The sequence below is a fragment of the Serratia marcescens genome (assembly GCF_006715005.1).
Taxonomy (GTDB): Bacteria; Pseudomonadota; Gammaproteobacteria; order Enterobacterales; family Enterobacteriaceae; genus Serratia; species Serratia montpellierensis.
The window spans coordinates 5,292,010-5,349,680 of sequence record NZ_VFMJ01000001.1 but is presented as its reverse complement, the minus strand read 5'-3'; the positions used below and the strand labels follow the sequence as shown (position 1 = coordinate 5,349,680).

At 60.4% G+C, this 57,671-nt stretch carries 49 protein-coding genes (2 of these 49 only partly in view); 30 read left to right on the top strand and 19 right to left on the bottom strand.

Translation table 11 applies throughout. From position 1 onward, the window contains the following. From FHU12_RS25830 to FHU12_RS25750, 17 genes are all read left to right on the top strand, one after another. Positions 1 to 178: the 3' portion of a lysine N(6)-hydroxylase/L-ornithine N(5)-oxygenase family protein gene (locus tag FHU12_RS25830; protein ID WP_141972594.1), read on the top strand. Its footprint begins 1,118 nt before the window's first position; 178 of the gene's 1,296 nt are visible here — the last part of the coding sequence; its start codon lies beyond the left edge, outside the window; it ends in the stop codon at positions 176 to 178. Between the two features lie 50 nt (positions 179 to 228). Further along, positions 229 to 1,113, top strand: a complete 885-nt coding sequence (locus FHU12_RS25825; RefSeq protein ID WP_141972592.1) for an ATP-grasp fold amidoligase family protein — start codon at positions 229 to 231, stop codon at positions 1,111 to 1,113. Positions 1,114 to 1,739: 626 nt separating this feature from the next. Then, positions 1,740 to 2,654 (top strand): alpha/beta hydrolase, encoded by a 915-nt coding sequence (locus FHU12_RS25820; RefSeq protein ID WP_141972590.1) that lies wholly within the window; start codon positions 1,740 to 1,742, stop codon positions 2,652 to 2,654. A gap of 427 nt (positions 2,655 to 3,081) precedes the next feature. Then, entirely contained in the window at positions 3,082 to 3,492 is a 411-nt protein-coding gene (locus FHU12_RS25815; protein WP_019453029.1) for a GNAT family N-acetyltransferase, read from the top strand. Positions 3,493 to 3,519: 27 nt separating this feature from the next. Next, on the top strand, positions 3,520 to 4,209 hold the full coding sequence (locus FHU12_RS25810) for a helix-turn-helix transcriptional regulator (RefSeq protein WP_141972588.1): 690 nt from the start codon (positions 3,520 to 3,522) through the stop codon (positions 4,207 to 4,209). Between the two features lie 20 nt (positions 4,210 to 4,229). Continuing rightward, positions 4,230 to 5,531 (top strand): cytosine permease, encoded by a 1,302-nt coding sequence (locus FHU12_RS25805; RefSeq protein ID WP_141972586.1) that lies wholly within the window; start codon positions 4,230 to 4,232, stop codon positions 5,529 to 5,531. Positions 5,532 to 6,064: 533 nt separating this feature from the next. After that, positions 6,065 to 6,679: a helix-turn-helix domain-containing protein gene (locus tag FHU12_RS25800; RefSeq protein ID WP_004937341.1), complete on the top strand. Its 615-nt coding sequence runs from the start codon at positions 6,065 to 6,067 to the stop codon at positions 6,677 to 6,679. Further along, entirely contained in the window at positions 6,680 to 7,576 is an 897-nt protein-coding gene (locus FHU12_RS25795) for a queuosine precursor transporter (RefSeq protein WP_019453032.1), read from the top strand. Continuing rightward, complete coding sequence (queF, locus tag FHU12_RS25790; protein WP_141973090.1) at positions 7,554 to 8,393, top strand: NADPH-dependent 7-cyano-7-deazaguanine reductase QueF; 840 nt, start codon at positions 7,554 to 7,556, stop codon at positions 8,391 to 8,393. The genes FHU12_RS25795 and queF overlap by 23 nt, the downstream gene beginning before the upstream one ends. Before the next feature lie 123 nt (positions 8,394 to 8,516). Further along, on the top strand, positions 8,517 to 10,664 hold the full coding sequence (locus FHU12_RS25785) for a phosphocholine-specific phospholipase C (protein WP_141972584.1): 2,148 nt from the start codon (positions 8,517 to 8,519) through the stop codon (positions 10,662 to 10,664). An 86-nt stretch (positions 10,665 to 10,750) separates the two neighbouring features. Then, entirely contained in the window at positions 10,751 to 11,887 is a 1,137-nt protein-coding gene (locus FHU12_RS25780; protein ID WP_141972582.1) for an ABC transporter substrate-binding protein, read from the top strand. 160 nt (positions 11,888 to 12,047) lie between these two features. Then, positions 12,048 to 14,171: a TonB-dependent receptor family protein gene (locus FHU12_RS25775; RefSeq protein WP_141972580.1), complete on the top strand. Its 2,124-nt coding sequence runs from the start codon at positions 12,048 to 12,050 to the stop codon at positions 14,169 to 14,171. 196 nt (positions 14,172 to 14,367) lie between these two features. After that, the gene (gene cscK / locus FHU12_RS25770; RefSeq protein WP_141972578.1) at positions 14,368 to 15,294 is read left to right on the top strand and encodes a fructokinase; all 927 of its coding nucleotides are present in this window, start codon (positions 14,368 to 14,370) and stop codon (positions 15,292 to 15,294) included. Positions 15,295 to 15,489: 195 nt separating this feature from the next. Beyond that, a complete protein-coding gene (locus FHU12_RS25765) occupies positions 15,490 to 16,890 on the top strand; it encodes a carbohydrate porin (RefSeq protein WP_141973088.1) in 1,401 nt (466 codons plus the stop codon). Between the two features lie 63 nt (positions 16,891 to 16,953). Next, the gene (locus FHU12_RS25760) at positions 16,954 to 18,324 is read left to right on the top strand and encodes a sucrose-specific PTS transporter subunit IIBC (RefSeq protein ID WP_141972576.1); all 1,371 of its coding nucleotides are present in this window, start codon (positions 16,954 to 16,956) and stop codon (positions 18,322 to 18,324) included. Continuing rightward, complete coding sequence (locus FHU12_RS25755; protein WP_141973086.1) at positions 18,324 to 19,733, top strand: sucrose-6-phosphate hydrolase; 1,410 nt, start codon at positions 18,324 to 18,326, stop codon at positions 19,731 to 19,733. The genes FHU12_RS25760 and FHU12_RS25755 overlap by 1 nt, the downstream gene beginning before the upstream one ends. 21 nt (positions 19,734 to 19,754) lie before the next feature. Continuing rightward, positions 19,755 to 20,798, top strand: a complete 1,044-nt coding sequence (locus FHU12_RS25750) for a LacI family DNA-binding transcriptional regulator (protein WP_141972574.1) — start codon at positions 19,755 to 19,757, stop codon at positions 20,796 to 20,798. Between the two features lie 46 nt (positions 20,799 to 20,844). Here the strand turns inward: FHU12_RS25750 and exbD are convergent, their stop codons facing one another. Together exbD and exbB are read right to left on the bottom strand one after the other, a co-directional pair. Beyond that, the gene (exbD, locus tag FHU12_RS25745) at positions 20,845 to 21,267 is read right to left on the bottom strand and encodes a TonB system transport protein ExbD (protein ID WP_004937307.1); all 423 of its coding nucleotides are present in this window, start codon (positions 21,265 to 21,267) and stop codon (positions 20,845 to 20,847) included. 3 nt (positions 21,268 to 21,270) lie between these two features. Further along, positions 21,271 to 22,248 (bottom strand): tol-pal system-associated acyl-CoA thioesterase, encoded by a 978-nt coding sequence (gene exbB, locus FHU12_RS25740; RefSeq protein WP_141972572.1) that lies wholly within the window; start codon positions 22,246 to 22,248, stop codon positions 21,271 to 21,273. Between the two features lie 431 nt (positions 22,249 to 22,679). On the opposite strand from exbB, the gene metC reads away from it, so the two are divergent. Further along, complete coding sequence (metC, locus tag FHU12_RS25735) at positions 22,680 to 23,876, top strand: cystathionine beta-lyase (protein WP_141972569.1); 1,197 nt, start codon at positions 22,680 to 22,682, stop codon at positions 23,874 to 23,876. Between the two features lie 145 nt (positions 23,877 to 24,021). Beyond that, a complete protein-coding gene (locus FHU12_RS25730; protein ID WP_141972567.1) occupies positions 24,022 to 24,681 on the top strand; it encodes a DedA family protein in 660 nt (219 codons plus the stop codon). Between the two features lie 11 nt (positions 24,682 to 24,692). On the opposite strand, the gene FHU12_RS25725 is transcribed toward FHU12_RS25730, so the two are convergent. Further along, on the bottom strand, positions 24,693 to 25,613 hold the full coding sequence (locus FHU12_RS25725; protein ID WP_141972565.1) for a LysR family transcriptional regulator: 921 nt from the start codon (positions 25,611 to 25,613) through the stop codon (positions 24,693 to 24,695). A 107-nt stretch (positions 25,614 to 25,720) separates the two neighbouring features. Between FHU12_RS25725 and FHU12_RS25720 the strand changes: the two genes are divergently transcribed. Next, entirely contained in the window at positions 25,721 to 26,749 is a 1,029-nt protein-coding gene (locus tag FHU12_RS25720) for a zinc-dependent alcohol dehydrogenase family protein (RefSeq protein WP_141972563.1), read from the top strand. A gap of 7 nt (positions 26,750 to 26,756) precedes the next feature. Here the strand turns inward: FHU12_RS25720 and FHU12_RS25715 are convergent, their stop codons facing one another. Then, positions 26,757 to 27,644 carry an AraC family transcriptional regulator gene (locus tag FHU12_RS25715; RefSeq protein WP_237731088.1) on the bottom strand — a complete coding sequence of 296 codons (888 nt, stop codon included), beginning with the start codon at positions 27,642 to 27,644 and terminating at the stop codon, positions 26,757 to 26,759. A gap of 226 nt (positions 27,645 to 27,870) precedes the next feature. Between FHU12_RS25715 and yqhD the strand changes: the two genes are divergently transcribed. The 3 genes from yqhD (at position 27,871) to FHU12_RS25700 (ending at position 30,874) form a co-directional block, all read left to right on the top strand. Next, on the top strand, positions 27,871 to 29,034 hold the full coding sequence (gene yqhD / locus FHU12_RS25710; protein WP_141972559.1) for an alcohol dehydrogenase: 1,164 nt from the start codon (positions 27,871 to 27,873) through the stop codon (positions 29,032 to 29,034). A gap of 267 nt (positions 29,035 to 29,301) precedes the next feature. Next, complete coding sequence (gene dkgA, locus FHU12_RS25705) at positions 29,302 to 30,126, top strand: 2,5-didehydrogluconate reductase DkgA (RefSeq protein WP_141972556.1); 825 nt, start codon at positions 29,302 to 29,304, stop codon at positions 30,124 to 30,126. Between the two features lie 142 nt (positions 30,127 to 30,268). Beyond that, a complete protein-coding gene (locus FHU12_RS25700; protein WP_141972554.1) occupies positions 30,269 to 30,874 on the top strand; it encodes a transglycosylase SLT domain-containing protein in 606 nt (201 codons plus the stop codon). A 63-nt stretch (positions 30,875 to 30,937) separates the two neighbouring features. Here the strand turns inward: FHU12_RS25700 and FHU12_RS25695 are convergent, their stop codons facing one another. After that, the gene (locus FHU12_RS25695) at positions 30,938 to 33,106 is read right to left on the bottom strand and encodes a YgiQ family radical SAM protein (protein ID WP_141972552.1); all 2,169 of its coding nucleotides are present in this window, start codon (positions 33,104 to 33,106) and stop codon (positions 30,938 to 30,940) included. A gap of 80 nt (positions 33,107 to 33,186) precedes the next feature. Continuing rightward, positions 33,187 to 33,921, bottom strand: a complete 735-nt coding sequence (locus FHU12_RS25690) for a GntR family transcriptional regulator (RefSeq protein WP_141972550.1) — start codon at positions 33,919 to 33,921, stop codon at positions 33,187 to 33,189. A gap of 658 nt (positions 33,922 to 34,579) precedes the next feature. On the opposite strand from FHU12_RS25690, the gene FHU12_RS25685 reads away from it, so the two are divergent. Together FHU12_RS25685 and FHU12_RS25680 are read left to right on the top strand one after the other, a co-directional pair. Continuing rightward, entirely contained in the window at positions 34,580 to 35,977 is a 1,398-nt protein-coding gene (locus FHU12_RS25685; RefSeq protein WP_141972548.1) for a purine-cytosine permease family protein, read from the top strand. Next, complete coding sequence (locus tag FHU12_RS25680; RefSeq protein WP_141972546.1) at positions 35,974 to 36,906, top strand: PfkB family carbohydrate kinase; 933 nt, start codon at positions 35,974 to 35,976, stop codon at positions 36,904 to 36,906. The genes FHU12_RS25685 and FHU12_RS25680 overlap by 4 nt, the downstream gene beginning before the upstream one ends. A gap of 33 nt (positions 36,907 to 36,939) precedes the next feature. Here the strand turns inward: FHU12_RS25680 and FHU12_RS25675 are convergent, their stop codons facing one another. Beyond that, positions 36,940 to 38,190, bottom strand: a complete 1,251-nt coding sequence (locus tag FHU12_RS25675; RefSeq protein WP_141972544.1) for a nucleoside permease — start codon at positions 38,188 to 38,190, stop codon at positions 36,940 to 36,942. An 80-nt stretch (positions 38,191 to 38,270) separates the two neighbouring features. Further along, positions 38,271 to 39,092, bottom strand: a complete 822-nt coding sequence (gene xapA / locus FHU12_RS25670; RefSeq protein ID WP_047729825.1) for a xanthosine phosphorylase — start codon at positions 39,090 to 39,092, stop codon at positions 38,271 to 38,273. 137 nt (positions 39,093 to 39,229) lie between these two features. Between xapA and FHU12_RS25665 the strand changes: the two genes are divergently transcribed. Further along, on the top strand, positions 39,230 to 40,141 hold the full coding sequence (locus FHU12_RS25665; protein WP_141972542.1) for a LysR family transcriptional regulator: 912 nt from the start codon (positions 39,230 to 39,232) through the stop codon (positions 40,139 to 40,141). 17 nt (positions 40,142 to 40,158) lie between these two features. Here the strand turns inward: FHU12_RS25665 and ftsP are convergent, their stop codons facing one another. The 3 genes from ftsP to parC form a co-directional block, all read right to left on the bottom strand. Continuing rightward, positions 40,159 to 41,574 (bottom strand): cell division protein FtsP, encoded by a 1,416-nt coding sequence (gene ftsP, locus FHU12_RS25660; protein WP_141972540.1) that lies wholly within the window; start codon positions 41,572 to 41,574, stop codon positions 40,159 to 40,161. Between the two features lie 132 nt (positions 41,575 to 41,706). Then, on the bottom strand, positions 41,707 to 42,441 hold the full coding sequence (locus tag FHU12_RS25655) for a 1-acylglycerol-3-phosphate O-acyltransferase (RefSeq protein ID WP_141972538.1): 735 nt from the start codon (positions 42,439 to 42,441) through the stop codon (positions 41,707 to 41,709). Between the two features lie 246 nt (positions 42,442 to 42,687). Next, positions 42,688 to 44,961 (bottom strand): DNA topoisomerase IV subunit A, encoded by a 2,274-nt coding sequence (gene parC / locus FHU12_RS25650; protein ID WP_126180076.1) that lies wholly within the window; start codon positions 44,959 to 44,961, stop codon positions 42,688 to 42,690. Between the two features lie 325 nt (positions 44,962 to 45,286). Here parC and FHU12_RS25645 point away from each other — a divergent pair, with 325 nt between their 5' ends. Beyond that, positions 45,287 to 45,868 carry an NAD(P)H-dependent oxidoreductase gene (locus tag FHU12_RS25645; RefSeq protein ID WP_141972536.1) on the top strand — a complete coding sequence of 194 codons (582 nt, stop codon included), beginning with the start codon at positions 45,287 to 45,289 and terminating at the stop codon, positions 45,866 to 45,868. Positions 45,869 to 45,901: 33 nt separating this feature from the next. Next, complete coding sequence (locus tag FHU12_RS25640) at positions 45,902 to 46,210, top strand: putative quinol monooxygenase (RefSeq protein ID WP_025304303.1); 309 nt, start codon at positions 45,902 to 45,904, stop codon at positions 46,208 to 46,210. Between the two features lie 8 nt (positions 46,211 to 46,218). On the opposite strand, the gene FHU12_RS25635 is transcribed toward FHU12_RS25640, so the two are convergent. The 6 genes from FHU12_RS25635 to nudF form a co-directional block, all read right to left on the bottom strand. After that, positions 46,219 to 47,115, bottom strand: a complete 897-nt coding sequence (locus FHU12_RS25635) for a LysR substrate-binding domain-containing protein (protein ID WP_141972534.1) — start codon at positions 47,113 to 47,115, stop codon at positions 46,219 to 46,221. A gap of 81 nt (positions 47,116 to 47,196) precedes the next feature. Then, complete coding sequence (parE, locus tag FHU12_RS25630) at positions 47,197 to 49,092, bottom strand: DNA topoisomerase IV subunit B (RefSeq protein ID WP_073534115.1); 1,896 nt, start codon at positions 49,090 to 49,092, stop codon at positions 47,197 to 47,199. A gap of 46 nt (positions 49,093 to 49,138) precedes the next feature. Further along, a complete protein-coding gene (yqiA, locus tag FHU12_RS25625) occupies positions 49,139 to 49,723 on the bottom strand; it encodes an esterase YqiA (protein ID WP_141972532.1) in 585 nt (194 codons plus the stop codon). Beyond that, positions 49,723 to 50,550, bottom strand: a complete 828-nt coding sequence (cpdA, locus tag FHU12_RS25620) for a 3',5'-cyclic-AMP phosphodiesterase (RefSeq protein ID WP_033636061.1) — start codon at positions 50,548 to 50,550, stop codon at positions 49,723 to 49,725. The genes yqiA and cpdA overlap by 1 nt, the downstream gene beginning before the upstream one ends. Positions 50,551 to 50,577: 27 nt before the next feature. Then, positions 50,578 to 51,003, bottom strand: coding sequence for a DUF1249 family protein (locus tag FHU12_RS25615; RefSeq protein ID WP_141972529.1), 426 nt, complete (start codon positions 51,001 to 51,003; stop codon positions 50,578 to 50,580). Continuing rightward, on the bottom strand, positions 51,003 to 51,635 hold the full coding sequence (nudF, locus tag FHU12_RS25610) for an ADP-ribose diphosphatase (protein WP_004937242.1): 633 nt from the start codon (positions 51,633 to 51,635) through the stop codon (positions 51,003 to 51,005). The genes FHU12_RS25615 and nudF overlap by 1 nt, the downstream gene beginning before the upstream one ends. A 347-nt stretch (positions 51,636 to 51,982) precedes the next feature. Here nudF and tolC point away from each other — a divergent pair, with 347 nt between their 5' ends. Both tolC and dhaR read left to right on the top strand, forming a co-directional pair. Next, the gene (gene tolC, locus FHU12_RS25605) at positions 51,983 to 53,497 is read left to right on the top strand and encodes an outer membrane channel protein TolC (protein ID WP_141972527.1); all 1,515 of its coding nucleotides are present in this window, start codon (positions 51,983 to 51,985) and stop codon (positions 53,495 to 53,497) included. A 150-nt stretch (positions 53,498 to 53,647) separates the two neighbouring features. Next, a complete protein-coding gene (dhaR, locus tag FHU12_RS25600) occupies positions 53,648 to 55,597 on the top strand; it encodes a dihydroxyacetone kinase operon transcriptional regulator DhaR (RefSeq protein ID WP_141972525.1) in 1,950 nt (649 codons plus the stop codon). Here the strand turns inward: dhaR and dhaM are convergent. After that, entirely contained in the window at positions 55,594 to 57,024 is a 1,431-nt protein-coding gene (gene dhaM, locus FHU12_RS25595; RefSeq protein ID WP_141972523.1) for a dihydroxyacetone kinase phosphoryl donor subunit DhaM, read from the bottom strand. The genes dhaR and dhaM overlap by 4 nt on opposite strands. Before the next feature lie 17 nt (positions 57,025 to 57,041). Beyond that, on the bottom strand, positions 57,042 to 57,671 hold the 3' portion of the coding sequence (gene dhaL / locus FHU12_RS25590) for a dihydroxyacetone kinase subunit DhaL (protein ID WP_141972521.1). It continues 3 nt past the right edge of the window; 630 of the gene's 633 nt are visible here — the last part of the coding sequence; the start codon falls outside the window, past its right edge — the gene reads right to left on this strand; the stop codon is at positions 57,042 to 57,044.

Here is a 57,671-nt window from a genome sequence, read left to right as displayed (position 1 = left end):
CTTATTCGCCATGAACGCCAGTATGCACAATCACGGCATTGCCGATCCGCAGTTGAGCCTGATGGCATGGCGGTCGGCCCGTATTCTTAATCGGGCGTTAGACCACAAGCCATTTGATCTTGGAACAACGCCGACGGCCATTCAATGGCGCAGTGAAAGCGCGCCACCCGCGTTTTAAATACAAGAACGACTTAATCATTGTCACTACGCTTTGATGGAATTACGTATATGAAAAGACAAATCATTAAATTTATTACGAAGCAGCTGGCCGTATTGGCTCCCGAGTTCAAGGCCAGATTGCTCTACAAAAAAGCATTTGGCAAACCGTTAAACTTGCAGGCGCCGTCCACCTGGAATGAAAAGATCAATCACCTGAAACTGAATGGCTATAGTCACAATGCGTTGGTGAAGCAGTGCGCAGACAAATATGCGGTAAGGCAGTATATCAAAGATCAAGGGTGCGAAGAGATCCTTAATGAATTGTACTTTGCCTGTGATTCAGTAAACGATATTCCGTGGGACGCATTGCCGGATAAGTTTGTGATCAAAGGGAATCACGGTTCCGGGTATAACCTGATTTGCCAGAATAAAAAATTGCTGAATATCAAGAGCGCCAAAAAATTGATCGACGGTTGGATGAAAGACGATTATTGGAAAACTTATGTAGAGCTCAACTACAAAGGGATACAAAAAAAGATCATTGGGGAGAAGTATATCGAATCGGCCAATGGTCACGGGCCTGAAGACTATAAAATCTATTGTTTCCGCGGTGTGCCTTACTGCACGTTGCTGTGTGTCGGCAGAGATACCGGGTCGCCGAAGTATTACTTCTTTGACAAAGATTTCAAGTTTCTGTGCTACAGCGATGACTGTCTGGCATTGAACCAAGAGGAGATCGACGCCTTCGTGAAACCGCAGGGATACGATGAGCTGTTTGAGTACGCCTCACGCTTGTCCGCACCCTTCGAGTTTGTTCGCGTTGATTTCTACATCTCCAAAGGCCAGATCATATTCGGCGAATTGACCTTTACCCCCTCCGCCGGGCTGGATACGGATATCCTGCCGCCAACCGATGTTTTGCTTGGCGAGATGTTGACGTTGCAACAGCACTGATTTTCACCTGGCCCCACAGTGAAGATCGGCCGCGTCTGAGGAGAAATACCGGCCGGCACGTTTGCCGCCCGCCAGTCGGTATTGCCTTGAGGATTATCGGGCCGACGCTCTCGTCTGTTCTGCTGCCGTGACGGCAATATCCCCCGCCTCCCGCCCTTGGCAACCCGTACCAGCCCAAGGGCAATGCCTCAACAAAGGCTGCATAACCATTTGAAAAACAATGGCATTGAACGATTAATAAGAATCACTTACATATTTATAATAAAATGTTCTATATGTATAGGAAGCTATAATATAAGATACTGGAAAGTTTCCCTGGTGTTGTTGTGTGTCTTTGCCCTATTTTATAGGGCTTTTTTTGCTAAATATCGTTGATAACCGTATGTTTTCACCCTTCTTCGCAGTTTTCTCACCCACAAAAATCATAACCATTTCTAATTAATTGTAATCCTTGTTATTCCTGACTTATCAATAATAACAAGGGGTTGCTATTAACCCAACAAAGCAACCCGCAGCCTCTCCGGGATTCGGTCGTACTTCGCCGTCAGAATGCCCGCCCTAAAGGTAGGTTTTTGCCGGACCCGAACGAATGCTACTATCGGCCTTTTACAAAGATGTTGACCCGCATGTTATTGTCCAACCGGCATTTTATCTCTGCGATTCTGGCGCTCGCCATCGGCCTTTGGCTGCCGGGCTCCGTACTGGCCAGGCCCGATCTGGAACGCAAGATCGGCACTACCATAGCCGATAGCGATTCTGCAGATTACCACTTCAGCGATCTGCGCTTCACCTCCGCCGACGGCCAACGGCATTACCGCGTTCGCATCGCCCAGCCGCGCCAGGCCCCTGCACCTGAAGGCTATCCAACGGTTTATTTCCTCGACGGCAATGCAGTGCTGATGGGATTGAATCCCACCTTGCTGGCCAAATTGGCGGCGGCGAAACGACCGCCGGTGCTGGTGATGATCGGTTATGACAACGATCTGCGCATAGATGCCGCCGGCCGCGCCTACGACTATACGCTCCCTCTGCCGGTGGGCCTGAAGCAACCGCCGCGGGGCGGCGGGGGCGCGGATGCGTTCCTGCAATTGATTGAAACGCGGATCAAACCGGCGATCGCCGCCAAACTGGCGGTCGATCCGCAGCGGCAAACGCTATGGGGTCACTCCTACGGCGGGCTCTTCGTGCTGCACACGTTGTTCACCCATGCTACCGCCTTCCAACGCTACATCGCCGTGGAACCCTCGCTGTGGTGGGGCAACGGCATGATCCTGCAAGAAGCACAGCAGATGATGGGGCGGCGTCCGGTGCCGGTGGCGAAGCTGCAACTGTGGGTTGGCCTGGCGGAACGCGATCGTGCGGCCCCGCCCGGCGTGAAGCTCCCCACTCTGCCGGCGAACGCAACGCGTTTATTGGCCGAACACCTGGCACAGCTCGACGGTCTCGCCGTCGGCTATCGGGAGTGGCCCGCCTTAGGGCACGGCGCCATGCTGGATGCCACCATCGAGCCGGCGCTCAGCAGCGTCATAGCAGAGGACTAAATCAGCGGATCGGAAGGTATCGGCCACATTTTCAGCTGCGGCGCATATCTTCTGATGAGAAGAGTGTTTAATATCTGAGACAGCGAATGGCGGGCGCGGGTGGGCACGTCAAAAAACAAAGTGGCTCCCCCGTCGGCAAGTGAGCTTGCTCTATCCGGTGGAGCCATACAGTACTGCAGTTTTCCCGGTGGGGCCCTGGTGAGGCGCAAGTAGGAAAAGATGGTGTAAGCAGGGCATTTCAGCGTTTTAATACCGCCTGTTTCACTATTTTCTTCTCCCTGTGGCACCTACTATAAGCGGCCTCTCACCTGGCGGAAAAGGGTGAAAACCACCCTTGAAATACATTAATGAAAGTGATATTAGAAGCGGTTGGGGCGACAGCGCCTAGTTCAGTTTTGAATAATTAAATCAGGGAATTATATTAAAAATGAATATTAATATCACCGACAAACCCAACCCACAGGATGAAGAGTTCGTTATCGACAGCCTCTGGGCTCACAACCATAAAACCCAGCCCGTAGACATTCACCCACTGTTCCTGACCGTCACCGACGACAACCAGCAGATCGTCGGCGGCCTGGTCGCACGCACCTGGTGGGGCGGCCTGGAAGTGCAGTATCTGTGGGTCGGCGATCAATGTCGCAAAAGCGGTTACGGCCGCCAGCTGATGCAACTGGCCGAAGAAGAAGCCCGCAAGCGCGGTTGCCATATGGCCTATGTCGATACTTTCGATTTCCAGGCCCGAGGCTTCTACGAAAAACTGGGCTACCGGGTCTACGGCGAGCTGGGCGACTACGCGCATCGCCACACCCGCCATTACCTGGCTAAAAGCCTGTAACGCGGCCTGAGCGGCGCAGAGGTAGGTATGGGTTCATCGCATAAAAATAATGAATCTTATTTTAAGGGCCTCATCACCATGATGGAGCACCTGAGCGAGCCCTGGGGCATCAAAGACCAGCTGTCCCGCCACCTTTATATGAATCGTGCCGCTTATCTCTATACCAATACGCCGCTGAATTTCGACGTCTCCGGCAAATATGACCACGAATTCCCCGCCGACTGGGCCGACTCCGCCGCCGACTTTATCGAGCATGACAAGATGACCGAAGCGGCGCGCGATCGGGTCACGGTCATAGAAACGCACTACTGGTACGGCAAAGACAGCCTGACGCCGTTTATCAGCGAAAAGCTACCGGTGTACAACGATGACAAACAGGTGATTGGCGTGATCTGGAACGCCAAGCCGATGAACAGCCTGTCACCGCTGAAATACATCAATCAGCAAAAACCCAGCGTATTGACCACCGAAGTCAATAACGAGCTGTTCACCCGTGCCGAACTCGATGTCATTTTTCTTATGCTTCAGCGATTTACGGTAAAAGAGATCGCAAAAATCTATAACGTCAGCAATAAGACCATCGAAAACCGCATTTATAACATTTACCAGAAGGCCAACGTGCATACTCAGCAGCAATTTGAGGAGTACTGCAAATACGCCAACCTGGATAACTACATTCCCGATCGCCTGATAACCAAAGGCATTCAGTTTATTTGAACCGCAAGGAAGATCTCACCGTGATAAAGATCGAAGATTATCCGCTCACCCGGGTGCCGCAGGATAAAAGAGTTTCGTTTTTAAGCGTGGCCATCGTGCATATGGGCATGTTGACCGCGCTGGACCAGTTCATGCTCGGCGCCGTGCTCGGCAACTCCATGACGCTGATTGACGCCTTCACCGCCATTTTTGTCGGCAGCCTGATCTTCGGCGTGGTGACCTACGGCCTGGGGCTGGCGGGCATGCGCGAAGGGATTTCCGGCAGCCTGCTGGCGCGCTGGTGCGGCTTCGGTCGCCTGGGCTCGGTGCTGATCGGCGTGGTGGTGGCCATCAGCCTGCTGGGTTGGTTCGGCATTCAAAACGCCATTTTCGCCAAGTCGCTCGATTTCGCGCTCGGCAATAAGCTGGGCTTCGGCCTGGCCGCCGGGCTCTCGGGCACGCTGTTGACCATCCTGGTGGCATTCGGCTTTAAGGCGCTGCGCATCGCCGCCCGTATCGCGGTGCCGATGTTCATCATGCTGGTGGCCTTTATTTCAGTGACCGCGCTTTCCGGGCATAACCTGCAGGAGATCATCCAGCTGGCGCCGCCGGGTGAACCGCTGACCATCAGCGCCGGCATCACCATCGTCGTCGGCGGCGCCATCGTGGCCAGCCTGATGACGCCCGACCTGACCCGTTACTCCAAAAACGGCAAGCACGTGCTCGGCGTCACGCTCTTCACCATCATCGCCGGCGAGTTCGTGGTGAACGGCCTGGCGATCCTGATCGCCAAAACCCTGGGCACCGCAGATGTGGTCACCATCATGTCGCAAGCGGCCGGCGGCGCCGGTTTGCTGGTCGTGGTGTTCTCCACCCTGCGCGTCAACGATCTCAACCTGTATTCCTCTTCGCTGGGCATCGTCAACGCGGTGGAAGGCATCACCGGCAAAAAGCTGAAGTACACCTACACCACCCTGGTGATCGGGATTCTGGGCACTACGCTGTCGGTGCTGGGCATTCTCGACCGCTTCGTCGACTTCCTGACGGTGCTTGGCGTGGTCTTCCCGCCAATTATCGGCATCATGCTGGTAGACTATTACCTGCTGCGCAGCCACCGCAAAATCCTGGACGAGAGCCGCCGCACGGGCCAATTGCCGAGCGAAACCCCGACTATCGGCTGGGCGGCGATCGTCGCCAGCATCGCCGGCGGCGCCGTTGGCCTGGCGACCGAATGGGGCGTACCGACCATCAACTCTCTGGTGGCCGCCAGCCTGCTGTATTGGGTGCTCAAACTGGCCTTCAGCCGGGCACAAAAACCCTTGGCTTCGCAGAAGTCGCTCTGATTGTCGCGCATGCGTTAATGCACTCCTCCAGTAACGGGGGAGTGTTTTATGCTCGATAGCGGTGGAGTTCAACGCAAAAGAATAGGCCGATCGCGCAGATAAACGGCCATGGTAGTTAGGGTCCCTGGTGTCGGTAGCAAGCTATCTATTCATGCTCAGAGTGTGGCAATGCCCCCTCTGAGCTTTTTATTATAAAAATCGTTAGCTTCAGTGTTTTTATCGTAAAGAAAAACTTCAGCTTGCATGAACAGTAGCCCATGAAATCGGCTTTGGTCAACATAAAAGTACACATAAAATTGGCTTTTATGTTCACTTTTCCATAAGCAAAAGCTAATCAATTGATTTACACAGTTTTATCATCCTCGCAGGTCAATCCGATCTTCTGCGCTAACATCACTACGCTAAACGGCTGACAAGAAACAATAATTACCACCAATAATCAGCCGGTTACCTACCCCTCTGCGCCTTTTTATCTGGACAACGCCAACGCGTAAGATATAGTGAAGCCAGCGTAATGTTTGTAAGGACAGCCGATGAAAACCACCAACGCACAGCGCAAAATCAACATCATTAAAAATATTGAATATCTGATGCGTACCCGCGGTGAAACCAAGGCTTCCTTTTCCAACCGTAGCGGCCTGACGCGCACCACCCTCTACAAAATTCTTGATGGAAGAGTGAACAACGTTCAGCAATCCACCGTGAATCGGATTTCCGATTTCTTCGGGGTCTCCTGTGAAGAGATTGAAGACTACGATCTGGAAAAACTGGAGCTGCTCAACGAAACGCTGTCCACCGAAGGCAACAAGAACCCTTCCGCCATCCCGGTGATCCCGCAGTCGCGCTATCTGGCCGTCTCGCAGCGTAAGATAGGGCAACTGGTCACCGAGTTTCCTCTGACTTATTTCTTCGGCGATGAGTCGAACATGTTGGCAATGAAAATAGAGACCGAAATTAAAGGGTCATTTATTCCCGGCGAAGTCATCATCATCAAACGCCCGCCGGTACTGATTTGTGATTCACCTTTGCTGTATCACTCGGGAAAAAGCGGCTTCTTTGTGGTTGACGACAAAGACAGCGAAAGCATGGACAAACGCCCTCAGGACACCGTGCAATTCCTGGGTTACATCGTTGGAGAAAGGTTATAAATGGAACCGAATCAGAAGTTCAAGCTGTTGGGCTTCACCCGGCATGGCACCATCGCGGCCAATGTCATGGTATTGGCCACCGGCAAAACTATTACCATGGGGCTGAATGAGCTGGCCGACAGCGAAATTTCAGAAGATCTGAGCCGGCACGAACTGCAGGCGCTATACCGCAAACTCTATGGCGACAACAAACAAAAAACCGCCTACGAGCTCAGCGATCGCCACGAACGCTCTTGGTACGCCTACCTGATTATTACCGTGGCGCTCAGCGTGATTTATATTTTCTCAACGCTGTGCGGCGTCAAGCCGATCCAAATCCCGGTACTGAATCTCATCACGCCGCCGGCGATCTTCATTTACCCGCTCACGTTCATTCTGGTGGACATCCTCAATGAATTCTATGGATTACGGCTGGCCCGGCGCACGATTATCATCTCGTTTATCGCCAACCTGACCTTCGTCCTGGGGGTCTGGGTAACGACGCTGGTGCCGAGCATTCCGCAGTGGGAGTACAGCGAGACCTACAACGGTATCGTGCACAGCATCATGGCGGTGCTGGTGGCCTCGTCGGCAGCCTATCTGATCTCCGAGAACGTCAACTCCTACCTGCTTTGCAAAATCAAAGAGTTGACCAATTCCCGTTACCTGTTTGTGCGCGTGATTACCAGTACCGTAGTGGCTTCGGCCATCGACAGCGTGGTGTTCTGTACGCTGGCGTTCTACAACGTGCTGAGCTGGGACATCATCAAAACCATGATCCTGTCGCAGTTCCTGATCAAGGTGGTTTACGCCCTGCTGGGCGTCGGGCCGATCTACGCCACCCGCAGTCTGTTTAACCGCTACATCAATACCGAACAAGCAAAGGGCAATGAATATGCATATCCAAAAGCAAGATAAGATCACCCATCTTGGCGCCAACTCCGATTATCCGGATCAATATGCTCCCGCATTGCTCGAAGCCTTGCCGCGCGCACGCGGCCGCGATCTGATCGGCGTGGACGAGCGGCAGCTGCCGTTCAGCGGCTTTGATCTGTGGACCGCCTTCGAGCTGTCCTGGCTCAACGCCAAGGGCAAGCCGGTGGTGGGCATCGGCGAATTTACCTTCCCACACTCCTCGTCGAACCTGATCGAATCCAAGTCGTTCAAGCTGTATCTCAACAGCTTCAACCAAACGCGCTTTGACAGCGTGGAACAGGTGAGCGCCGCCATGCAGAAAGATCTGTCGCAGGCGGCCAACGGCCAGGTCACCGTCAAGCTCTATCCGGGGCTGGAAGGTTACCCGGCGCAGATCGACCGCCTGCCGGGCATCAATATCGACGATCTGGATATCGCGGTCGACGATTTCGCCTTCAAACCGGAATACCTGAGTGGCGCGGCCGAGAGAGGGGAACCGGTGTCGGAGACGCTGTCTTCCAATCTGCTGAAATCCAACTGCCTGGTCACCAACCAGCCGGACTGGGGCAGCGTCGTGATCCGCTATGAAGGCCGTAAAATCGATCGTGAAAGCCTGCTGCGCTACCTGATTTCCTTCCGCCAGCACAACGAATTCCACGAACAGTGCGTTGAGCGCATTTTCAACGACATCAAGCAGAGCTGCCGCCCGGAAAAACTCAGCGTGTTTGCGCGCTACACCCGCCGCGGCGGCCTGGACATCAACCCCTTCCGCAGCGATTTCGAAACGGCGCCGACGCTCGGTCGCCTGATCAGGCAGTAAGCGTTATCCCCCAATGCTCCCGCCAGGGAGCATTGTTTTCCTCGCATTCATCTCCCTGTTATTTTTCGCCATTATCGTCGTCAGCGGCTATCTTCAAAGCACACTGACGGAGATTAACGACGCATGCCTGACCTTTCACGCAGAGACATCCTGCGGGCTGCCGCCATCGGATCGGCGTTCTCGCTGTTGCCCGCCTCGATTCGCAAAGCGCTGGCCATTCCCGCCAACAACCGCACCGGAACCCTGCGCGACGTCGAACACGTGGTGATCCTGATGCAGGAGAACCGCTCTTTCGACCACTACTTCGGCACCCTGCCGGGCGTGCGCGGCTTCAGCGATCGCTTTACCATTCCACTGCCCGGCGATCGCCACGTCTGGCAACAACAGGGCGCCGAGCGGCTGGTGCTGCCCTACCACCTGGACAGCAAACGCGGCAACGCCCAGCGCGTCACCGGCACGCCGCACTCGTGGGTGGATGAGCAAGCCGCCTGGGATCACGGCCGCATGAGCGCCTGGCCGACCTACAAAACGCCGGCCTCGATGGGCTACTACCGCCAGCATGAGCTGCCGTTCCAATTCGCGCTGGCCAACGCCTTTACCCTCTGCGACGCCTATCACTGCGCTATTCACGCGGGCACCAACACCAACCGGCTGTTCCACTGGACCGGCACCAACGGCCCGTCCGCCGCCAACGTGGCGGTGGTGGTCAACGAATGGGACAGCCCCGGCCCGGCGGACATCGGCTACCAGTGGACAACCTATCCGGAACGGCTGGAGGCGAGCGGCGTCAGCTGGAAGGTGTATCAATTCCTGCCGGACAACTTTACCGACAACCCGCTGGCGGGTTTTCGCCAATACCGCGCCGCCAGCATTCAGGTGGGCAACCCGGCGCGGCCGCCGAAAGACTTCAACGCTTTCGTGCCCTATCGTGATGCGCTCAACGAGGCCGCGCCGCTGTACAAGGGCAACGGCAATACCCTGCCGGCCGCCGACGGCAACGATCTGGACGCCATGCTGGCCGGGTTCCGCGACGACGTGCAGCAGGGCAAACTGCCACAGGTCAGCTGGATCATCGCGCCGGCGGCCTATTCGGAACACCCCGATCCTTCCAGCCCGGTGCAGGGCGGCTGGTTCACCCAAGAGATCCTCAACGCGCTGACCGACAACCCGGAGGTGTGGAGTAAAACCGTCCTGCTGGTCAACTACGACGAAAACGACGGATTTTTTGACCATATGCCTTCGCCTTCCGCACCGTCGCTGCGCGAGGACGGCAGCTTCGCCGGTAAATCGACGGTGCCGTTCGACACCGAGATCTTCCAGCACGTGGCGCCGCCCGGCTCGCAGGATCAACCGCCGCCGGACGGCCGCATCTACGGCCCCGGCCCGCGGGTGCCGATGCTGGTGCTGTCGCCCTGGAGCCGCGGCGGCTGGGTCAATTCGCAGGTCTTCGATCACACCTCAGTGCTGCAATTCCTGGAAAAGCGCTTTCAGGTGCATGAACCCAACATCAGCGCCTGGCGCCGCGCCGTGTGCGGCGATCTCACCTCGGCGTTCAACTTTGTCGACCCTAACGGCGAAGCGCTGCCGAGCCTGCCCGCCACCAGCCGCCACGCCGCCGATGGCCTGCGCCAGCGCCAGGAACAGCTGCCGCAGGTGCCGCTGCCATCGCCCGCCCACCAGCGTTTGCCCCACCAACGCCGCCTGGCACGCCCTTCCCGCGCGCTGCCCTACCAGCTGCACGTCGAGGCCAGCGTCGCGGCCGAGCAGCGCCGCGTAACGCTGAACCTGTTCAATACCGGCGAGCAGGGAGCGGTGTTTCACGTCTACGATCGGCGGGACCTCACGCAGATCCCGCGCCGCTATACCGTCGAGGCCGGCAAGGCGGTCAGCGACGACTGGCAGACGGAGGATGAGTACCATCTGTGGCTGCTCGGCCCCAACGGCTTTCATCGTGAACTGCGCGGCGCCCTGAGCTGGACGCAGCCGGAGGTGCGTTTGCGCCCGACGGGCCGCAGCCTGCAGCTGCAGTTGAACAATCCGGGCACCGAAGCGATAGCGGTCACCCTCGAACGCTGCCCCTATACGCAGCAGGGCCCGTGGCACATCACGCTGCCGGCGGGCGGCAGCCACCAGCAAACGTTTGACGCCCGCGCCAACGGCGGTTGGTATGACCTTACGCTGCAAAGCCCGGGAGATTGGCTGCGCCGCCTGGCGGGCCGGTTAGAGGATGGCGCGCACAGCGTCAGCGACCCGCTGATGGGCCTGGGATAATCTATCGGCATCAAGGGAGTTCAAAAAGCGAAAGGATATCGCTTATCATTGCGTTCTCGTTCCTCGCCGATTACTCAAGGATCTCCATGCCCGCTGTTCTTATCGCCAAAGCCGGCCGCTGGCTGGCCGCCTGCGTTCTGTTGTTGGCCGGCGCCGCTCAAGCCGCGCCGATCGTCGTCACCGATGTCGCCGGCCGCCAAGTCACCCTGCCGCAACCGGCCAAACGCGTTATCCTGGCCGATGCCCGTGCGCTGTTGGCGCTGAATATTCTGCATCCGCAGGAGCCACTGAAAAACATCATCGCCTGGGACAACTCGCTGAAGGTCAAAGCGCCGGATCTGGTGGAAGCCTACGCGAAAAAATTCCCACAGGTCATGCAGATCCCCACCTTCGACAACCCCTACACCAGTGATTTCAGCGTGGAAAGCGCGGTGGTGCGCCAACCGGATCTGATCATTTTCGACATTGGCCTGCTGAGCAAATTGAAAGACAGCGGCGTGCTGACCCAGCTGGAAAAAGTCGGCATCCCGGTGCTGATCGTCGATTTCCGCCAGCAGCCGCTGACCAACACCGTCGCCAGCATGGCGTTGTTGGGTAAAGTGTTTGACGAGCAGCCCAACGCCGACGCCTTTATCCGCCTCTATCAGCAGCGTCTCGAACTGGTGCGCCAGCGGGTCGCCACGCTGAAACCGGAGCAGCGCACCAGCGTCTTCATCGAGCGCAGCGCCGGCATCAAAGGCGAACAGTGTTGCAACACCTTCGGCAAAGGCAGCTTCGGGCAGTTCATCGATACCGCCGGCGGCAACAATATCGGCAGCAAGCTGTTTTCAGACATGGGCGGTGAAGTGAATGTCGAGCAGGTGATCGGCAGCAACCCGGATTTCTATCTGCTGACCGGCGCCGACTGGAGCCGCGGGCATCGCGGCACGCTGGCGGTGCCGCTGGGTTACACCACCGATATGGCCACCAGCCAAAAGAAACTGGCGCATCTGCTGGATCGCACCGGCATTAACGTGCTGAAAGCGGTGAAAGAAAAACGCGTGATGGCGATTTATCATCAATTTTACGACACGCCGCTCAACTTTATCGCCGTCGAGGCGATCGCCAAATTCCTGCACCCGGCGCTGTTTAAAGATATTGATCCGCAAGCGGATATCGAAATGGTGCACCAGAAATTCACCGCGCTGGATTACAGCGGCGTCTTCTGGCTTACGCCACAATAACCCCCGCCAGGGCCCGCCAGCCGGGCCCTGTTTCCCGCCTTCATTATTTAGTTACCCACTTAACTATCCCGTAACAATTCTATTTACTTGCCAATAATTATCATTAAGATTGTCTTTTCTAAAAAAACACATCCGGGTCTGAAACTCTTAAGGCATTATTATGTCACCTCTTTTTCGGCTTTCACTGCTGACGGCTTCCATCGCCGTCGCGTTCCCTGTCCTTGCTACTGATAACTCATCTCAAAACGATGCCGACACCGTGACCGTCGTCGGCAACTGGCTGGACAACCCTGATACCAGTTTGGTGCTGCTCAACCATCCGGGCGCGCGTTCCATCGTCACCCAGCAGCAGATGCATGAACAAGGCGACCAGACCATCGCCGATAGCCTGCGCGGCGTGCCCGGCGTGCAGGTGCGCGACAGCAACGGCACCGGCGGCAGCGACATCTCGCTCAACGTCGGCGTGCGCGGCCTGACTTCGCGTCTTTCTCCACGCTCCACCATTCTGATGGACGGCGTCCCGCTGGCGGTAGCGCCTTACGGCCAGCCGCAGCTGTCGATGGCTCCGCTGTCTATCGGCAACCTGCAATCGGTGGACGTGGTGCGCGGCGGCGGTGCGGTGCGCTACGGGCCGCAGAACGTCGGCGGCGTGATCAACTTCGTTACCCGCGACATTCCCAAAACGTTTGGCGGCACCGCCAGCGTACAAACCCAGGGCGCCAGCCACGGCGGTCTGAAGACCCTGACCAGCGCCTCCGTGGGCGGCACCGCAGACAACGGCTTCGGTGCCGAGCTGCTCTACTCCGGCCTGCACGGCCAGGGCTACCGCGATAACAACGACAACACCGACATCGACGATTTCATGCTGAAAACGCGCTATGCGTTTACCGATCGCGACGAACTGCTGGCCAATTTCCACTACTACGACGCCAAAGCCGGCATGCCGGGCGGGCTGAGCACCGCGCAGTACGCGCAGAACCCGTTCCAGTCCACGCGGCCGTGGGACCAGTTCGAAGGCCGCCGCAAGGATATGTCGTTCAAGTACAAACATCAGGAAGACGACAAGCAGTTCGAGGTGTTGACCTACTTCACCGACAGCTACCGCGGCAGCAACATCGAATCGGAAGGCACCGGCAAAAACGCGGGCCAGCGGCGCATGGTGTCCTACCCTCGCCATTATTCGACCTGGGCGATCGAGCCAAGCTATTCGCAGCTGTTTCGCTTCTGGGATATGGCGCACGAGATCACCCTCGGTTACCGCTATCTGAATGAAACCATGGACGAAAAGGCGTCGCGTTCCGCCTGGTATAATCCGGCAAATATCGGCTCGACGCCGGATACCCCGGACTATTACCAACACACCTCCGGCGGCACCGCTGCCAACGCGTTCTATCTCGACGACACCATCAACGTCGGCAACTGGACGGTCACGCCGGGCCTGCGTTATGAAAGCATTCGCACCCACGTGGACGATTCGTTCAACAACATCAGCCGCGAGAAAAGCTACAGCGAGCCGCTGCCGTCATTGAACGTGATGTACCACCTGTCCGACGCCTGGAAACTGTTCGCCAACGCCAACACCTCGTTCGGCAGCATGCAGTATTTCCAGTTGACCAAAGGCGGCAACGGCAACCAGCCGGCGCCGGGGCTGACGGCGGAAAAAGCGCACACCTATGAGTTCGGCACCCGCTACGACGATACCGTGGTCAAAGCCGAAGCCACGCTGTTCTACATCGACTTCGATAACCAGCTGCAGTACATCAGCAACGACGTGGGCTGGACCAACATGGGCGCCACCAAGCACAAAGGCATCGAGCTGGCGCTCAGCTACGATCTCAGCGAGCTGAACCGCGCGCTCGACGGCGCCAGCGTCTACACCAGCTATACCTATACCAAGGCCAGCACCGACAAGGGCGACTTCGCCGGTAAAGACCTGCCGTTCTACTCGCGCCAGGTGTATACCGTCGGTACGCGTTACGCCACCGGCAGCTGGGTATGGAATCTGGACGGTTACGCGCAGTCCAAACAGCATTCGCCGGGCACCGGGCCGGAGTACGTCACTCAGGAAAGTGCCGATGGTCAGTTCGGCGATATCGCCGGTTACATGGTGTGGAATATGCGCGGGGAATATAATTTCGGGCCGCAGCTATCAAACCTGACGCTGGGCGCCGGGGTGAAAAACCTGTTCGATCAGCGCTACTTCACCCGCTCCAACGACAATAACTTCGGCAAGTACGTCGGCGAACCGCGCACCTTCTTCGTGCAGGGATCGATCGCTTTCTGACGCGCCAGCGCTCACCACAGGCGCTTCGCTCATCAAACCGCCCGACCGAATCGCGGGCGGTTTTCCCGCATCTTGCCCATCCTGTTTTTGATCTTCCTCACTGACCAAGCAACTTGGAGCATTATTTCATTGCCTTGCTAAACCGGTTCTTCTATTTTAGCACCCCATCTGACAAGGACAAAAACAGGGATTAAGCATGATGAATCGCGTATGGGTACTGGGCGACGCCGTGATCGACCTGGTGCCGGAAAATGCCAACGGTTATCTCAAATGCCCCGGCGGCGCGCCGGCTAACGTAGCGGTGGGTATCGCCCGGCTCGGTGGCGACAGCGCTTTTATCGGGCGAGTGGGGCAAGACGGCTTCGGCGCCTTTCTGCAGCAGGTGCTGAGCGATGAAGGGGTGGATATCGGCCATATGCGGCCAGACCCCGAACACCACACCTCCACGGTCGTGGTGGATCTCGATCTGCAGGGTGAGCGCTCATTCACGTTTATGGTGCAGCCCAGCGCCGATCTGTTTTTGCAGCCTGACGATCTGCCGGATTTCCAACGGGGGGAATGGCTGCACCTCTGCTCCATCGCGCTCTCGCAGGAGCCCAGCCGCAGCGCGGCCTTTGCCGCGATGGAACGCATCCGGGCGGCCGGTGGCCGGGTCAGTTTCGATCCCAACATCCGTGAAGAGGTCTGGCGCCAGCCGGAAGCGCTGCGCCCCTGCCTGCAAAAGGCGCTGATGCTGGCGGACGTGGTGAAACTGTCGCGCGAAGAGCTGGCTTTCATCAGCCATCTTGACGATCTGGAGAACGCCATTCGCTGGATGATGCAAACCTACCCGCTGCGCCTGCTGCTGGTGACGCTGGGCGGCGACGGCGTCTATGTGCATGACGGCCAACGGCTGCGTCATTTCCGCGCAGCGCCTGTCGTTCCGATCGATACCACCGGCGCCGGCGACGCCTTCGTCGCCGGGCTGTTAGCGGCGCTGGCACGCCTTCACGAATTACCGCAGGAAGCGCAGTGGCCGGCGGTTATCGCCCAGGCGCAGGCCTGCGGCGCGCTGGCCACCACCGCCAAAGGGGCCATGACCGCCCTGCCCCGCGCCGACGAGCTGGCGGCTTTCCTCCGTTGATCCTCTGCATTCACGGCGATCCTCAGGTTCGCCGTGGTCTTTTGCCCACGATTTGCGCGCTCGATCACAATAGCTGAATCGGGTTAGCTAACTGAGTTGCCAGCTCGCCTCCCTCTCGTTATCTTTCGCCATGAAAAACCGGTTTAGCAATTTAGCAAACAATAATAACAACCCTTACCCGGATGATAGACGATGATGAAAAAACGCAGCTATTTGGCGATAACAACAGGGCTTTTCCTCTCCGCTTCCAGCGCAGTGGCATCGGGCAGCGGCGGCATCGAGGCGCGTCTCAACGCCCTGGAGCAACGTCTGGCGCTGGCGGAACGGCGCGCCGCACAGGCTGAAACCCGCGCGACGGCGGCGGAACGCCGGGCGCAACAGCTGGAACAACGCACCGCCAACACCGAACGGCAAACCGCGCAGATTGCGCAGCATGCCGCCACGCCGATTGCCCCGGCCAGCGCGCTGAAATTGAGCGGATTCAATGAGCTGAAGCTGTACGGCGACGTGGAGTTCAACCTGGACGGCGCCAGCCGCAGCGGCCAACTGACGTCGCTGAAAGGCAGCGACCACAAGGACTGGAAGCCCGGCAACAAAGAACGTTGGGATATCAACGGCCGCATTCTGGTCGGGCTGGACGGCTACCGCCGCAATCAGGACGGCAACTTCTCCGGCTTCAGCGTGCAACCGCTGGCGGACATGACCGGCAAAATGAATCTGGATGACGCCGCCTTCTTCTTCGGCAATGAAAAGAACTGGCAAGCCAAAATCGGCCGCTTTGAAGCCTACGACATGTTCCCGTTGAACCAGGACACCTTCATTCAATACTCCGGCAATACCGCCAACGATCTGTACGCCGACGGCTTCGGCTATATCTACATGATGAAAGAAGGCCGCGGCCGCAGCAGCAGCGGCGGCAACCTGATGTTGAGCAAATACGCCGGTGATGTCTATTTCGAGCTGAACACGCTGGTGGAGGACGGCACTTCGCTGTTCCAAGACAACAGCTACCACGGCAACGCCCTGGACAATAAGAAAAACGTCGCCTATTTGCGCCCGGTGATCGCCTGGAAAAAAGACGCCTTCAGCATCGCGGCGGCAATGGAAAGCAACGTGGTGAATAACGCCTACGGTTATCAGGACGGCCAGGGCCGCTTCGTCGATCAGTCCAAGCGCAACGGCTACGGCATGACGATGAGCTGGAACAACAGCGCCGCCGATCCGGACAACGGCGTGGTGGCCAACCTGAGCACCGCCTATCTGGATGCGTCAGGCGAGCAAGACTTCACCGCCGGCGTGAACGTGCTGTGGCGGCGCTTCGAACTGGGTTATATCTATGCCCATAACAATATCAAAGAGTTCAATACCGCCGGGATCGCCGCCGATATCCACAACCCGCTCAGCGAACCGGGCAACTACGACATCCACACCGTTCATGCGTCGTATCAGATACCTAACATTATGAATATGAAGAATTTCAATTTGTATTTGGGGGCCTATGTCTCGCTGCTGGAAGCCAACGCCGACAACAAGATAGCCAACGGCGACAACGACCAACGTTACGGCATGCGCGCCAGATTCAAGTATTTCTTCTGACATCGATTCACGTCGCTGCGCCGCAAACTGCGCAGCGGCATTTTTATTTAGCAAGGGGACAACATGGACATTACCGCAATCGCCAACGCGCTGTTGCCGCTGCTCGGCGGTAAAGAGAATATCGCCAGCGCCGCCCACTGCGCCACGCGCCTGCGCCTGGTACTGGTGGACGACAGCAAAGTGGATAAAGAGGCCATCGGCAAACTGGACGGCGTCAAAGGCTGCTTCAGCAACGCCGGTCAGATCCAGGTGATCTTCGGCACCGGGCTGGTCAACAAGGTGCATGCGGAATTCATCAAGGCGGCGGGCGTCAGCGAATCCAGCAAGGCCGAAGCCGCCGATATTGCGGCGAAAAAGCTCAACCCGCTGCAGCGTATCGCCCGCCTGCTGTCGAACATCTTCGTGCCGATCATCCCGGCGATCGTCGCTTCCGGCCTGTTGATGGGGCTGCTCGGCATGGTGAAAACCTATGGCTGGGCCGATGCCAACAGCGCGCTGTTCATCATGCTGGATATGTTCAGCTCGGCGGCGTTCATTATCCTGCCGATTCTGATCGGCTTCACCGCCGCACGCGAATTCGGCGGCAACCCCTATCTGGGTGCCACGCTAGGCGGCATTCTGACGCATCCGGCGCTGACCAACGCCTGGGGCGTCGCCGGAGGGTTCCACACCATGAACTTCTTCGGTCTGGACATCGCCATGATCGGCTATCAGGGCACCGTGTTCCCGGTGCTGCTGACGGTGTGGTTCATGAGCGTGCTGGAAAAGCGGCTGCGCAAGATAATCCCCAACGCGCTCGATCTGATCCTGACGCCGTTCCTGACGGTGGTCATCTCAGGCTTTGTCGCCCTGCTGTTTATCGGCCCCGCCGGCCGGGCGCTGGGCGACGGCATCTCCTTCGTGCTCAGCACGCTGATTGCCCATGCGGGGTGGTTCGCCGGGCTGCTGTTCGGCGGCCTCTATTCCGCTATCGTCATCACCGGCATTCACCACAGTTTCCATGCGGTAGAGGCCGGGTTACTCGGCAACCCCAATATCGGCGTCAACTTCCTGCTGCCGATCTGGTCGATGGCCAACATCGCTCAGGGCGGCGCCTGCCTGGCGGTGTATTTCAAAACCCGCGACGCCAAAATCAAAGCCATCGCGGTGCCTTCGGCCTTTTCCGCCATGCTCGGCATCACCGAGGCGGCGCTGTTCGGCATCAACCTGCGCTTCGTGAAGCCTTTCCTGGCGGCGCTAGCGGGCGGCGCGCTCGGCGGCGCCTGGGTAGTGGCCAACCATGTCGGCATGAACGCGGTCGGGCTGACGGCGATCCCCGGCATGGCGATCGTGCAGGCCAGTTCGCTGGTCAGCTATATCATCGGCCTGGCAATCGCTTTTGGCAGCGCCTTCGTGCTCTCCCTGCTGCTGAAATACAACACGGACGCGCAATGATGGAAGAACTCGGCTTAATCAAACAGGCACTGCGGGCGGTCATGAACGGCCAGCCACTCGCGCTGCGCGATCCCCACCGCCCGGCCTGGCATCTGGCGCCCAGCGTTGGCTTGCTGAACGATCCCAACGGCTTTATCCAGCACAACGGCGTTTATCACCTGTTCTATCAGTGGAATCCGCTGGGCTGCGATCATCGCAACAAGTGCTGGGGACACTGGCAGTCGATCGATTTAGTGCGTTGGGAACATCAGCCGCTCGCCCTGGCACCGGGCGCCTGTTACGACAGCCACGGCTGTTACTCCGGCTCGGCGGTGGTAGCGGAAGGCAAAATCACGCTGATCTACACCGGCAACGTGAAATATCCCGACGGCTCACGCACGGCTTTCCAATGCCTGGCTCAGGAAAGCGATCGGGGCGAATACCGCAAACTCGGGCCGGTGCTGCCGCTGCCGGAGGGCTACAGCGGCCACGTACGCGACCCAAAAGTGTGGCGTCATCAGGATGCCTGGTACATGGTGCTCGGCGCGCGTGACTTGCAGGATCGCGGCAAGGTGCTGCTGCTGCGTTCCAGCGATCTGCGCGACTGGCAAGCGCTGGGAGAGATCGCCGGTTCCGGCCTGAACGACCTGGGCGAATTCGGCTACATGTGGGAGTGCCCGGATCTGTTCTCGCTGGACGGCGACGACGTGTTGATCTGCTGCCCGCAGGGGCTGGCGCCGCAGCCGGAACGCTATCTCAACCGTTATCAGGCCGGCTATCTGCTCGGCGAGCTGGATTATCGGCAGGCGGCCTTCAGCCACGGCGAATTTCACGAGCTGGACGCCGGCTTCGAGTTCTACGCGCCCCAGACGACGCTGACGGAAGATGGCCGCCGCCTGCTGTTCGCCTGGATGGGCGTGCCCGAGCAAGATGAAGAAGCCCATCCGACGCGCCGTTATGGCTGGATCCACACCATGACCTGCCCACGCGAGCTGTCGCTGCGGCATGGCCGCCTCCACCAGCGCCCGGCGCGCGAGTTGCAACAGCTGCGCGGCGAGCGAGAAGACTGGCGAGGCCGCGCCGATGACGCCCCCGCCTATGCGCTGGGCGCCGCGGAGCTGCAGCTGACGCCGCAGGGCTCGTTCAGCGCCGCCTTTGGCGACGCGATGACGCTGAACTGGGACGGCGAGCGGCTGCAGCTGACGCGTGCCTCTCTGGCCGACGGCCGGCCGGAGCACCGTTACTGGCGCGGCCCGGTCACGCATCTGCAGCTGCTGTTCGATCGCTCCAGCGTGGAGATCTTCATCAACCACGGCGAGGCGGTGATGAGCGCGCGCTACTTCCCGGCAGGTGAACCGCAACTGCGGCTGAACGGGAGCACAGCGCTGGCGTTGGAATACTGGCCGCTGACGCCATGCATGCTAGAATGACGCATCCTCCGATGACTTCAGATGGCGTCAGTGAAAAAAAATAAACGCATTACCATCAGTGACATCGCCACGCTGGCCGGGGTGTCGAAATCGACCGCCAGCCTGGTGCTGAACGGCCGCAGCAAGGAATACCGGGTGTCCGACGACACCCGCGATCGCATTCTGGCGCTGGCGCACGAACACCATTATCAGCCCAGCATCCACGCCCGATCTTTGCGCTCCAACCGCAGCCACACGCTGGGGCTGGTGGTGCCGGAGATGACCAACTACGGCTTTGCGGTGATCTCGCGCGAGCTGGAAACGCTGTGCCGCGAAGCCGGTCTGCAGCTGTTGATCGCCTGCACCGATGAAAACCCGGCGCAGGAGATGATGGCGGTGAACAGTCTGGTGCAGCGGCAGGTCGACGGTTTGATCGTCGCCTCCAGCCAGCTAAACGACGCGGAATACCAAAAGATCAACGTCGGGCTGCCGGTGGTGCAGATGGACCGCCTGATCGCCGGTTCCGAGCTGCCGCTGGTGATCACCGACTCGGTTAATGCGACCGCCAACCTGGTGGAAAAGGTCGCGCGCCAACATCCGGATGAGATCTATTTTCTCGGCGGGCAGCCGCGCATTTCGCCGACCCGCGATCGGCTGGCCGGCTTCCAGCTTGGCCTGGAGCGCGCCGGCGTAACGTGCAAACCGGAATGGATCATCAACGGCAGCTACCACCCCAGTTCGGGTTACGAGATGTTCGCTCAGCTGTGCGCACAGCTGGGGCGTCCGCCCAAAGCGCTGTTCACCGCCGCCTGTGGCCTGCTGGAAGGGGTATTGCGTTATCTGACGCAGCATCAGCTGATGGAGAGCGACATCCACCTGTGCAGCTTCGACGATCACTACCTGTTCGATTGCATGACGCTGAAGATAGATACGGTCGCGCAAGACTGCCGGGCGCTGGCGCAGCATAGCTTCGACCAGGTGACCGCGCTCATCGACGAGCGGCCGCTGGAACAGCATGCGCTTTATCTGCCGGGCCGCATCCACTGGCGCCATGCCGGTTCCCGGGCGTTGTTGGCCGGGGAGTGAATCAATAAAAAAGGGCGCCTGAGCGCCCTTTATCGTTTTTCTGCCGCTACTTGGCGGCGCCTTCCATGCCTACCAGCCCCACTTTCAGGTAGCCGGCTTTACGCAGGGTGTCCATCACGCTCATCAGCGTTTCATAGTCCACGCTCTTGTCCGCCTGGAAGAAGATGGTGGTTTCTTTGTTCGCCTGAGTGCGTTGATCCAGCACCGAAGTCAGCTGATCGGCATTCACCGGCTGATCGCCGACGTAGAGCTGCTTGTCGGCCTTCACCGACAGGAACACCGGTTTCTCCGGCCGCGGCTGCGGTTTGGCGGAGGAGGCCGGCAGATCGACGCGGATATCTACCGTTGCCAGCGGCGCGGCCACCATAAAGATGATCAACAGCACCAACATAACGTCGATAAACGGCGTCACGTTGATTTCATGCAGTTCGCCGCTGTCGTCCAGATCTTCATTTAAGCGCATCGCCATGACTCACCCCGCCCGCAGTTGGTGTGCGTGCTGTGAGCGCTTGGCTTCCGCCGTTGCGGCCAGATCCAGATCGCGGCCCTGCAGCAGCAAGACCTGCGCCGCCACGTCGCCTACCTGGGCGCGATGGCCGCTGATAACGCGGGCGAAGATGTTGTAGATAACGACCGCAGGGATTGCCGCCACCAGGCCCATCGCGGTCGCCAGCAGCGCCTCTGCGATGCCCGGCGCCACGACCGCCAGGTTGGTAGTCTGCGAATGGGCGATGCCGATGAAGCTGTTCATGATGCCCCAGACGGTGCCGAACAGGCCGACGAACGGCGAGATGGCGCCGATGGTGGCCAGGAAGCCGTTGCCGCGGCCCATGTTGCGGCTGTAGGCCGCCACGCGGCGCTCGAGGCGGAAACCGGTACGTTCTTTGATGCCGTTGTTGTCATTGGATTCCGCAGACAACTCCAGCTCATTTTGCGCATCGTTCAGCAAGACAGCACTGACGCTCTCCGGGGAGAAGTTTTGCGCCAGCTCGGAAGCCTCATCCAGCGAGCGCGCTTCGGCCAGCGCCAGCTGCTCGCGGCGCAGACGGCGCTTGGCGCGCAGCAGTTCGCTGCCTTTGGCGAACAGAATGGTCCAAGTCACGATAGACGCCAGCACCAGGCCGATCATCACCGCTTTCACCACCGCGTCGGCGTGCTGGTACATGCCCCAAATGGACAGGTCCATGCCGCGGGTTTCCGGTGGCTGGATCGTCGGTGCCGGGTTCACCGGCGTGATGCTTTCCGGCGCGGCGGCTGCAGGTGCCGGCGCGGTGGTCGGCGCAACGCTTTCGGTAACGGCCGGATTGGCCGCCGGCGCTGCCTGCGCGCTGCCGGCCAGCCCCACGACCAGCACCATAGAAGCCATCAGGCTGCGGCCAAAGACCTTGCCCCACTGCGCCCGGCCCTGGCCGAACGATCCTTGATTTAAATTCTTGCCAGCCGTTTTCACGCTGTGCCTCCACCCATTACCGATCAAAATTAAGGAATAATTCAGCGTGCGATCATATCAAACCAACCGGGGATTGATAGTAGTTCTCATTATTATTTACCAAATAAACGAGAAAATTTTAGCCAACCCTGCGGCAAAGCGCCAATCCGCGCCCGTTCACCGCTAAACGCCCCTTTTATGGGGTTATTTCGTTACTTTTCTCCCACAACGACGCAACAAGGCCACGCTGCCGAACGGCGTCTTGACCGAGGAATGGGCTTCTCTCTCGCACCACGGCAGAAGGATGAGGCGAGAAAGGCGCGCCCGGCAGCCAATTATAGCCGTTTCTGTATCTGGAAGTTAAAACGTCTGGATGGCTATATTAACTCATGCTAACGTAAGGGCTATCGCAAACGGGCACGTGCAGAGCAACCAGAGGTGAGCCAGGTACCATGACGTCAAAACACATCGAAACCACGCTGATCGGCGCCGGCCGCGGCAAACGCTACACCCAGGGCTCCGTCAATCCCGTTACGCAACGCGCCTCTTCCTTGGTCTTCGACTCCGTCGCCGCCAAAAAGCACGCCACTGCGCAACGCGCCCATGGCGAGCTGTTTTACGGCCGACGCGGCACGCTGACCCACTTCGCCCTGCAGGATGCAATGGTGGAACTGGAGGGCGGCGCCGGCTGCGTGCTGTACCCCTGCGGCGCAGCGGCGGTGGCCAATGCGATCCTGTCATTCGTCGGCGCCGGCGATCACCTGCTGGTCACGGGTTCGGCGTACGAACCGACCCAGGATTTCTGCACCCACATCCTCGGCCGCATGAACGTCAGCACCACCTATTTCGATCCGCTGATCGGCGCCGACATCGCCACGCTGATCCAACCCAATACCCGCGTGGTGTTCCTGGAATCCCCCGGCTCCATCACCCTGGAAGTGCAGGATATTCCGGCGATGGTGCAGGCCATTCGCGCCGTGGCGCCGGAGGTGGTGATCATGATCGACAATACCTGGGCGGCAGGCGTGCTGTTCAAGGCGTTGGATTTCGACATCGACATTTCCATTCAGGCCGGCACCAAATACCTGATCGGCCATTCCGATTACATGCTCGGCACCGCCGTCGCTAACGCGCGCTGTTGGGATCGGCTGCGCGAATACTCCTATTTGATGGGGCAGATGGTGGATGCCGACACCGCCTACATGGCGAGCCGCGGCCTGCGAACCCTGAGCGTGCGCCTGAAACAGCACGAGCGCAGCAGCATCGAAGTCGCCAACTGGCTGGCGGCACGGCCGGAGGTGGCGACGGTCAATCACCCGGCCCTGCCCAGCTGCAAGGGCCACGAGTTCTACCGCCGCGACTTCAGCGGCTGCAACGGGCTGTTCTCCTTCGTGCTGAAAGAGCGGCTGGATGATGCACAGCTGGCCGCTTACCTGGACAACTTCAGCCACTTCAGCATGGCCTACTCCTGGGGCGGCTTCGAGTCGCTGATCCTGGCCAATCAGCCGGAAGAGCTGGAAGCCATCCGTCCGGCGGGCGGGGTCGATTTTTCCGGCACGCTGGTGCGTTTGCATATCGGCCTGGAGAACGTCGAAGACCTGATCGCCGATCTGGCGGCCGGCTTCGATCGCCTCAACGGCGTGCGCTAAGGCGGATTCCGGTAATTTTCTTCGTCTCGTTTAATGTCGGCTTAAGCTATTAGCGGTACACTAACCGGGTAACTGTCAGATACGGTAACCGCCGCATCCTGGAGAACGTGACCCCGGGCGCAACCGGCATGCAACAGGACATAAAATGGATGTATTACGAGAGATTATTCATGCGCTTTGGCAGCAGGACTTTATCGCCCTCGCCGATCCCAGCGTGATTTGGGTGGTTTATGCCGTGCTTTTCACCACCCTGTTTTTGGAAAACGGACTGCTGCCCGCCTCCTTCCTCCCCGGCGACAGCCTGCTGCTGCTGTCGGGTGCGCTGATCGCCAAAGGCGTGATGGGCTTTGCCCCCACCCTGCTGATTCTGACCGCCGCCGCCGGCCTCGGCTGCTGGCTGAGCTATATTCAGGGCCGCTGGCTGGGCCACACCAGCCTGGTGAAAGGCTGGCTGCTGCAGTTGCCTGCGCAATACCACCAGCGCGCACATAGCCTGTTCAACCGCCACGGGCTGACGGCGCTGCTGATCGGCCGCTTCCTCGGCTTCGTGCGCACGCTGCTGCCAACCATGGCCGGTATTTCCGGGCTCAACAGCTCGCGCTTCCAGGTATTCAACTGGCTGAGCGCGGCGATCTGGGTCTGTGCGCTGGTCGGCCTCGGCTATGCCTTCAGCCAAATTCCCTTGGTAAAACGCCACGAAAGCCAGGTGATGACCGGCCTGATGCTGCTGCCGCTGCTGTTGCTGTTCGTCGGCCTGCTGGGCGCCATGTTGGTGATCTGGCGTAAAAAACGCGCCTCCTCCTGAGTCCCGGCGCGCTACAGCGCTTTCTCGACCAACGCCAGGCTGGCAGGCAACTTGCTTACCAGCGTATCCACCGCCAGCCGCACCTTCAGCGGCAGGTGAGGCGCGTGCGGCCACACCGCATGCGCTTCAAAGGCGGCGCCCGGCCGGTCACGCAGCAAACGCACCAACGTCCCGCTCAACAGCTGCTCACGCACCAGCCAGCACGGCAGCCAGGCAATGCCGAACCCCGCCGTCGCCGCATCCGCAATCGCCTGCAGATCGTCCATTTGCAGCCGGTTAGTCGGCATCACTTCCTGCGGCTTGCCGTCGTTATCCAATACCAACCAGCTGCGCCGCACACCGGCGCGCATATAGGTCACCGCCTCATGCTGCGCCAGCTGTTCGATGCTGTACGGCTCGCCGCACCGCTGCAGGTATGCCGGCGAGGCGCACAGCGTCATGCGATGATCGCCGATGCGGCGCGCCACCAGCCCACCGCTGTTAGCCAGCGTGCCGTTGCGGATTGCCATGTCGAAGCCGTCCTCAATCAGATCCACCACCCGATCGCTGAACGACAGCTCCAGCTCCAGGCCGGGGTGCTCGCGCGTCAGCTCGGTCAGCAGCGGCGCAATGCACATGCGGCCAAACAGCACCGGCATCGATACCCGCAGTCGGCCGCTGACCTGCCGCTTGCCTGACTCCAGCAACGTTTCCGCGCTGCGGATCTCCTCCAGCGCCCGCAGACAGCGCTCATAGAATAACGCGCCGTCGTCGGTCAGACTCTGGCTGCGGGTGGTGCGATGAAACAGCCGCACGCCCAGCCGCTGTTCCAGCCGGGCGATGGTTTTCCCCACCGCCGAACGCGACAGGTGCAGCCGACTGGCCGCCAACGCAAAACTGCCCGCCTCCACGGCGGTGACGAATACCGAAATGCCGCTCAACCGATCGCTCATGATTTGTCGCCCTGAAAGAAACAATCTGCGGAAATCTTATCGCCACTGGCGAACCTCCATCAACGATATTATCGACTGGTCGTTAATCGCTGACTTTGGAGAGCATCATGACCGACACTATGCAACGCTGGACGATGGACGCCCTGGGGCGTGAACACCTGCGGTTGACCGCCGACGCAATCCCGCTGCCGGGGCCACACGAGATCAGAGTGAAAGTGAAAGCGGTAGCGCTCAACTACCGCGACAAACTGATGATTGAAAGCGGCATGGGGCTGACGCTGCCGCAGCCGTTTACCCCCGCCTCGGACATGGCCGGCAAGGTCGACGCTATCGGCCCCGGCGTCAGCCGTTTCCAACCCGGCGCCCGGGTTATCTCTACCTTCAGCCCCGGCTGGCTCGACGGCCGGCAAAAACCGTACGGCGATGCGCGCCAGGTGCCTTACCACACCCTCGGCGGCTTCTATCAGGGCGTGCTGGCGGAATATGTGATTTTGCATGAGGACTGGCTGGTGGCGGCGCCGGCGTCGCTGGATGACGTGCAGGCCAGCACCCTGCCGTGCGCCGGGCTGACCGCCTGGTTCGCCCTGGTAGAACAAGGCAAACTGCATGCCGGCGAGACGGTGCTGGTGCAAGGCACCGGCGGGGTGGCGCTGTTCGCGCTGCAGATCGCCAAAGCGCACGGCGCCGAGGTGTATGTGACCTCCGGCAGCGATGAAAAGCTGGCGCGTGCCCGGGCGCTGGGCGCCAGTCACGGCATCAACCGGCTGAACGGCGATTGGGTGGAGGCGGTTTATGCGCTGACGCAGGATCGCGGCATCGACCATGTGATCGACACCGTCGGCGGCCCAAATTTGGGCAACTCGGTGCGCGCCGTGGCGGTGGGCGGCCGCATCTCGGTGATCGGCGTGCTGGCGGGCGCCGAGATTTCCGCCCCCGCCGGCCTGCTGCTGCTGAAATCGGCGCAGATCCAGGGCATCGGCGTCGGCCATCGCCGCGCGCTGGAAGATCTGGTGCGCGCCGTGGACGCCGTCAACCTGCAGCCGGTGATCGACCAGGTGTACCGTTTCGATCAGCTGCCGCAGGCGTTGGATCATCTCGATCGCGGGCCGTTCGGCAAGATCGTCCTGACTCCGTAAACGCGGTTCAGCCCTCCAGCAGCAGCGGGTTGGCGTCGCGCAGCCGGGCGATCTCATCGCTCGGCGTCATGCCGAACAGCCGCTTGAATTCACGACTGAACTGCGACGCGCTCTCGTAACCGACGCGGATCGCCGCCGTGCTGGCCTTCAGGCCGTCATGCACCATCAACAGGCGCGCCTTATGCAGCCGGTACGACTTCACGTACTGCAGCGGCGAGGTGTTGGTCACCGCCTTGAAGTTATGGTGAAACGCCGACACGCTCATGTTGACCTCGCCGGCCAACTGCTCGACGTTGAGGTTGTCGGCATACTGATTTTCAATGCGCCGCAGCGCCTTGGCGATCTGACTGAAGTGGGTATGGCGGTTGACCAGCTCCTGCAGCGATGCGCCGCAGCTGCCGCGCAGCACGTAGTAGAGGATCTCACGCACGATCTGCGGCCCCAGCACCCGGGCGTCGAGCGGCTTGGCCATCACGTCCAGCAGGCGTTCGGTGGCGCACAGCAGCGCTTCCGTCAGCTCGGCCAGGTTCACCCCATTGCTCTCCGCCCGTGGTTGCATCAGGTAGTCGTCGTCGCCGATGTCGATCAGCAAGTCTTGCAGCATTTGGGTATCGATATTGACCGCCAACCCCACCAGCGGCAACTCCGGGCTGGCGAAGGTTTCGCACTCGAACGGCAGCGGCACCGTCATCAGCAGGTAGTTGCGCGGATCGTATTGGAACACCTTGTTGCCACAATAGCCGACCTTGTGCCCCTGAAAGATGATGACGATCCCCGGTTCGTACATCACCGGTTGACGCGGGCAGTGGCGATCGACATACAGGATCTTCACCCGCGGCACCGGTGACGGCGTGTAGCCGTTGCCGGTGGCGATAGCCATCGCCTGGCGCGCCATGCGGCTGCGCAGCGCATCGATTTCAATCACGGAAACACCCTCTTACAGTCAGAACGATTCGGCATAAATCATAATTTAAAACTCTCCATTTCTACAGACACTTGTAGAAATAGGCAAGAACCAGACAGGAATGTGCATTGTGCGTTGCCGCCAGGTTACTGACAATACAGGCCAGAAACCTTTGCGCCACTTTGGCGCCCGCCTGACAGAAAGAGAGAAATCAACCATGCAAAACTTCATTCTGCATACCCCAACCAAAATCCTGTTCGGCAAAGACCAGATTGCCGAAATGCCCGGCCAGATCCCGGCGGACGCACGCATCCTGATCACCTACGGTGGCGGCAGCGTGAAGAAAAACGGCGTGCTGGATCAGGTGTACAGCGCGCTGGCCGGCCGCGACGTGCGGGAGTTCTCCGGCATTGAGCCGAACCCGACCTACGAAACGCTGATGAAAGCGGTCGAGGTGGTGAAGGCGGAAAACATCGATTTCCTGCTGGCGGTCGGCGGCGGTTCGGTAGTTGACGGCACCAAGTTCATCGCCGCCGCCGCGCGTTACACCGCCGACGGCGATGCCTGGCATATCCTGCAGACCGTCGGCAGCCACATCGCCGACGCGGTGCCGATGGGCTGCGTGCTGACGCTGCCGGCCACCGGTTCCGAATCCAACAGCGGCGCGGTGATCACCCGTAAAAGCAGCGGCGACAAGCAGCACTTCTTCTCGCCGCTGGTGCAACCACGCTTCGCCGTGCTGGATCCGGTGGTGACCTACTCGCTGCCGCCGCGCCAGGTAGCCAACGGCGTGGTCGATGCCTTCGTACATACCCTTGAACAGTATCTGACCTACCCGGTCGACGCCAAGGTGCAGGATCGCTTCGCCGAAGGCCTGCTGCTGACCCTGCTGGAAGATGGCCCGCGCGCGCTGGCCGAACCGGAAAACTATGCGGTGCGCGCCAACGTGATGTGGAGCGCCACCATGGCGCTGAACGGCCTGATCGGCGCCGGGGTGCCGCAGGACTGGGCGACCCACATGCTGGGCCACGAGCTGACCGCCATGCACGATCTCGACCACGCACAAACGCTGGCCATCGTGCTGCCGGCGCTGCTGCACGAGAAGAAAGCGCAGAAGCGCGAAAAACTGCTGCAGTACGCTGACCGCATCTGGGGCCTGCGCGAAGGCAGCGAAGACAGCCGCATCGACGGCGCCATCGCCGCCACCCGCGCCTTCTTCGAACAGATGGGCGTACCGACCCGCATGGCGGATTATCAGCTCGACGGCAGCAGCATTCCGGCGTTGCTCGACAAGCTGCATCAGCACGGCATGACCGCCCTGGGCGAGCATCAGGACATCACCCTGGACGTCAGCCGCCGCATTTATGAAGCGGCGCGTTAATCGCAAAACGGGGATTTTTTGCTAGGCTTTAGTCTCCGTCAGCCATGTTTCGCCGCATCCGGCGCCCGGCCGATCGCCGGGCGCCGCCGATCGCTTCGCACCACCCGTCTTACCGCTCATTCGCAGGGAGAGCGGGGAGAAAGTCGCCCTCCCGCCACCGCTGAAATTAGGCTGGCAAACCCGGCAACCGCCCATTTTGCCAACTAGAATTTATCTATAGCCGTTTCGGTGCCGCAGGCGCCGCAATCCGTACACAAGGAGATGCGCATGACAACGCAACAACCCATCATCAAACTCCACGATGGTAATCTGATGCCGCAGTTGGGTCTCGGCGTTTGGCAGGCGAGTATTGAAGAGACCACCCGCGCGGTGAGCAAAGCGCTGGAGATCGGTTACCGCTCCATCGACACCGCCACGATCTACAAGAACGAGGAAGGCGTCGGTGCCGCGCTGCAGTCCAGCGCGGTACCGCGCAGCGACCTGTTCATCACCACCAAGCTGTGGAACGACGATCAGGGCGATCCGCTGGCGGCGCTGGAAACCAGTTTGGAAAAACTCAAGCTGGACTATGTGGATCTGTATCTGATCCACTGGCCGCGCCCACAGCAGGATCAATACGTCTCCGCCTGGCGCGAACTGATCAAGCTGCGCGATCAAGGCCTGGTGAAAAGCATCGGCGTATGCAACTTCCATACGCCGCACCTGCAGCGCCTGCTGGATGAAACCAACGTGGCGCCGGTCGTCAACCAGATCGAGCTGCACCCGCTGCTGCAACAGCGCCAGCTGCGCGCCTGGAACGCCACGCACCATATCGCCACCGAATCCTGGAGCCCGCTGGCGCAGGGCGGTGAAGGCGTGTTCGACCAGCCGCTGATCAAGGCGCTGGCCGAGAAATACGAGAAAACCCCGGCGCAGATCGTGGTGCGCTGGCACCTGGACAGCGGCCTTATCGTGATCCCGAAATCCGTCACGCCGTCGCGCATCCGCGAAAACTTCGAAGTGTTTGATTTCAAACTCGATAAGGACGAACTGGGCGAGATCGCCAAGCTGGACGTCGGCAACCGCCTCGGGCCGGATCCGGATACCCTGTAACCCCTCCCCAAGCCCTCTCCCGCCGGAGGGGGCTTTTCCTTTCTGCACGTTGCTCCCTTGCGCCGCCTGACGTTATGATGACGACGCCGGAGGTCTCGCCCGCCGGTTAACGCCGTTAAAAAACAGACAAGCACGGAGCACCATGAAATTCTCTTTCTCACACGGGTTACGGCTGGGCATGCTTTGCGTCATGCTGGTGCTGGCGGGTTGCGCCGGCAAGAAACAGCGCGTCAGCTACGATCGCCACGCTTTCGATAGCGCCATTAAAGACGCCGCCAGCGAATACGGCGTGGACGCCAAGCTGATCACCGCCATGATCCAGGTGGAGTCCGGCTTCAACCCCGCTGCGGTGAGCAGGTCCAACGCTATCGGCCTGATGCAGCTGAAAGCCGATACCGCCGGCTGCGATGCCTACCGCTACAAAGGCAAACGCGGTTGCCCGGACGACGATGACCTGCGGGATCCCGACACCAATATCGATCTCGGTGCCGCCTACCTGGCCACCTTGCAAAAACAGCAACTTAAAGGGATCACCAATCCCGTCACGCTGCGCTACGCCACCATCATCGCCTACGTCAACGGCACCGGCGCGCTGCTGCGCACCTTCTCCAGCAACCGTCAGCAGGCCATCGCGATGATCAATAACCTGTCGCCGGAAGCCTTTAACTGGCACGTGCGCAAATACCATCCCGCTCCACAGGCGCCGCGCCATTTGATGAAAGTGGAAGCCGCCTACGATCGGCTGTGATGAGTAAAAGTAAAAAGGAGAACCCGAGGGTTCTCCTTTTTGTTTGCGCACGCGGCGTGGCCGTTACGGCTTAGCTTTGCGAATCGGTTTGCGCGGCGGCCGGTTGGACGGCGTGCGCTGCCGATTAATATCGGTATGTTTGGTCAGCGCCGGCCGGGTATGGCGCTGCAGGCGTTTCGCTTCGCGCTGCTCGTCGATGCTCGGCGCCGGCACCAGACACTCGCGGCGGCTGCCGATCAGGTGCTTCAGCCCCATCTCTTCCAGCGCGGTGCGGATCAGCGCCCAGTTGGCCGGATCGTGGTAACGCAATAGCGCCTTATGCAGGCGACGCTGGCGATCGCCACGCGGCACCACCACGTCTTCGCTCTTGTACCCCACCTTGCTCAGCGGGTTTTTGCCGCTGTAATACATGGTGGTGGAGTTGGCCATCGGCGAAGGATAGAAGTTCTGCACCTGATCGAGGCGGAAACGGTTCTTCTTCAGCCACAGCGCCAGGTTCACCATGTCTTCATCGCGGGTGCCCGGGTGCGACGAGATGAAGTACGGGATCAGGTACTGCTCTTTGCCCGCCTGCTTTGAATAGTGATCAAACAGCTGTTTGAAGCGATCGTAGCTGCCCATGCCCGGTTTCATCATCTTCGACAGCGGACCTTCTTCGGTGTGCTCCGGCGCGATCTTCAGGTAGCCGCCGACGTGGTGGGTCGCCAGCTCCTTGATATAGCGCGGATCTTCCACCGCCAGATCGTAACGAACCCCGGAAGCGATCAGGATCTTCTTGATGCCCTCCAGCGAACGCGCGCGGCGATACAGCTTGATGGTCGGCTCGTGGTTGGTGTCCATGTAGGTGCAGATCTCCGGATACACGCACGAGGCGCGGCGGCAGGTCTGCTCAGCGCGCGGGTTGGTGCAGCGCAGCATATACATGTTGGCGGTCGGGCCGCCCAGATCGGAGATCACGCCGGTAAAGCCCGGCACCTTGTCGCGGATCTCTTCAATTTCGCGAACGATCGAATCTTCCGAACGGCTCTGGATGATGCGCCCTTCGTGCTCGGTGATCGAACAGAACGAGCAGCCGCCGTAGCAACCGCGCATGATGTTCACCGAGAAACGGATCATGTCATAGGCCGGAATGCGATCCTGGCCGTAGGACGGATGCGGCACGCGCTGATAAGGCAGCGCGAAGACACTGTCCATCTCCGGCGTGGTCAGCGGGATCGCCGGCGGGTTGATCCATACGTAACGATCACCGTGTTTCTGCATCAGCGCGCGGGCGCAGCCCGGGTTGGTTTCATGGTGCAGAATGCGCGAGGTGTGCGCATACAGCACCTTGTCGCCCTTCACTTTCTCGAAGGACGGCAGCAGCACGTAGGTCTTCTCCCACGGCTTCGGCTTGGCGGCGCGCACGGTGACAGGCTTGGCCTCCGGCTCTTTCGGCTTGGCGCCGTCGGCGCACGGCAGATCGTCGCCGTACGGGTTCGGGATAGCTTCAATACGGCCCGGCTTGTCGAGGCGGGTAGAATCCACACCGCTCCAGCCCGGCAGCGCTTCTTTGCGCATCACCGCGGTATTGCGAATATCGTGGATGTCGCCGATCTTCTCACCGGCGGCCAGGCGATGCGCCACTTCCACCAGCGGGCGTTCGCCGTTGCCGTAGATCAGCATGTCGGCTTTGGAATCCACCAGCACCGAACGGCGCACGGTATCCGACCAGTAGTCGTAGTGGGCGATGCGACGCAGGCTGGCTTCGATGCCGCCCAGCACGATCGGCACGTCTTTGTAGGCTTCTTTGCAGCGCTGGCTGTAGACCAGGGTGGCGCGATCCGGGCGTTTGCCGCCGACGTTGCCGGCGGTGTAAGCATCGTCGTGGCGCAGTTTGCGATCGGCGGTATAGCGGTTGATCATCGAGTCCATGTTGCCGGCGGTGATGCCGAAGAACAGGTTCGGTTTCCCCAACCGCATGAAGTCTTCTTTGTTGCTCCAGTCCGGCTGCGCGATGATGCCGACGCGGAAGCCCTGCGCTTCCAGCATGCGGCCGATGATCGCCATGCCGAAGCTCGGGTGATCGACATAGGCGTCGCCGCTGATGATGATCACGTCGCAGCTGTCCCAGCCCAGTTGATCCATCTCTGCCCGCGACATCGGTAAAAACGGCGCGGTGCCATAACATTCCGCCCAATAAGGCTTATAGGAAAACAGTTCACGATCGGGTTGGATCAGGCTGGTGGTGCTCATTCTGCTGCTCTTTTTACAGGTTAATTAATCGCCGGGCGGCGATTATACGCACTAGTGACAAAAAGAGCATGGTTATTTCGCTAACCATTCACCTCGAATTCATAAACGTCGCTGCGGCACAAGATATCGCTGAACTCCAGCGCCTCGCCCTGGGCATTGCGGCTGGTCTGGGTGATGTGCAACAACGGCGCGCCGCACGGTACGTTGAGCAATTCGGCGACCTCGTCGCTGCAGGACACCGCCTTCAGCAGAAAGTGTTTATCTTCAGGCACGATGCCGCGCGATTGCCAGAGCGCATACAGCGAATGCTCCAGCTGCGCCGGTTCGGGCAGGAAGCGCGGCGGAATATAGGTGGTTTCCAGCGAGACCGGGCTGCCGTTCAGCAAGCGCAAACGCCGCAGTTTGATCACTTCATCTCCTTCCGCCAACCCCAGCGCCGCCGCGGCCTTGGCCGGCGCGCCGACCCGGGTGCGCAGCAACCATCGGTTACTGACGCTGCTGCCGTGGCGCAGCGCCTGAGCGGTGAAACCACTGTCCTTATCGAGGGAATAGCCGATGCGCATCGCCACGCGGGTGCCAACGCCCTGCTGCCGCGAAATCAGCCCCTTCTCCTCCAGCAGCTTCATCGCCTTGCTGACGGTGACGCGCGACAGCGCCAAGCCTTCCGCCATCTGTCGTTCCGGCGGCAAAAACGCCTCGGCCGCCAACACCTGCTGCCTGATTGCGGTTTCTATCGCCGTCGCCAGCTGAATATAACGCGGCGCTACCACCCCCTGCGCCAGATGGCCACGCAGCCAGGCCATAAAATCCGTCATTCGCCCGCCCTCTTACCTATGCCATTTGTCTGGATTTCGTTTTTTACCCTATCGCCGATCTGACGATAAGCCCCTCACCTTAACTAAAATATCGCTAATGTTTTCAGAGTGGCATCACAATTTTTGCCTAATGGACTTTCATTGGATCTAGATCGCGCGTAATCTGTGCTTATTGATGTTGATACATCAATCGCACCAACACCAGGGACCCACTTTAAAAACAATAAAAAACCCGCTGCCAGCCCTAAAGGATACCCTTGATGGCCGGCAGCGGGCATATACTGTCAGCACAAACGGCCGAGAATAAGCAACGTAGCTAATGGATAGCTTGCTCACTGCTCATAGCCGCATCACAGGATCCCTTCGCGGTGGGCGAACCGGATCGATGTCGGCAAATAGAAACGTTCCCGCTTCGCCAAACCCCGCTGCAGACCCACTCTTTGACTACACTCATTGGCGCCGTGCGGCCGACGTGCCTCACCCGATAAGGCGGATACCGCCCTCACTTTGACAAACTCGGCGGTATCAGCTGCTACATACTGCGCGGAATCGGCGTCTTCACCGACAACGGGATAGCCGGCCTCAACCGCGCCAACGGAATCGATTTTCAGTCAACTGCAGCGGCCCTCGCGGCCCTGCGCTACAGGGATCATTTGCTATGACCGATATCAATCGCAATGAAGCATGGAAGGTAGAAAGCACCGGAATCGACCGGGTGCCAGACGCAGAACAGACCGGCAAGCCCATCGAGCTGTTTTGGATCTGGTCGGCGGCCAATATCGGCATCCTCGGCGTGGTGTACGGCGCCATTATCGTCGGCTTCGGCTTATCCTTCCTGCAATCGGTACTCGCCGCGCTGGTCGGCGTGGCCAGCTTCGTGCTGGTCGGCCTCACCAGCTTCGCCGGCAAGCGCGGGCGCACCTCTACGCTGACGCTCTCGCGGGTGATTTTCGGCCTGAAGGGCAACGTGGCGCCCACCCTGTTCAGTTGGATCAACCTGATGGGCTGGGAAGCGGTCAATGTGATCACCGGCACCCTGACGCTGGCGGCGCTGTTCGAGGCCTTCGGACTGGGAACCAGCCACCTGCTGACCGCGCTCAGCCTGCTGCTGTTCGGCGGACTCACTGTCGTCGTCAGCCTGCTGGGGCAGAATACCGTGGTCTGGATGCAAAGCTGGTTCAGCCGCATCTTCGGCACCATGACGCTGATCGTGGTGCTCTATATCCTGTTCAACACCGAATGGAGCCAGGTGCTAGCGCTGCCTTCCGGCAGCTGGTTGACCAGCTTCCTGCCGGCGGTATCGGTGATCGCCGCCGGCACCGGCATCAGCTGGGCGATTGCCGGCGCCGATTACAGCCGCTATCAAAGCCCGAGCTCGTCGAGCAAAAGCATTTTCGCCGCGGTGATGGGCGGCGCCTGTTTGCCGCTGATGCTGCTGATGCTGGCCGGCATCCTGCTTTCCGTGCAGCTGCCCGATCTGGCCAGCGCCGCCAACCCCATCGCGCTGATAGGCTCCGTGCTGCCCGCCTGGATGGCGATCCCTTATCTGCTGGCCGCCACCGCCGGCATCGTCACCATCGCGGTGCTTAGCCTGTATTCCGCCAGCCTTAACCTGCTGACCATCGGCGTGCAGGTCAAACAGTGGCTGGCGGTGTCGATCGACGCAGTCGTGGTGCTGGGCATCGCCCTGTATGTGCTGTTCATCTCCGGCGACTTTATGGGGCCGTTCATCTCCTTCCTGGTGTTCTGTGGGGTGTTCCTGGCGGCCTGGGAGGCGATTTTCCTGCTCGATTACCTGTGCCTGCGCCGCCGCCACGGGTATGATGGCAACGCTTTGTACGGCCTGCATGGCCAGAACCGCGGCGTGCGCAAAGCCCCGCTGTTTTGCTGGTTCCTCGGCGCCCTGTGCGGCCTGCTGGTCACCAAAACCGGTTTTATCGACGGCCCGCTGGCCAAAGGCTTGTTCGCCGACTCCAGCCTGGGGCTGTTTGTGTCGTTCGCGGTGAGTCTGATCGCTTACGGTCTGTACCTGACCAAACGCAGAGAACATCAATGAATGAGTGGGAAGCTGTAACACCTGTCCTGGTGATTGGGGGCGCGGTCGGCGATCTGGTGATGACGCTGCCGCGCCTGCCGACCAGCGGCGAAGATGTCGAAGCCCAGCCGCAGGCGCGGCAAATCGGCGGTTGCGCGTTCAACGTGGCGCGCGCGCTGGTGCGCCTTGAGGTGCCAGTGATCAACGGCATGCCGGTTGGCAACGGCGAATGGGGCGCGGCTGTCGAAGCCGCCATGGGCGAACTGGGGCTGGAGGTGCTGTTGCGCCACGGCCAGATGGACAACGGCTGGTGCCTGGCGCTGGTGGAGCCGAACGGCGAACGCACCTTCATCACGGTGTCCGGCTGCGAAAGCCAATGGAATAAAGCGCAGCTGGCGACGCTGCCGCTGACGGAGCACACCCTGATCTACGCCAGCGGCTACGAGCTGGCGGGCGAAAGCGGCGAAGCGCTGCGCGAATGGCTGACGCGCATGCCGTTCGACCAACCGCGTCTGATCGATCCCGGCCCGCGCATCGCCCAGCTCAGCGAAGATTTCTTCGCCATGCTCAGCGACAGCCACACCCTGCTGACGCTCAACCGCGACGAAGTGGCCGCGCTATGCGGCGCCGGCGACGCCGTGGAGGCCGCGCAGCGCTATGCCGCCGCCCGTAACCTGACGCTGATCTGCCGCCTGGATCGCGATGGCGCGTGGATCTGCGACGGGCGCACGCCGCCGCTGCACGTTCCCGCCTATCCGGTAGACGTGGTCGATACCATCGGTGCGGGCGATGCCCACTGCGCCGGTTTGCTGGCGGGGCTGTCCGCCGGCTGGCCGCTGCCGCAGGCGGTCGATCTGGCCAACCGGGTCGCCGCCTGCGTGGTGGCCAGCCTCGGCGCGGCCAATCCGCCGGACTGGCCGCAGTTGCAACAGCGCTTCCCGCAGGCCTGACGTTTCAGGGCGCAGCCAGCTGCGCCCCCAGCCTTAGTGCGCCGCCACCGCGCTCTCCTGCGGCGAGTGGCGGTAGTTGAAGCTCAACGCGAACACGATCCCCAGCACCAGCGTATACAGCGCAAACACCAGCCAGATGCTCTGCCAGTCTTTCACGCCGTCATGGCTGAAGAAGTCCACCACCTCGCCGCTGGCGAGCGCCCCCAGATAGGCGCCCAAACCATTCACCATGGTCATGAACAGCCCCTGCGCGCTGGCGCGGATGCGGTGATCGGCCTCTTTCTCGACGAAGATGGCGCCGGAGATATTAAAGAAGTCGAACGCACAGCCGTAGACGATCATCGACAGCAGCAGCAGAACGAAACCAAAGCCGACCGGCGTGCCGTACGCCAGGAACAGGAAACGCAGCGTCCAGGCCGCCATGCTGATCAGCATCACCTGCTTGATGCCGTAACGGCGCAGGAAGAAGGGAATGGTGAGGATAAAGAACACTTCGGAGATCTGCGACAGCGACAGCAGCACCGCCGGATACCGGACGCTGAGGCTGTCCTGATACAGCGGATTGAGCGACAGATCGTGCAGGAACGGGTTGCCGAAGGTATTGGTTATCTGCAGCGCCGCGCCAAGCAACATGGCGAACAGGAAAAACAGCGCCATGCGCCGCTGGCGGAACAGCACCAGCGCATCCAGCCCCAGCACGCTCACCCAGCTCTTCGACTCGGCCGCGCGGTTGGTCGGGCAGCTCGGCAGCGTCAGCGAATAGGCGGACAGCAGCAGCGACGCCGCAGAAGCCAGGTACAGCTGCAGATTGCTGAGCTCAATTTGGCTAAAGCCGACCAGCCACATCGCCAGAATAAACCCCACCGTGCCGTACACCCGCACAGGCGGAAAGTCCTTCACCGTGTCAAAGCCGTGCTTCTCGAGGCAAAAATAGGAAATGGCGTTGGAGAGCGCGATGGTCGGCATATAAACCATCGCGTTGAACAGCATTACCCAGAACATCAGCATCGGTTGCTCGACCTGCGCCGCGCAGTACAGCGCCAGCGCCCCGAACAGGTGGCAAAGCGCATACAGAGAGTTGGCCTTCATCCACCGATCGGCGATGATGCCCGCCAGACCCGGCATGATCAGCGCAGCGATGCCTTTGGCGCTGTAAACCATCCCCACCTGCATGCCGCTGAAATGCAGCGTGTTGATCATGTAGGAGCCCAGCGTGACCAGCCAGGCACCCCAGATAAAGAACTGCAGAAAAATCATGACTTTCAATCGTGTTTTTATCGCCATCGCCATCACCTTGTTATTATGCTTTCAACGATGATTGGTGCAGCAGGCCCCTGCAGCCCGCCGCCGGTTTGCTTGCGGTCTTACAGCGTTTTGAACAGCTCGCGGATAAGGCGCATGAAATCGTCCGCCGCCAGCGCCGCGCAGCTGAGCGTTTGTTCATGGGAGAGCGGCGTATCCGACAGCCCTTCGGCGTAGTTGGTCATCGCGGACACCACCAGCACCTTGAGGCCGCAGTGGCGCGCCGTCAGGACTTCCGGCACGATCGACATCCCCACCACGTCGCAGCCCAGGGTCTGCATCATGCGGATCTCCGCCGGCGTTTCGAAATTCGGCCCGGTGTAGGCGGCAAATACCCCTTCCGCCAGCGGAATGCCCGCGCTTTCGGCCACCGCCGCCAGCTGGGCACGCAGATCGCGATCGTAGGCGTTCGCCAGGCTGAAGAAGCGCGGCCCGAAGCGCTCGTCGTTGGCGCCGACCAGCGGCGATTCCGGCATGAAATTGATGTGATCGGTAATGGCCACCAGGCTGCCCGGCGCCACCGAGCGGCGCAGCGAACCGGCGGCGTTGGTCGCCAGCAGGAATTCGCAGCCCAGCAGTTTGAAGGTGCGCACCGCGGTGGTCATCACCTGCATGCCGCGCCCTTCATAGAAATGACCGCGCCCTTTCATGCACAATACCGGTACGCCCTCCAGCTTGCCGGCGACCAGCTGCCCGGCATGGCCGGCGACGCCGCTCACCGGAAAGCCCGGCAGCTCCGCGTAGTCGATGGTGACGGTTTCGGTCATCACCTCCGCCAGGGCGCCAAGCCCGGAGCCGAGAATCAAGGCCGCTTTCGGCTGGAAACCCGGCAGGCGTGCGCGGACGACATCGGCGCAGGTAAAAGCATCTTCTTGATTAAACATCGTATTCTCTCTTTCAGCGGGGGATAATAATCCCCATAGTAGAGAGCGAGGCTCAGCCGAGACCAATACATTCTTGGCGGCCGATTTATTCCATTTACCTATAAGTTGAGCTGCGTCACAAGGAGACGATATCCCGGATGAATCAGCCCCATGCCCTGCCCGATCCCGGCCGGATTAACTTCCGCCTGCTGCACTATTTCCGCGTGGTGGCGGAAGAGATGAACTTCACCCAGGCGGCGCGGCGGCTGAATATGTCACAGCCGCCGCTCAGCAAGCACATCAAGGAGCTGGAGAGCCAGCTCGGGGTGGTGCTGTTCAAACGCACCACCCGCTCCATGACGCTGACGCCGGCCGGCCGCACGCTGCTGCGCAACGTCGAGCGGCTGCTGGATCAGGCCGACAGCGCGCTGCATCAGGTGCAACAGATGGGGCGCGGCGAAGGCGGCCACATGGTGGTCGGCATGGTCGGCACCTCGGCCTGGGGCGGCCTGATCGCGGCGCTGCGGCGATTCAGCGAGCAAAGCGCCGGCGTCACCTGGTCGTTGAACGAACTGACGCCCAGCCAGCAAATCGCCGCGCTGCAAAAGCGGCATATCGATATCGGGGTCTGGCGAGAGGCGCAGCAGCAGACGCTGCCGGGGTTGACCTGCCAACGGTTGGCGAGCGAAAGCATCGCCGTGGTGCTGCCGCTCGATCATCCGCTGGCGCAGCAGGAAAACATCCCGCTGGCGGCGCTGCAGAACGATAGCTTCATCGTGCTGCCGCCGCATGAGGCCAGCCTGGGGCTGTATCTGCACAATCTGTGTCTGCAGCAGGGATTCTTGCCGGACGTCGCTTATCAGGTCAACGAGCCGCAAACCCTGCTGGCGCTGGTGGCGGAAGGCTGCGGCATTACGCTGCTGCCGGACAGCTACGGCCGCATCCCGTGGCCCGGCGTGCGATTTTGCTCGCTGCAGCACGCGCCTTCGGCGGATCTGTACGCGGTTTATCGCGCCGACAGCGTCACACCGGTGGTGCAGGCCTTTCTGGAGATGCTGCGGGTGCCGTAAGCGGCCCGCAGCGCAGATTACATCGTCGGCTGCACCATCAGCTGGCCGGCGGTGCCGCGATCGGCCATCTCCAGCGTCTGGCTGTAATACAGGAACGGGAAGTGTTCGGAGGTAGGTTGGTTGAAATACACCAGCAGCTCGACGTCGCCATCGACCCAGACGGTATCCTTCCAGCCGCGATCTTCCGCCATCGGCTGCGCGCCGTTGACGCGTTTGATCAGGAACTGCACGCCCTGAATATGGAACGACTGCGGCGTATCCGCATGAATGTTCCAGCGTTCCCAGGTGCCTTGCTGCGCCTGCACGTCGATGCGGTTCATGTCCCAAATCGCGCCGTTGATGCCAACGCCGCCGTCGCCCAGGCGGAAATCGCGGGTGCGGCTGGCGCTGCCGTCCAACAGCTGATCCGCCAGCAGGCGCATCGGCAGGTTGTCGGTCACCAGCGGCAGCAGGCCGGTCGGGCGCAGCGTCAGCACCTGGGTGGACACCAGAATGCTCGACGGCTCGAACAGGCCGCGCAGGCGATCCATGATGCCCGCCGCTTCACCGGCGGTGATGGTCACCTCGTCGCCCTTCGACATGTCGATCAGCACTTCCCGGCGTTCGCCCGGCGCCAGCGACAGCTGCTGCACCGCGACCGGCGCGGGCAGGAAGCCCTGATCGCTGGCGATCACGTTAAATGGGCGCCCGTCGCTGAGCTGCAGGGTATAGCGACGCGCGTTGGAAGCGTTAAGCAGGCGCAAACGCACCCAGCCGCGCGACACCTCGACATACGGATTTTGCACGCCGTTGACCAACAGCGTATCGCCGACGAAGCCGCCCTGCGACGGCGCATCGTATTGCGGCGTGCCGAAGTTATCGAAGCGCTTGTCCTGAATGATCAGCGGGAAATCGTCGACGCCGTAGTGATTGGGCAGCGGCAGTGCTTTGCTGACGGCATCTTCCACCAGCCACAGCCCGGCCAGCCCGTTGTAAACGTGCGGCGCCATGCGGTTCGGCGTATTGGCGTGATACCAGCAGGTAGCCGCCGCCTGACGGATAGGCAGCACCGGCGACCAGTCGACGTTGGGCGACATCATGCGCGGCGCGCCGCCCATCAGCGTGCCCGGCACCTGCAGACCGCTGATGGTCATCGCCACCGGTTCCTGCAGGCGGTTGCTGTAGATCAGTTTGACGTCGTCGCCGCTGTAAACCCGCACCGTCGGCCCCAGGTACATGCCGTTGATGCCCCACACCGCCGCTTTGCGGTTATCCATAAACGCCCAGTGGGCGCGCTGCAAGGTCAGGAACAGCGGCTGACCGCGGCGAGACTCCAGCAGCGGGGGAATGGGTAATGGGGTCTGCGTTCCGCTCGCTTCAGCCCTCAGCGGCACGGCGCCCGCGCACAGCGCCAGGCCCGATGCCTGTAAAAACTGACGTCGACTGAGTGACATATCTTCTCCATGAAAAGCAATAACTAAACCGTGTGCAAAACCCAAACGCCCGCCAATCAAGATTAGCAGGCGTTCAGGCGTTAACGGCGCTGAACGCCAATTAAAACCTTATTCTTTGAAGCCGGTAGACTCTTATTTTTTGGCGGCGTTGCGCTGGGCGACTTCAGCGTCCAATTCGGCGATTTTCGCCTCCATCAGCTCGCGGCAATGGGCCGCCAGCTCGCGCACGTTTTCTTTGCCGTATTTGCTGGTATCCACCGGCGCCAACATCTCGACGATCACATGACCGTTATTCCAACGGTTAAGATTTATATTACCGCTGGTGGTGGATACACAGATCGGCACAATCGGCACGCCGGCGGCGATGGCCGCGTGGAATGCGCCGGTTTTAAACGGCATCAGCCCACGGCCACGGCTGCGGGTCCCTTCCGGGAACATCCAGATCGAAATGTCTTTCTTCTTGAACTGCTCCGCCACCTGGGCGATGGTGCCGTGCGCCTTGGCGCGATTATCACGATCTATCAGCAGGTTACCGGTCAGCCAATACAGCGGGCCGAAAAACGGAACCCACACCAGACTTTTTTTACCAACGGTCACGGTGCGCGGCTGCACGATATTGGAAGCCGTCACCATATCGTAGTTATTTTGGTGGTTGGCGATATAGATGCAGTTGCCGTTGTTGGCCGCATCGGCCGGCACGCGGGTTTCAACCTTGATGCCGAACAGCGTCGACAGGCGGCCGAAAAGATGGCCAAAGGTCGCCACATGGCGAGGGTTACGCGGGCTGAACAAGCAATAAACAGAACCGAAAATACACACCAGAATACAGAAAAGAGTGGCGAGAACGGCACGCAAAATCAATAACATAACAACCTCATTAGCACACTGCCAACGCAGTTTACTTCGCTGCGCAGATTCCTTTACTCATTATTTGCCGGCAAGGCGGAAAGCACGCCCACGTCGCCTGCATTTCTCGCTATTTTCCCGCCAGGCGGCAGTACGCACAATAATTTTATGCGCAGAAATGTTAACTATTTGGAAAATAAACGCCAGCAAAAATAAATAAGGCGGCCACAGCATGCTGCGACCGCCCGTTAACGCTAGCGCCAACGCTTACTCTTCGCTGTCGCCGCCCGATACCCGCACCGGCGCATCCACTTCGACGCGATCGATACGCTGCAGGCCGCGCGGCAGCTGGGTGCCCTTGCGACCGCGCTCCGCACGGAACTTCTGCAGATCTTCCGGCCGCAGCGTCAGCTTGCGTTTGCCGACGTGCAGCGTGACGGACGCCTGCGGCGGCAGCACGAACAGCCAGGCCAGCTTGTCTTCACCAGCCGCCGCCTGGGCTGCCGGAATGGAGACGATCTTGTTGCCTTTGCCCTTCGACAGCTGCGGCAGATCGGCGACCGGGAACATCAGCATGCGCCCGGCGGCGGTGATCGACAGCAGCATATCGTCTGCGCCGTGAATTTCCATCGGCGGCAGCGCTCTGGCGTTGTCCGGCAGCGTGATCATCACCTTGCCGGCGCGGTTGCGCGCCACCAGATCGTTAAAGGTACAGACGAAGCCGTAACCGGCGTCGGACGCCATCAGCAGCTTCTGATCGTCGGCCGCCATCAGCACCTGCTCAATGGTGGCGCCCGGCGGCGGCGTCAGCTTGCCGGTCAACGGCTCGCCCTGCCCGCGCGCCGACGGCAGCGTCATCGGATCGAGCGCGTAGCTGCGCCCGGTTGAGTCAATGAACACCACCGGCTGGTTGCTCTTGCCGCGCGCCGCACCGCGGAAGCTGTCGCCGGCCTTGTAGCTCAGGCCGGCCGGATCGATGTCGTGGCCCTTGGCGCTGCGCACCCAGCCCATTTCCGACAGCACGATGGTCACCGGTTCGGACGGCACGAAGTCGTGCTCGCTCATCGCCTTGGCTTCCGCACGCTCGGTCAGCGGCGAACGGCGATCGTCGCCGTAGGTCTGCGCGTCGGCCTGGATCTCTTTCTTAATCAGCGTGTTCAGCTTACGCTCGGACGCCAGCAGCGCCTGCAGCTGATCGCGCTCTTTCGCCAGCTCATCCTGCTCGCCGCGGATCTTGACCTCTTCCAGCTTGGCCAGGTGACGCAGTTTCAGCTCGAGGATCGCTTCCGCCTGGGTGTCGGAGATGCCGAAACGCTGCATCAGCACCGGCTTCGGCTCATCCTCGCTGCGGATGATGTGGATCACCTCGTCGATGTTGAGGAACGCCACCAGCAAACCTTCGAGGATATGCAGGCGTTTCAGCACCTTCTCGAGGCGGTAGTTCAGGCGGCGGCGCACCGTATCGCGACGGTAGGCCAGCCATTCGGTGAGGATCTCCACCAGCCCTTTCACCTGCGGGCGGTTGTCCAGACCGATCATGTTCATGTTGATGCGGTAGCTGCGTTCCAGATCGGTGGTGGCGAACAGGTGATTCATCACCTGCTCCAGATCGATACGGTTGGAACGCGGCACGATCACCAGACGCGTCGGGTTTTCGTGGTCGGATTCATCGCGCAGATCCTCGACCATCGGCAGCTTCTTGGCGCGCATCTGGCTGGCGATCTGCTCCAGCACCTTGGCGCCGGAGACCTGATGCGGCAAGGCGGTGATCACCGCGCTGCCGTCCTCTTTCTTCCACACGGCGCGCATGCGCACCGAGCCGCGGCCGCTCTGGTAAATTTTGCGAATTTCATCGCGCGGGGTGATGATCTCGGCTTCGGTCGGGAAATCCGGCCCCTGCACAAACTCGAGCAGGTCATCGAGCGAGGCGCCCGGCTTGTCGAGCAGCGCCACCGCCGCGGCGGCGACTTCGCGCACGTTGTGCGGCGGAATGTCGGTCGCCATGCCGACCGCGATGCCGGTGGTACCGTTCAGCAGGATGTTCGGCAGACGCGCCGGCAGCATCTTCGGCTCTTGCAGCGTGCCGTCAAAGTTCGGGATCCAGTCGACCGTGCCCTGGCCCAGTTCGGCCAGCAAGACTTCGGCGTATTTGGACAGACGCGATTCGGTATAACGCATCGCCGCGAACGACTTGGGATCGTCCGGCGCCCCCCAGTTCCCCTGGCCGTCCACCAGCGGATAGCGATACGAGAACGGCTGCGCCATCAGCACCATGGCTTCATAACACGCGCTGTCACCGTGCGGGTGATATTTACCCAGCACGTCGCCCACGGTACGGGCGGATTTCTTGAATTTGGCGCTGTTGTTCAGCCCCAGCTCAGACATGGCGTAGATGATGCGGCGTTGTACCGGCTTCAAACCGTCGCCAATGTACGGCAACGCCCGATCCATGATGACGTACATGGAATAGTTCAGATAGGCGTTTTCAGTGAATGTGTGCAGCGGTAAACGCTCTACACCGTCATGAGTCAGATCACTCATTACTCAATTATCCTCAGACCGTGGCTTGGCAATCCCTTGGACGACAAAAGGCATCGCTTGTCGATTCTGCCCGCGATAGTAACCCATCTGCGGGGTAGCTGTCACAGTTGGCGCAAGGATCGCCGGCGACGGCCGATTCCGCTCTGCGGTTTATGCAAAATTTCGCCACCTGGCGGCCGTTTTATTGACTGGCAGTCAACACTGTTGTGCGCCGGATCGCATTTTTACTTGCCTGACTAACGATTACACTCGTCGCCAGCGAGATGGTTTCCGCCTTTTCAGCGGGAAGCATGCCATATCTTAACTCTGACGGGAGCCGCGAAATATGAGCAATATCCTGATTATCAACGCTAAAAAACAATTCGGCCATTCCAACGGCGAACTCAACCAAACCCTAAGCGACGTGGCGGAAAGCTTCCTGCGCGATCTGCAGCACGATGTGCAGGTCACCGTGGTCGACGACGGCTATGACATCGAAGCCGAGGTACAGAAGTACCTGTGGGCCGACGCGGTCATCTATCAGATGCCGGGCTGGTGGATGGGCGAACCCTGGATCCTGAAAAAATACATCGATGAAGTGTTCACCGCCGGCCACGGCAGCCTGTATGCCAGCGACGGTCGCTCTCGTTCCGACGACAGCAAAAAATATGGCTCCGGCGGCCTGATCCAGGGCAAAAAATACCTGCTGAGCCTGACCTGGAACGCCCCGCTGGAGGCCTTCACCGATCCCGATCAGTTCTTCCACGGCGTCGGCGTCGACGGCGTTTACCTGCACTTCCACAAGGCCAACCAGTTCCTGGGGATGGAGGCGCTACCGACCTTTATCTGCAATGACGTGATAAAACAACCGGATATCGAAGCGGACATCGCACATTATCGCGAGCATCTGGCGAAAATTTTTGCTTAACTGACGCAGAACATACTCATCAACGAGGTAAGCATGATCACCGTAATCGCAGAAATCAAAGTGAAGCCCGGCCACCGCGCCACCGTACTGCAAGCCATTGAAAAACTGGTGCCGCTGGTACTGGCGGAAGACGGCTGCGGCGAATATACGCCGATGGTCGACAGCAATACCCAGGCGCCGTGGCAGAAGCGGTCGCCGGATTCGGTGTTCATGCTGGAGAAATGGGAAAGCATGGCGCATCTGGAAAAACACCTGGCCATTGAGCACATGCTCAAACACCGCGACACCCTCAAGGACAGCGTGCTGGACACCGAGATCTACATCTTGGAAAACGCCCTGTAATCCGCGACTTATAACGTCTGCGCGTCGATGTGCGCGCTGACGTAGTCCAGAAAACAGGTGATACGCGCCGCCAATTGCGTATTGCGGTAATACACCGCATTGATCGGCTGGCGCACGTCCAGCGTCTCCTGCTCCAGCAACGTCACCAGCTTGCCTTCTTCCCGATCGCGCCGGGTCATGAAGTCCGCCAACTGTACGATCCCCTCGCCCCGCAGCGCCAATTGCCGCAGCGTTTCACCGCTGGAGGCGGCAATGGTTGGCGTGATGGTGAAATGTGGCGCCTGGCGATAACGCAACGGCCACTGATTCAGCGATTCTGGCTGGGTAAAACCCAGCAGACAGTGCCGATGCAACTCCTCCACGCTCTGCGGCGTGCCGTGCTGCTGCAGATAAGCCGGGCTGGCGAGGATGCGCAACCGGCTGGCGCCCAGCGCGCGCGCATGAATGGTCGAATCACGCAACGCACCGATGCGAATGGCAATATCCGTGCGTTTTTCCAGCAGATCGATAACCAGGTTGTCAGTGTTCAGCTCGAGCGAAATTTGCGGATATCGCTCCCTGAACCCCGCCACCAGGGGCACGATGACATGCTCCATAAAAGGCGCAGCCGCGTTTATCCGCAGTCGCCCGGCCGGCATCTGCCGGCGCACCGCCATTTGTTCTTCGGCATTTTCCACCGAGTTGATGATCGTACGCGCATGGCTCAGGAAGCTCTGCCCTTCTTCGGTCAGCTCTAAGCGGCGCGTAGTGCGGCGCATCAGGGTGGTATCGAGCTTATTCTCCAGGCGGCTGAGCGCACGGCTGATGCCGGAGGTCGTCTGGCCGAGCTGATCGGCGGCGGAGGTGATAGAGCCGCTGTCGACCACCGAGGTGAACGCCAGCAATTCTTCGAGCGTGATCTTCATGCATTCCGGCCCTGGTTATCGGGCGCCGCATGAACGCCCTGCGGGAAAGCAGGCCCGGCGTTCACCGGGCCAGGGTCAGGCTCAGACCGCCAATTCGGCCATGTCGCCCTTGTCTTGCAGCCAGTTCCGGCGATCTTCCGAACGCTTCTTGGCCAACAGCATGTCCATCACCGCCAGCGTCTGATCGACGTCATCCTCTGCCACCGTCAGTTGCACCAGACGGCGGGTATTCGGATCGAGGGTGGTTTCGCGCAGCTGCAGCGGGTTCATCTCACCCAGCCCTTTAAAGCGTTGGACGTTCGGCTTGCCCTTCTTGCGCTTCAGCTGTTCCAGCACGCCGGCTTTCTCTTCTTCATCCAGCGCGTAGAACACCTCTTTACCGAGATCGATACGGTACAGCGGCGGCATGGCGACATAAACGTGGCCGCCTTTCACCAGCGAACGGAAGTGGCGCACGAACAGCGCGCACAGCAGCGTGGCGATATGCAGGCCGTCGGAGTCCGCATCCGCCAGGATGCAGATTTTGCCGTAGCGCAGCTGGCTGAGATCTTCGCTGTCCGGATCGATGCCGATCGCCACGGAAATGTCGTGCACTTCCTGCGAGGCCAGCACTTCATCCGAGGAGACTTCCCAGGTATTCAGAATCTTACCCTTCAGCGGCATGATCGCCTGATATTCGCGATCGCGCGCCTGCTTGGCCGATCCGCCCGCCGAGTCCCCTTCCACCAGGAACAGTTCGGTCATGGCCAGATCCTGCGAGGTACAGTCCGCCAGCTTGCCCGGCAGCGCCGGCCCGCTGGTCAGCTTCTTGCGCACCACTTTCTTGGCGGCGCGCAGACGGCGCTGGGCGCTGGAAATCGCCAGCTCGGCCAGCTGTTCCGCCGCCTGAACGTTCTGGTTCAGCCACAGGCTGAAGGCGTCTTTCACCACGCCGGAAACGAAGGCCGCGCACTGACGCGAAGAGAGACGTTCTTTGGTCTGCCCGGCGAACTGCGGATCCTGCATCTTCACCGACAACACGTAGGCGCAGCGATCCCAGATATCCTCCGCCGACAGCTTCACGCCGCGCGGCAGGATGTTGCGGAATTCGCAGAACTCGCGCATCGCGTCCAACAGCCCCTGACGCAGGCCGTTGACGTGGGTGCCGCCCTGCATGGTCGGGATCAGGTTGACGTAGCTTTCGGTCAGCAGCTCACCGCCTTCCGGCAGCCACAGCAGCGCCCAGTCGACCGCTTCGGTGTCACCGGCGAAATTGCCGACGAACGGCGCTTCCGGCAAGGTGATCAGGCCATTAACCGCTTCCATCAGGTAGTCGGTCAGGCCGTCCTGGTAGCACCAACGCTGCTCGGTGTTGTTCACCTTGTCGATGAAATAGATCTCGACGCCGGGGCACAGCACCGCTTTGGCTTTCAGCAGGTGAGTCAGGCGCGATACCGAGAAACGCGGGCTGTCGAAGAACTGTTCGTCCGGCCAGAAGTGCACGCTGGTGCCGGTGTTGCGTTTGCCGCAGGTGCCGATCACCGTCAGGTCTTGCACTTTGTCGCCGTTTTCGAAGGCGATGCCGTAAACGTTGCCGTCGCGGCGCACGTTGACTTCCACCCGCTTCGACAGGGCGTTGACCACCGAGATCCCCACGCCGTGCAGGCCGCCGGAGAACTGGTAGTTTTTATTCGAGAATTTACCGCCGGCGTGCAGCCGGCACAGGATCAACTCAACCGCCGGCACGCCCTCTTCCGGGTGGATGTCCACCGGCATGCCGCGGCCGTCGTCGATCACCTCCAGCGACTGATCGGCGTGCAGAATCACGTCGATACGCTTGGCGTGACCGGCCAACGCTTCGTCGACGCTGTTATCGATCACCTCTTGGCCGAGGTGGTTTGGGCGCGTCGTGTCGGTATACATGCCGGGACGACGGCGCACTGGTTCTAGACCGCTGAGTACTTCAATGGCATCAGCGTTATAGCTGGATTGAGTCATCGTTGATTATTTTTTCGTGGTTAAAGGGAGGTGCCGGAACGGTCCGTCAGACCGCGTTTAGCCCTAAAAAATCCACAATCTGGGGGAAGTAGTGCTCGAAACCGACGAAGGCGTGGTTTCCACCCGACTCCACCGTTTGCCGACACGCGGTGTAATACGCCACTGCCTGGCCGTAATCGAGAATTTCATCGCCCGTTTGCTGCAGCAGCCAGATTAAATCCGGCGACTCCAAGGGATCGATCTGCATCACTTTCAGATCGTAAACGTGCCGAGACTCTAACACATATTGCTGGCCGGTGTAGGGGTTCTCGTTGGCGCCGAGATAGTCCACCAGCAGCTCAAACGGCTTGACCGCCGGGTTGACCACCACCGCCGGCAGGGAAAAACACTGCGACAGCCAGGTGGCGTAATAGCCACCCAGCGATGAGCCGACCAGCCCGAGCGTTTGCCCGGCGCGTTCCAGCACCATATTTTCCAGCATCTCGGCGGCCGCCGCCGGAAAGGCCGGCAGCTGCGGCACCAGCATCTCGATATCGGGATGGTGCTCGGCCAGCCAGGCTTTAAAGGCCACGGCCTTGGCCGACTGCGGCGAGCTGTTGAAACCGTGCAGGTAGAGCAGTGTCGAAGGCATCAGTATCCATCCGAGTCCATATCGGGGCGGAAATCGTCGTTTTCCAGGCGGAACACCTGCGTCTCGACGCGGCCGTCCGGCAGCAGATCGAGGTAGCGCCAGCCGGGGGAAACGTCATCGATGGTAAAGTTAGTGCAGTGCGGCTTGAATTGCACGCAGGTCGAGGGCGTCGCCAACAGGCGCCGGCCCTGCCATTCCAGATCCAGGTCCTGGTGAATATGCCCGCACACCACGGTATTCACCTTCGGGTAGCGCAGCAGGATCGCGCCCAGCATATGCGGGTTGCGCAGGCTGTGCTGATCGAGCCAGGTACAGCCGGATGGCAGCGGATGATGGTGCAGCAGCAACAGCGTATAGCGCTCGGGGTGAGCCTGCAGACAGCGCTCCATCCACTCGAGCTGGTATTCGCTCAATTCGCCGTGCGGTACGCCGAACACCTGGCTATCCAACATCAGCACCTGCCAGCTGTCGCCCAGCAACACCTGTTTGGAAGGGGCAATGCCGGCGGCGGCCAACGCGTCGACCATCGCCGGTTGGAAATCGTGGTTACCCGGCAGCCACACGCAGGGGGCCGGCAATTGCGCGATACCGGCGGCGAAGTGGCGGTACGCCTCTTGCGAATGATCCTGCGCCAAATCTCCCGTGGCGACGATCAAATCAACGTCGCGGCGCTGCGCCTGGATGGCGTCCAGCACCGCGTGATAGCTGCGATAGGTATTGATGCCAAGCAACGTCTCGTGTTCGCCGGCAAAAAGGTGGGTATCTGTTATTTGTAGAATCCTGACCGCGGCCCCACTCGCCACAGGCAGTTTAAACAGGCTTTCCAAATGGTGTCCTTTGTTATTTCAGTCTGTCTAACAAACCGGAACCGCCATCGCTCCATGCGCCAAACAGTAGCGCAGCCAATCAGCAAGAAACTGGTTAATTTGATGCTTTTCGTCGCGTTGATGCAACTTTTTATTAGGATAATCATAACGCGCTTTAAAGCGGTAGATCTGCTGACTGGAACACACTTCCGCAACCATGGCGTCATGGTATAACCGCACCGTCATCGCGGGCAGGCTCCAGTAGCTGACCGCCGGAAAGATCTGCTCGATCTCCACCAGCGACGTGTAACGCGTGGACTCAACGATGGTCAAACGATAGCCGGCGCCGTTCACCTGATAAGTCACCGTTTCGCCCACTTCGTCGTTGCGCGGCAGCAAGCGGCGCAATTGCGCGAAGTTGGTTTCGCACAATCTCATCATTTCGGGGAAATCAGGGGTATAGCGCTGTTTCATTAGTTGGCCCACTCTTTTCTCAACGATTCATGGTGCAACGCCAGCCATTGCAATGCAATCACTGATGCGGCGTTATCGATCGCGCCCTCCTCCACCCAGCGGTAAGCCTGCTCGCGGCTGACCACGTGGACGCGGATATCTTCATGTTCTTCCGCCAGGCCATGGATGCCTTCGGCGGTGCCGGCGTCCACCTCGCCGACCATGATCGACAGACGTTCGCTGGTGCCGCCCGGGCTGGCCAGATAACTCAGCACCGGCTTGCAGCGCCCGACCACCACGCCGGCCTCTTCCTGCGCTTCGCGGCGGCACACGTCTTCGACGCTTTCGCCGGTTTCGATCATACCCGCCACCATTTCCAGCAGCCAGGGCGAATTACTGGTATCGACCGCGGCGATGCGCAGTTGTTCAATCAGTACCACTTCGTCGCGCACCGGATCGTAGGGCAGCAGCACCGCCGCATGGCCGCGCTCGAAAATTTCACGCGTGATTTCAGGACTCATTTCGCCATTGAACAAGCGATGGCGAAACCGGTATAAATTGAGTGAAAAAAAACCACGGTACAGCGTCTCGCGTGCAATAATTTCTACATCTTTTTTATCGAAAGTGACGGGTGACGGCTGCGAACGGTTCATGCGCGAATTCTCCTGCGTGAGTATGCCGATAAAATAAACGGTTTTGATGACAGAAACAGCGGGTCTCACCGCCGCCGCTTTATGTTAGGCTGTTTTTCGCCGCCGGACGCGGCGCGTTTGTGCGCTCGCAGGTAATAGCGGGAAACAATCCGGATTGTCAGCCATAATATCAGCTGCAGTCGACCCGGACAGTACGCCAAGGTAAATGGGCGGTCTGAAAGGTAAAAGTTACGTGAGATGGCACATTCAGCCACCTGATGCGTACCGCAGACTCTGCTAGAATCGGCAACTATTTCGTCTATCGTCAGCGCTAACATAGCAATATTGCTGCACAACAAGGAATGCAAATGAAGAAACTGCTCCCCCTTCTTATCGGACTGAGCCTGGGCGGCTTCAGTGCAATGAGCCAGGCAGAGAACCTGCTGCAGGTCTACAAACAGGCCAGGGAAAGTAACCCGGATCTGCGCAAAAGTGCTGCTGACCGCGACGCCGCATTCGAAAAAATCAATGAAGCGCGCAGCCCGCTGCTGCCGCAGCTCGGCCTGACCGCCGGTTACAACTACAACAACGGCTATCGCGACAGCAACGGCGTTAACAGCAATGTCACCAGCGCTTCGCTCGGCCTGACGCAAACCATCTTCGACATGTCGAAATGGCGTGCGCTGACGCTGCAGGAAAAGACCGCCGGCATCTCCGACGTGACCTTCCAGACCGCGGAACAGCAGCTGATCCTCAACACCGCCACCGCCTATTTCAACGTGCTGAGCGCCATTGACACGCTCTCTTATACCCAGGCGAACAAACAAGCGGTTTACCGCACGCTGGATCAAACCACCCAACGCTTCAACGTGGGCCTGGTGGCGATCACCGACGTGCAGAACGCCCGTTCCGCCTACGATACCGTGTTGGCGGCCGAAGTCACCGCCCGCAACAACCTGGACAACGCGCTGGAAGCGCTGCGCCAGATCACCGGCACCTTCTATCCTGAGCTGGCCTCGCTGAATACCGATCGCTTCAATACCCAGCGCCCGGAAGCGGTGAACAACCTGCTGAAAGAAGCGGAAGCGCGCAACCTGAGCCTGCTGTCCGCCCGTCTGAGCCAGGACCTGGCGCGCGAGCAGATCCGCTCTGCGCAGACCGGTTATATGCCGACGGTCAACCTGAATGCGTCGACCGGGATCACCAATACCCGTTACAACGGTTCCGCCACTCACGACACGCTGAGCTCCAGCCGTTACAGCAATTCTGATGCCGGCCAAAACCAGGTTGGCGTTTCGATCAGCCTGCCGCTGTACAGCGGCGGCGCAACCAACTCGCAGGTGGAACAGGCGCAGTACGGCTTCGTCGGCGCCAGCGAGCAGTTGGAAAGCGCCCACCGCGGCGTGGTGCAGACCGTGCGTTCGTCGTTTAACAACGTTAACGCCTCGATCAGCAGCATCAACGCCTACAAACAGGCGGTGATCTCCGCGCAGAGCTCGCTGGATGCGATGGAAGCCGGTTATCAGGTAGGTACCCGCACCATCGTCGACGTGCTGAACGCCACCAGTACCCTGTATAACGCCAAGCAGCAGCTTTCCAGCGCGCGTTATACCTACCTGATCAACCAGCTGAACATCAAGTCGGCACTCGGCACGCTGAACCAGAACGATCTGCTGACGCTGAACGGCGCACTGGGCAAACCGGTATCGACCGCGCCTGACGCCGTCGCACCGCAGAACCGCTCTCAGGACGCCTACGCAGACGGTTATCAGGACAACGCGCCGATGCAACAGGTCGCTGCGCCGGCACCAAGTGCCACACGCGCTGCGGCACCAGCCGTCAGCCAACCGACTCGCAACAGCGGCAACCCATTCCGCAACTGATGCGCGCGCGTTGATAAACACGGGGTTCGGCCTGCGCCGCACCCCGTTTTTTTTACCCCGATTTCCCCACTTCTGCCCGCCACCTCACAGCCGTCGCTGCGCCAGGTGGTATCATCGTCACTCTCGTTTTCGCAGTCTGGATGGGGTTCGATGGACAACGATTCACGCTGGCAGCGCTTGATTCACGACGGCGAACTGCCGCCGCCGCTGCGCCCGGCGCAGGCGGTTTACGCCTCCTGGCTGCGCTGCCGCAGCCTGATGCAGCCAGACGTTTGGCAAGCACCGCACCGCGCTCAGGGTGCCACCTTCGAATCGATTTGCCGCCGCAAGAATGACCTGCTGACGCTCGGCCAGGCAGCGCTGGAAGACGCCTGCGAATACATGGAGCCGCGGCGTTGCCTGTTGATGATCCTCGACGAGAGCGGCTGCATGCTGTGGCGCTGCGGCGACGCCCAAACCTGGGAGCATTTGCAGCCATTGGGATTTGCCCCCGGCGCTTACTGGGCCGAGGGGCAGATCGGCACCAATGCCCCGGCGCTGGCGGCGGTGGAAGGCCACCCGGTACGGGTGAGCGGCGAAGAGCACGTGCGCCGGGCGCTGCACGGCTGGTCGTTCTGCGCTACGCCGGTCTACGACAACAGCGGCCGCCAGCGCGGCTCGATCGCCTTGGGCTGCCTGCTGGCCGATTGTGCCGCCGGCGATCTGTCGCTGACGTTGGCCATCGCCCGCGAAATCGGCAATTCGCTGAACGCCGACAGTCTGCTGGCGGAATCCAACCGTCATCTGAATCAGCTTTACGGTCTGCTGGACGGCGTAGACGACGGCGTCATGGCCTGGGATCACCGCGGTTACCTGCAATACATCAACCAGCGCGCCGCCGGCCTGCTGAAGCTGGACGAACAGCAGAGCCAAGGCAAACCGCTGGCGCAACTGCTGACGCTGCCCGCGCTGCTCAAACGCGCCATCGCCGATCGCCAACCGCTGCAACACGTCGAAGTCACCTTCGAAAGCCAGCGGCAGTTTATCGCCGCCTTGCTGACGCTCAAGCCGATTTTCGACGGCGAACGCTGCAGTTTCATCGCCCTGCTGCACCCGCTCGAACGGCTGCGCCAGTATGTCAGCAGCCAGCTGGGGCGCGTCAGCCACAGCTTCGAACAGATGCCTTCCGCCTCGCTGGAGATGCGACGGCTGATCCGTTACGGGCAACAAGCGGCCAAAGGCCAGCATCCGATCCTGTTGCGCGGAGAAGAAGGCGTTGGCAAAGAGCTGCTCAGCCAGGCTATTCACAACGCCGGCGAACGCGCCGCCGGGCCGTATATCGCCCTCAACTGCCAGCTGCTGCCGCAGGCGCAGGGACTGCGCGAACTGCTGGGCAGCGACGCCAGCGAAGAAGAAGCGGGCCAGCTGAGCAAATTCGAATTGGCCAACGGCGGCACGCTGTACCTCGAACAGATCGAATACCTGCCGGTAGAAATGCAGTCGGCGTTGCTGCAGGTGTTGAAGACCGGCGTGGTAATCCGCCTCAATTCCAGCCGGGTGATCCCGGTCGATGTGCGGGTGATCGCCGGCAGCGCCGCCGATCTGCCGCTGCTGGTGCAGCAAAACCGCTTCCGCCGCCAGCTGTTTTACAGCCTGCAGGCGTTCGAGATCCTGATCCCGCCGTTGCGTCAGCGGCTGAGCGATATTCCGCTGCTGGTCAAACACCATCTGCGCACGCTGGAGCAGCATTTTCAGTGCCGCTTCCGGGTCGATGACGAGGTGATGGCCCAGTTGGCGCTTTATCTGTGGCCGGGCAACGATTTGGAACTGAAAGGGGTGGTGGAGCGCGCGGCGATGATTTGCCACGGCCACCACATCCAGTTGGCGGATCTGCCGGCGCACCTGCTCGGCCAGCCGTCGCTACTGGAAAGCGATCCGCAGCCCGGCGCGCCGCTGTTGACGCTGACGGACATGGAGCGCCAGGCGATCCTCCGCGCGGCGACCGTCAGCCGCGGTCAGCTGACGGAGATGGCGCAGCTGCTGGGCATCGGCCGCACCACCCTGTGGCGGAAGGTCAAACAGCACGGGATCGACATCCGCCAGTTCAAGCTGCGCGCTTAGTGGCTGAGCTGCAACACCCCGCGCGCGGCGTCCAGCATTGCCTTCTGCCCGCTGCGGGTTTTGCTCAGGCAATCCTGCATGCCGACCACCATCGGAATGCCCATCGCCTTCGCCAGAATGGCGCTGTGCGACAGGGCATTGCCACCGCTGAGGCAGATGCCAAGCACCAGACGCCTGTCGAGCATCACCACCTCTGAAGGCATCAACTCGTCCATCACCAGTATCGACGGCTCTGCCAGCGCGATGGCCGGCAGCGGCAGCCCCTGCAGATGGCACAGCGTGCGGCGCAGCATGTCGCGCACGTCCAGTTCGCGTGCCCGCATGTAGTCGTCATCCAGTTCGCGGTACTCTTCGGCGATCGCTTCCAGCACCTGTCGCCAGGCCTGTTCGGCGCAGCACAGCTGCTGCGCGATGCGGGTGTAAGCCGCCTGCTGCAGATCCGGATCGTCCAGCAGCATGCTGTGGGCACCGAAGATCGCCGCCTGCGGCTTGCCGATCAGCGTGCCGGTACGTTCCGCCAGTCGGTTCAGATCGCTCAGCGTGTGCTGTAGCGCCTCCCGCAGGCGTTGCTGTTCGCCCAACACCTCGTCCGCGCCGATCCGTCGATCGGCGGTTGGCGGCCAGAAACTGTGGGCCTGGAACACTGGCCCGCTGGTGACGCTTTCCGCCACCGGGATACCATGCAGCGAAGGCTGCTGCCGCTCGGAGACCGTCTCGCCGAAATGCTGCTCCGCCAGCGCTTTGAACGCCGCCAGCGCCTCGTCCGCCTGCGCTCCGTCGGCGATCAGGCGAATGATGTCACCGTGGCGCACCTGCAGCAGCGCCAGCTGATTGAGGCTGCGCGGATCGACGCACTGCCCCTGCTTTTCCAGCACCAGCTCGGCCTTGAACGGCGCTAACGTCTCGACCAGTCGCGCCGCCGGGCGCGCATGCAGCCCGTGCGGGTTCTGCACCGTCCAGGTTGCGCTTTTGCCCTGCGCCAGCGGCAAAGCCGCGCTTTTCCCGGCCGGCGAGCCTTCGCCCAGCTGCGCCTGTTTGGCCTGCAGCGCGCCCTGCGCCTCCGCCACCACCTGCTCCAGCGAAGCGCCGGAGTTGGCGGCCACCACCGCCGCCAGCGTGCCTTCGACCAGCGGCGCCGCACACAGCCGCACTTTGGCGGCCAAGTCCGGATCCAGCAGGTCGAGCGCGGTTTCCGCGCTGAGCAGCGCGCTGCCCAGATCCATCAGCACCAGAACGCCGTCGCCGTCGGCGACCGCTTCAATCGCCTCCATCACTTTGACGGCGTCGGTGCCGATCGGGTGCTCCTCGTCATCCACGCCCGCCGCCAGCGCCAGCTTGCAGCCATCGCCGCGCATCATCTGCCGCGCCAGCTGCTCAACGCCGCGCGCCAGCAACGCGCTGTGCGAAACCACCACGATATTAATCATCTCGCCTCCTGCTACGGCTAACTACCGGCGACCTCGGCCAGCGTTTTCATCATCAGCATCACCGAAGTGGCGCCGGGATCCTGGTGGCCGATGCTGCGCTCGCCCAGGTAACTGGCTCGCCCTTTGCGCGCCTGCATGGTAATGGTGCTCTCCACCGCCCGCTCGGCGCTGTCGGCGGCGCGCTGCAGCGCCTCCGCCACGCTCAGGTTCTGCTGCGCGGACTGGCCAAGGCTTTCCACCACCGGCCACCAGACGTCGCACATGGTTTTGTCGCCCGGCTCCGCCTTACCGCGCATCACCACGCCGTCAACCCCTTCCTGCATCACCTGCTGCAGCTCTGCCAGATCCAGACTTTGCTTGGCGTTCGCCGCCTGCGCCGCGCGGATGAAGAAGGTGCCGAACAGCGGGCCGCTGGCGCCACCCACGCTCGACAGCAGCGTCATACCGGTGTTTTTCAGAATGAAGCCGATGTCTTTGTCTGCCACCGACGGCAGCTTTTCCACCACCTTGTTGAAACCGCGATTCATATTCAAACCGTGGTCAGCATCGCCGATCTCGGTATCGAGCTGGGTCAGAAAGTCGCGTTCCCGGCTGAACACCTCGCCGCAACGCATCAGCCAATCGACGACCTGTTGTTTGGTCAACGC

Coding starts and splice junctions, on each gene's coding strand:
- FHU12_RS25825 (WP_141972592.1), top strand. CDS start 229: ATGAAAAGACAAATCATTAAATTTATTACGAAGCAGCTGGCCGTATTG.
- FHU12_RS25820 (WP_141972590.1), top strand. CDS start 1,740: ATGTTATTGTCCAACCGGCATTTTATCTCTGCGATTCTGGCGCTCGCC.
- FHU12_RS25815 (WP_019453029.1), top strand. CDS start 3,082: ATGAATATTAATATCACCGACAAACCCAACCCACAGGATGAAGAGTTC.
- FHU12_RS25810 (WP_141972588.1), top strand. CDS start 3,520: ATGGGTTCATCGCATAAAAATAATGAATCTTATTTTAAGGGCCTCATC.
- FHU12_RS25800 (WP_004937341.1), top strand. CDS start 6,065: ATGAAAACCACCAACGCACAGCGCAAAATCAACATCATTAAAAATATT.
- FHU12_RS25795 (WP_019453032.1), top strand. CDS start 6,680: ATGGAACCGAATCAGAAGTTCAAGCTGTTGGGCTTCACCCGGCATGGC.
- queF (WP_141973090.1), top strand. CDS start 7,554: ATGCATATCCAAAAGCAAGATAAGATCACCCATCTTGGCGCCAACTCC.
- FHU12_RS25785 (WP_141972584.1), top strand. CDS start 8,517: ATGCCTGACCTTTCACGCAGAGACATCCTGCGGGCTGCCGCCATCGGA.
- FHU12_RS25780 (WP_141972582.1), top strand. CDS start 10,751: ATGCCCGCTGTTCTTATCGCCAAAGCCGGCCGCTGGCTGGCCGCCTGC.
- FHU12_RS25775 (WP_141972580.1), top strand. CDS start 12,048: ATGTCACCTCTTTTTCGGCTTTCACTGCTGACGGCTTCCATCGCCGTC.
- cscK (WP_141972578.1), top strand. CDS start 14,368: ATGATGAATCGCGTATGGGTACTGGGCGACGCCGTGATCGACCTGGTG.
- FHU12_RS25765 (WP_141973088.1), top strand. CDS start 15,490: ATGAAAAAACGCAGCTATTTGGCGATAACAACAGGGCTTTTCCTCTCC.
- FHU12_RS25760 (WP_141972576.1), top strand. CDS start 16,954: ATGGACATTACCGCAATCGCCAACGCGCTGTTGCCGCTGCTCGGCGGT.
- FHU12_RS25755 (WP_141973086.1), top strand. CDS start 18,324: ATGGAAGAACTCGGCTTAATCAAACAGGCACTGCGGGCGGTCATGAAC.
- FHU12_RS25750 (WP_141972574.1), top strand. CDS start 19,755: ATGGCGTCAGTGAAAAAAAATAAACGCATTACCATCAGTGACATCGCC.
- exbD (WP_004937307.1), bottom strand. CDS start 21,267: ATGGCGATGCGCTTAAATGAAGATCTGGACGACAGCGGCGAACTGCAT.
- metC (WP_141972569.1), top strand. CDS start 22,680: ATGACGTCAAAACACATCGAAACCACGCTGATCGGCGCCGGCCGCGGC.
- FHU12_RS25730 (WP_141972567.1), top strand. CDS start 24,022: ATGGATGTATTACGAGAGATTATTCATGCGCTTTGGCAGCAGGACTTT.
- FHU12_RS25725 (WP_141972565.1), bottom strand. CDS start 25,613: ATGAGCGATCGGTTGAGCGGCATTTCGGTATTCGTCACCGCCGTGGAG.
- FHU12_RS25720 (WP_141972563.1), top strand. CDS start 25,721: ATGACCGACACTATGCAACGCTGGACGATGGACGCCCTGGGGCGTGAA.
- FHU12_RS25715 (WP_237731088.1), bottom strand. CDS start 27,644: ATGGCGCGCCAGGCGATGGCTATCGCCACCGGCAACGGCTACACGCCG.
- yqhD (WP_141972559.1), top strand. CDS start 27,871: ATGCAAAACTTCATTCTGCATACCCCAACCAAAATCCTGTTCGGCAAA.
- dkgA (WP_141972556.1), top strand. CDS start 29,302: ATGACAACGCAACAACCCATCATCAAACTCCACGATGGTAATCTGATG.
- FHU12_RS25700 (WP_141972554.1), top strand. CDS start 30,269: ATGAAATTCTCTTTCTCACACGGGTTACGGCTGGGCATGCTTTGCGTC.
- FHU12_RS25695 (WP_141972552.1), bottom strand. CDS start 33,106: ATGAGCACCACCAGCCTGATCCAACCCGATCGTGAACTGTTTTCCTAT.
- FHU12_RS25690 (WP_141972550.1), bottom strand. CDS start 33,921: ATGACGGATTTTATGGCCTGGCTGCGTGGCCATCTGGCGCAGGGGGTG.
- FHU12_RS25685 (WP_141972548.1), top strand. CDS start 34,580: ATGACCGATATCAATCGCAATGAAGCATGGAAGGTAGAAAGCACCGGA.
- FHU12_RS25680 (WP_141972546.1), top strand. CDS start 35,974: ATGAATGAGTGGGAAGCTGTAACACCTGTCCTGGTGATTGGGGGCGCG.
- FHU12_RS25675 (WP_141972544.1), bottom strand. CDS start 38,190: ATGGCGATAAAAACACGATTGAAAGTCATGATTTTTCTGCAGTTCTTT.
- xapA (WP_047729825.1), bottom strand. CDS start 39,092: ATGTTTAATCAAGAAGATGCTTTTACCTGCGCCGATGTCGTCCGCGCA.
- FHU12_RS25665 (WP_141972542.1), top strand. CDS start 39,230: ATGAATCAGCCCCATGCCCTGCCCGATCCCGGCCGGATTAACTTCCGC.
- ftsP (WP_141972540.1), bottom strand. CDS start 41,574: ATGTCACTCAGTCGACGTCAGTTTTTACAGGCATCGGGCCTGGCGCTG.
- FHU12_RS25655 (WP_141972538.1), bottom strand. CDS start 42,441: ATGTTATTGATTTTGCGTGCCGTTCTCGCCACTCTTTTCTGTATTCTG.
- parC (WP_126180076.1), bottom strand. CDS start 44,961: ATGAGTGATCTGACTCATGACGGTGTAGAGCGTTTACCGCTGCACACA.
- FHU12_RS25645 (WP_141972536.1), top strand. CDS start 45,287: ATGAGCAATATCCTGATTATCAACGCTAAAAAACAATTCGGCCATTCC.
- FHU12_RS25640 (WP_025304303.1), top strand. CDS start 45,902: ATGATCACCGTAATCGCAGAAATCAAAGTGAAGCCCGGCCACCGCGCC.
- FHU12_RS25635 (WP_141972534.1), bottom strand. CDS start 47,115: ATGAAGATCACGCTCGAAGAATTGCTGGCGTTCACCTCGGTGGTCGAC.
- parE (WP_073534115.1), bottom strand. CDS start 49,092: ATGACTCAATCCAGCTATAACGCTGATGCCATTGAAGTACTCAGCGGT.
- yqiA (WP_141972532.1), bottom strand. CDS start 49,723: ATGCCTTCGACACTGCTCTACCTGCACGGTTTCAACAGCTCGCCGCAG.
- FHU12_RS25615 (WP_141972529.1), bottom strand. CDS start 51,003: ATGAAACAGCGCTATACCCCTGATTTCCCCGAAATGATGAGATTGTGC.
- nudF (WP_004937242.1), bottom strand. CDS start 51,635: ATGAACCGTTCGCAGCCGTCACCCGTCACTTTCGATAAAAAAGATGTA.
- tolC (WP_141972527.1), top strand. CDS start 51,983: ATGAAGAAACTGCTCCCCCTTCTTATCGGACTGAGCCTGGGCGGCTTC.
- dhaR (WP_141972525.1), top strand. CDS start 53,648: ATGGACAACGATTCACGCTGGCAGCGCTTGATTCACGACGGCGAACTG.
- dhaM (WP_141972523.1), bottom strand. CDS start 57,024: ATGATTAATATCGTGGTGGTTTCGCACAGCGCGTTGCTGGCGCGCGGC.